This window comes from Streptomyces sp. NPDC101152, from assembly GCF_044768275.1.
Lineage (GTDB): Bacteria > Actinomycetota > Actinomycetes > Streptomycetales > Streptomycetaceae > Streptomyces.
Genome location: NZ_JBIWPO010000003.1, coordinates 56351 through 113675, shown reverse-complemented (window position 1 = coordinate 113675; position 57325 = coordinate 56351). Strand labels below are relative to the sequence as shown.

At 71.7% G+C, this 57325-nt stretch carries 50 protein-coding genes (1 of these 50 only partly in view); 23 read left to right on the top strand and 27 right to left on the bottom strand.

The window, feature by feature from the left end; genetic code table 11:
• Positions 1–429 precede the first annotated feature (429 nt).
• The 3 genes from ACIRVK_RS05185 to ACIRVK_RS05175 all read left to right on the top strand — a co-directional run bounded on the left by ACIRVK_RS05185 (position 430) and on the right by ACIRVK_RS05175 (position 3288).
• Positions 430–1008: a PDZ domain-containing protein gene (locus ACIRVK_RS05185; RefSeq protein ID WP_404244032.1), complete on the top strand. Its 579-nt coding sequence runs from the start codon at positions 430–432 to the stop codon at positions 1006–1008.
• A gap of 163 nt (positions 1009–1171) precedes the next feature.
• A complete protein-coding gene (locus ACIRVK_RS05180) occupies positions 1172–2299 on the top strand; it encodes an aminopeptidase P family protein (RefSeq protein ID WP_404244030.1) in 1128 nt (375 codons plus the stop codon).
• Between the two features lie 47 nt (positions 2300–2346).
• Complete coding sequence (locus ACIRVK_RS05175; RefSeq protein WP_404244029.1) at positions 2347–3288, top strand: phosphotransferase family protein; 942 nt, start codon at positions 2347–2349, stop codon at positions 3286–3288.
• 122 nt (positions 3289–3410) lie between these two features.
• On the opposite strand, the gene treZ is transcribed toward ACIRVK_RS05175, so the two are convergent.
• Entirely contained in the window at positions 3411–5156 is a 1746-nt protein-coding gene (gene treZ, locus ACIRVK_RS05170; protein WP_404244028.1) for a malto-oligosyltrehalose trehalohydrolase, read from the bottom strand.
• A 131-nt stretch (positions 5157–5287) separates the two neighbouring features.
• Here treZ and ACIRVK_RS05165 point away from each other — a divergent pair, with 131 nt between their 5' ends.
• From ACIRVK_RS05165 to ACIRVK_RS05155, 3 genes are all read left to right on the top strand, one after another.
• Positions 5288–5839 carry an FHA domain-containing protein gene (locus ACIRVK_RS05165; protein WP_404244027.1) on the top strand — a complete coding sequence of 184 codons (552 nt, stop codon included), beginning with the start codon at positions 5288–5290 and terminating at the stop codon, positions 5837–5839.
• A gap of 129 nt (positions 5840–5968) precedes the next feature.
• A complete protein-coding gene (locus ACIRVK_RS05160; RefSeq protein WP_404244026.1) occupies positions 5969–7351 on the top strand; it encodes a M14 family zinc carboxypeptidase in 1383 nt (460 codons plus the stop codon).
• Positions 7348–7764 (top strand): SSI family serine proteinase inhibitor, encoded by a 417-nt coding sequence (locus ACIRVK_RS05155; RefSeq protein ID WP_404244025.1) that lies wholly within the window; start codon positions 7348–7350, stop codon positions 7762–7764. Before ACIRVK_RS05160 ends, ACIRVK_RS05155 begins: the two co-directional genes overlap by 4 nt.
• A gap of 15 nt (positions 7765–7779) precedes the next feature.
• Here ACIRVK_RS05155 and ACIRVK_RS05150 read toward each other — a convergent pair whose 3' ends face one another.
• The 3 genes from ACIRVK_RS05150 to glgX all read right to left on the bottom strand — a co-directional run bounded on the left by ACIRVK_RS05150 (position 7780) and on the right by glgX (position 13727).
• Positions 7780–9030 carry a M14 family zinc carboxypeptidase gene (locus tag ACIRVK_RS05150; protein ID WP_404244024.1) on the bottom strand — a complete coding sequence of 417 codons (1251 nt, stop codon included), beginning with the start codon at positions 9028–9030 and terminating at the stop codon, positions 7780–7782.
• Between the two features lie 150 nt (positions 9031–9180).
• Positions 9181–11535, bottom strand: coding sequence for a malto-oligosyltrehalose synthase (treY, locus tag ACIRVK_RS05145; RefSeq protein ID WP_404244023.1), 2355 nt, complete (start codon positions 11533–11535; stop codon positions 9181–9183).
• Between the two features lie 68 nt (positions 11536–11603).
• Complete coding sequence (glgX, locus tag ACIRVK_RS05140) at positions 11604–13727, bottom strand: glycogen debranching protein GlgX (RefSeq protein ID WP_404244022.1); 2124 nt, start codon at positions 13725–13727, stop codon at positions 11604–11606.
• Positions 13728–13919: 192 nt separating this feature from the next.
• Between glgX and ACIRVK_RS05135 the strand changes: the two genes are divergently transcribed.
• The 4 genes from ACIRVK_RS05135 (at position 13920) to ACIRVK_RS05120 (ending at position 18305) form a co-directional block, all read left to right on the top strand.
• Entirely contained in the window at positions 13920–14723 is an 804-nt protein-coding gene (locus tag ACIRVK_RS05135; protein ID WP_404244021.1) for a Tat pathway signal sequence domain protein, read from the top strand.
• Between the two features lie 56 nt (positions 14724–14779).
• On the top strand, positions 14780–16108 hold the full coding sequence (locus tag ACIRVK_RS05130) for a copper amine oxidase (RefSeq protein WP_404244020.1): 1329 nt from the start codon (positions 14780–14782) through the stop codon (positions 16106–16108).
• Positions 16109–16201: 93 nt separating this feature from the next.
• On the top strand, positions 16202–17479 hold the full coding sequence (locus tag ACIRVK_RS05125; RefSeq protein ID WP_404244255.1) for an SAV2148 family HEPN domain-containing protein: 1278 nt from the start codon (positions 16202–16204) through the stop codon (positions 17477–17479).
• 103 nt (positions 17480–17582) lie between these two features.
• Positions 17583–18305 carry a 3'-5' exonuclease gene (locus ACIRVK_RS05120; protein ID WP_404244019.1) on the top strand — a complete coding sequence of 241 codons (723 nt, stop codon included), beginning with the start codon at positions 17583–17585 and terminating at the stop codon, positions 18303–18305.
• 76 nt (positions 18306–18381) lie between these two features.
• Here ACIRVK_RS05120 and ACIRVK_RS05115 read toward each other — a convergent pair whose 3' ends face one another.
• The gene (locus tag ACIRVK_RS05115) at positions 18382–19236 is read right to left on the bottom strand and encodes a phosphotransferase enzyme family protein (protein WP_404244018.1); all 855 of its coding nucleotides are present in this window, start codon (positions 19234–19236) and stop codon (positions 18382–18384) included.
• 360 nt (positions 19237–19596) lie between these two features.
• Between ACIRVK_RS05115 and erm the strand changes: the two genes are divergently transcribed.
• Positions 19597–20376: an ErmE/ErmH/ErmO/ErmR family 23S rRNA (adenine(2058)-N(6))-methyltransferase gene (erm, locus tag ACIRVK_RS05110; RefSeq protein ID WP_404244017.1), complete on the top strand. Its 780-nt coding sequence runs from the start codon at positions 19597–19599 to the stop codon at positions 20374–20376.
• A 104-nt stretch (positions 20377–20480) separates the two neighbouring features.
• Here erm and ACIRVK_RS05105 read toward each other — a convergent pair whose 3' ends face one another.
• The gene (locus ACIRVK_RS05105; protein WP_404244016.1) at positions 20481–22739 is read right to left on the bottom strand and encodes an MMPL family transporter; all 2259 of its coding nucleotides are present in this window, start codon (positions 22737–22739) and stop codon (positions 20481–20483) included.
• 245 nt (positions 22740–22984) lie between these two features.
• Here ACIRVK_RS05105 and ACIRVK_RS05100 point away from each other — a divergent pair, with 245 nt between their 5' ends.
• The 5 genes from ACIRVK_RS05100 to ACIRVK_RS05080 all read left to right on the top strand — a co-directional run bounded on the left by ACIRVK_RS05100 (position 22985) and on the right by ACIRVK_RS05080 (position 28722).
• Positions 22985–23533 (top strand): DUF1697 domain-containing protein, encoded by a 549-nt coding sequence (locus ACIRVK_RS05100; RefSeq protein ID WP_404244015.1) that lies wholly within the window; start codon positions 22985–22987, stop codon positions 23531–23533.
• A 119-nt stretch (positions 23534–23652) separates the two neighbouring features.
• Positions 23653–24681 carry a ketopantoate reductase family protein gene (locus ACIRVK_RS05095; RefSeq protein ID WP_404244014.1) on the top strand — a complete coding sequence of 343 codons (1029 nt, stop codon included), beginning with the start codon at positions 23653–23655 and terminating at the stop codon, positions 24679–24681.
• 25 nt (positions 24682–24706) lie between these two features.
• Positions 24707–25303: a TIGR03086 family metal-binding protein gene (locus ACIRVK_RS05090; RefSeq protein ID WP_404244013.1), complete on the top strand. Its 597-nt coding sequence runs from the start codon at positions 24707–24709 to the stop codon at positions 25301–25303.
• Positions 25304–25370: 67 nt separating this feature from the next.
• Positions 25371–25988 (top strand): DsbA family protein, encoded by a 618-nt coding sequence (locus ACIRVK_RS05085; protein WP_404244012.1) that lies wholly within the window; start codon positions 25371–25373, stop codon positions 25986–25988.
• A gap of 124 nt (positions 25989–26112) precedes the next feature.
• On the top strand, positions 26113–28722 hold the full coding sequence (locus ACIRVK_RS05080) for a fibronectin type III domain-containing protein (protein WP_404244011.1): 2610 nt from the start codon (positions 26113–26115) through the stop codon (positions 28720–28722).
• Positions 28723–28792: 70 nt separating this feature from the next.
• On the opposite strand, the gene ACIRVK_RS05075 is transcribed toward ACIRVK_RS05080, so the two are convergent.
• From ACIRVK_RS05075 to ACIRVK_RS05005, 15 genes are all read right to left on the bottom strand, one after another.
• Positions 28793–29533 (bottom strand): sirohydrochlorin chelatase, encoded by a 741-nt coding sequence (locus ACIRVK_RS05075; protein ID WP_404244010.1) that lies wholly within the window; start codon positions 29531–29533, stop codon positions 28793–28795.
• A gap of 6 nt (positions 29534–29539) precedes the next feature.
• Positions 29540–30418, bottom strand: coding sequence for an ABC transporter permease (locus ACIRVK_RS05070; RefSeq protein ID WP_404244009.1), 879 nt, complete (start codon positions 30416–30418; stop codon positions 29540–29542).
• Entirely contained in the window at positions 30405–31190 is a 786-nt protein-coding gene (locus tag ACIRVK_RS05065) for an ABC transporter ATP-binding protein (protein WP_404244008.1), read from the bottom strand. The genes ACIRVK_RS05070 and ACIRVK_RS05065 overlap by 14 nt, the downstream gene beginning before the upstream one ends.
• Before the next feature lie 35 nt (positions 31191–31225).
• Positions 31226–32341 carry an aliphatic sulfonate ABC transporter substrate-binding protein gene (locus ACIRVK_RS05060; protein WP_404244007.1) on the bottom strand — a complete coding sequence of 372 codons (1116 nt, stop codon included), beginning with the start codon at positions 32339–32341 and terminating at the stop codon, positions 31226–31228.
• 234 nt (positions 32342–32575) lie between these two features.
• Positions 32576–33913, bottom strand: coding sequence for a sulfate adenylyltransferase subunit 1 (locus ACIRVK_RS05055; protein ID WP_404244006.1), 1338 nt, complete (start codon positions 33911–33913; stop codon positions 32576–32578).
• A gap of 2 nt (positions 33914–33915) precedes the next feature.
• Complete coding sequence (cysD, locus tag ACIRVK_RS05050) at positions 33916–34854, bottom strand: sulfate adenylyltransferase subunit CysD (RefSeq protein ID WP_404244005.1); 939 nt, start codon at positions 34852–34854, stop codon at positions 33916–33918.
• Positions 34851–35411, bottom strand: coding sequence for an adenylyl-sulfate kinase (gene cysC / locus ACIRVK_RS05045; protein ID WP_404244004.1), 561 nt, complete (start codon positions 35409–35411; stop codon positions 34851–34853). The genes cysD and cysC overlap by 4 nt, the downstream gene beginning before the upstream one ends.
• On the bottom strand, positions 35408–36118 hold the full coding sequence (locus ACIRVK_RS05040) for a phosphoadenylyl-sulfate reductase (RefSeq protein WP_404244003.1): 711 nt from the start codon (positions 36116–36118) through the stop codon (positions 35408–35410). Before ACIRVK_RS05040 ends, cysC begins: the two co-directional genes overlap by 4 nt.
• Entirely contained in the window at positions 36115–36294 is a 180-nt protein-coding gene (locus ACIRVK_RS05035) for a hypothetical protein (protein ID WP_404244002.1), read from the bottom strand. Before ACIRVK_RS05035 ends, ACIRVK_RS05040 begins: the two co-directional genes overlap by 4 nt.
• Positions 36291–37988, bottom strand: coding sequence for a nitrite/sulfite reductase (locus ACIRVK_RS05030; protein ID WP_404244001.1), 1698 nt, complete (start codon positions 37986–37988; stop codon positions 36291–36293). Before ACIRVK_RS05030 ends, ACIRVK_RS05035 begins: the two co-directional genes overlap by 4 nt.
• 128 nt (positions 37989–38116) lie before the next feature.
• Positions 38117–38200 (bottom strand): putative leader peptide, encoded by an 84-nt coding sequence (locus ACIRVK_RS05025; protein ID WP_361451897.1) that lies wholly within the window; start codon positions 38198–38200, stop codon positions 38117–38119.
• Positions 38201–38327: 127 nt separating this feature from the next.
• Complete coding sequence (locus ACIRVK_RS05020) at positions 38328–38900, bottom strand: GNAT family N-acetyltransferase (protein ID WP_404244000.1); 573 nt, start codon at positions 38898–38900, stop codon at positions 38328–38330.
• Between the two features lie 17 nt (positions 38901–38917).
• On the bottom strand, positions 38918–40189 hold the full coding sequence (locus ACIRVK_RS05015; protein WP_404243999.1) for a hypothetical protein: 1272 nt from the start codon (positions 40187–40189) through the stop codon (positions 38918–38920).
• Between the two features lie 147 nt (positions 40190–40336).
• The gene (locus ACIRVK_RS05010; protein WP_404243998.1) at positions 40337–41653 is read right to left on the bottom strand and encodes a GAF domain-containing protein; all 1317 of its coding nucleotides are present in this window, start codon (positions 41651–41653) and stop codon (positions 40337–40339) included.
• Positions 41654–42020: 367 nt separating this feature from the next.
• Positions 42021–43655: an acyl-CoA dehydrogenase family protein gene (locus tag ACIRVK_RS05005; RefSeq protein WP_404243997.1), complete on the bottom strand. Its 1635-nt coding sequence runs from the start codon at positions 43653–43655 to the stop codon at positions 42021–42023.
• 161 nt (positions 43656–43816) lie between these two features.
• Here ACIRVK_RS05005 and ACIRVK_RS05000 point away from each other — a divergent pair, with 161 nt between their 5' ends.
• Together ACIRVK_RS05000 and ACIRVK_RS04995 are read left to right on the top strand one after the other, a co-directional pair.
• Positions 43817–44953 (top strand): YihY/virulence factor BrkB family protein, encoded by a 1137-nt coding sequence (locus ACIRVK_RS05000; protein WP_404243996.1) that lies wholly within the window; start codon positions 43817–43819, stop codon positions 44951–44953.
• A gap of 29 nt (positions 44954–44982) precedes the next feature.
• On the top strand, positions 44983–45663 hold the full coding sequence (locus ACIRVK_RS04995) for a DUF6597 domain-containing transcriptional factor (RefSeq protein ID WP_404243995.1): 681 nt from the start codon (positions 44983–44985) through the stop codon (positions 45661–45663).
• Here the strand turns inward: ACIRVK_RS04995 and ACIRVK_RS04990 are convergent.
• The 3 genes from ACIRVK_RS04990 to ACIRVK_RS04980 all read right to left on the bottom strand — a co-directional run bounded on the left by ACIRVK_RS04990 (position 45652) and on the right by ACIRVK_RS04980 (position 47920).
• Positions 45652–46047 (bottom strand): VOC family protein, encoded by a 396-nt coding sequence (locus tag ACIRVK_RS04990; RefSeq protein WP_404243994.1) that lies wholly within the window; start codon positions 46045–46047, stop codon positions 45652–45654. The genes ACIRVK_RS04995 and ACIRVK_RS04990 overlap by 12 nt on opposite strands.
• 72 nt (positions 46048–46119) lie before the next feature.
• Complete coding sequence (locus tag ACIRVK_RS04985; RefSeq protein WP_404243993.1) at positions 46120–46752, bottom strand: VOC family protein; 633 nt, start codon at positions 46750–46752, stop codon at positions 46120–46122.
• Positions 46753–46864: 112 nt separating this feature from the next.
• Complete coding sequence (locus tag ACIRVK_RS04980) at positions 46865–47920, bottom strand: LacI family DNA-binding transcriptional regulator (RefSeq protein WP_404243992.1); 1056 nt, start codon at positions 47918–47920, stop codon at positions 46865–46867.
• Positions 47921–48220: 300 nt separating this feature from the next.
• Between ACIRVK_RS04980 and ACIRVK_RS04975 the strand changes: the two genes are divergently transcribed.
• Positions 48221–49804 carry a carboxylesterase/lipase family protein gene (locus tag ACIRVK_RS04975; protein ID WP_404243991.1) on the top strand — a complete coding sequence of 528 codons (1584 nt, stop codon included), beginning with the start codon at positions 48221–48223 and terminating at the stop codon, positions 49802–49804.
• 57 nt (positions 49805–49861) lie between these two features.
• Here the strand turns inward: ACIRVK_RS04975 and mmuM are convergent, their stop codons facing one another.
• The gene (gene mmuM, locus ACIRVK_RS04970) at positions 49862–50785 is read right to left on the bottom strand and encodes a homocysteine S-methyltransferase (protein WP_404243990.1); all 924 of its coding nucleotides are present in this window, start codon (positions 50783–50785) and stop codon (positions 49862–49864) included.
• Between the two features lie 176 nt (positions 50786–50961).
• On the opposite strand from mmuM, the gene ACIRVK_RS04965 reads away from it, so the two are divergent.
• Positions 50962–52077 carry an aminoglycoside phosphotransferase gene (locus ACIRVK_RS04965; RefSeq protein WP_404243989.1) on the top strand — a complete coding sequence of 372 codons (1116 nt, stop codon included), beginning with the start codon at positions 50962–50964 and terminating at the stop codon, positions 52075–52077.
• Here the strand turns inward: ACIRVK_RS04965 and ACIRVK_RS04960 are convergent.
• Positions 51972–52652 (bottom strand): hypothetical protein, encoded by a 681-nt coding sequence (locus tag ACIRVK_RS04960; RefSeq protein ID WP_404243988.1) that lies wholly within the window; start codon positions 52650–52652, stop codon positions 51972–51974. The two genes, ACIRVK_RS04965 and ACIRVK_RS04960, sit on opposite strands and share 106 nt — an antisense overlap.
• 139 nt (positions 52653–52791) lie before the next feature.
• Here ACIRVK_RS04960 and ACIRVK_RS04955 point away from each other — a divergent pair, with 139 nt between their 5' ends.
• Both ACIRVK_RS04955 and ACIRVK_RS04950 read left to right on the top strand, forming a co-directional pair.
• Positions 52792–53889 (top strand): family 43 glycosylhydrolase, encoded by a 1098-nt coding sequence (locus ACIRVK_RS04955; protein WP_404243987.1) that lies wholly within the window; start codon positions 52792–52794, stop codon positions 53887–53889.
• Between the two features lies 1 nt (position 53890).
• Positions 53891–55300 (top strand): RICIN domain-containing protein, encoded by a 1410-nt coding sequence (locus tag ACIRVK_RS04950; protein WP_404243986.1) that lies wholly within the window; start codon positions 53891–53893, stop codon positions 55298–55300.
• Positions 55301–55302: 2 nt separating this feature from the next.
• On the opposite strand, the gene ACIRVK_RS04945 is transcribed toward ACIRVK_RS04950, so the two are convergent.
• Positions 55303–56979 carry a rhamnogalacturonan lyase B N-terminal domain-containing protein gene (locus ACIRVK_RS04945; protein ID WP_404243985.1) on the bottom strand — a complete coding sequence of 559 codons (1677 nt, stop codon included), beginning with the start codon at positions 56977–56979 and terminating at the stop codon, positions 55303–55305.
• A gap of 215 nt (positions 56980–57194) precedes the next feature.
• Between ACIRVK_RS04945 and ACIRVK_RS04940 the strand changes: the two genes are divergently transcribed.
• Positions 57195–57325, top strand: the start of a protein-coding gene (locus ACIRVK_RS04940) for a rhamnogalacturonan acetylesterase (RefSeq protein WP_404243984.1). It continues 916 nt past the right edge of the window; the window shows 131 of its 1047 coding nt (coding positions 1–131); its start codon is at positions 57195–57197; its stop codon lies off the right edge, out of view.

Genomic DNA, 57325 nt, shown 5'->3' with positions numbered 1-57325 from the left:
GCGGCGTCGCGACGCCCGGCACGCACTCCCCCACTCCCGGCTGCGCTCGAGCGGGAGGGGCCCCCACGACGCCGCTCCTACCTCCACGGAGATCCGTCAGAAGGGCCCTGAGCCCGCCCTGCGCTACGACGGCGCCGACGTCCGCACCCTCGCCCTCGCCGCCGCGGGCCGCGGCCTGACCCTGCTGCCCGCGCCGGCGGCCACCGGCGTGCCCGGCACGTCGGCAGTCCGCCTCACCCACCCGCGCGTCGTGCACCGGACCCAACTGGTGTACCTGGGCGCACCCGCCGGGCGGCGGCGACGCTGGCGCGGGTGCTGGGCGCCCTCGGGGAGCAGCCGCCTTCCCGCCTCGGACCGCAGGTCAGTCTCACTCGTTCGTGGCTCGTCGTGCGCCGGTGCTCCGGGTAGTGCTCCAGCCGGAGGCGATCCATGGAACAGACAGCGTTGCGACCCAAGCCGATGCCCGGCCGGGACCCGGGGGCCGGCGACCGGCCCGGCACCCCGCCCCGTCGTCCGCACGCCGTGCGGCGCAGGGCCCGGCGGCTCAGGGCCGTGCTCTTCGGCCTGTTCGTCGGGACGGTCCTGGTGCTGTCCGGCGTCGGCATCGGCGCCGTGGGCGTCACCGTGATCGGCATGGGCAAGCTCGCCGACCTGCAGCGCTGGGCACACCTGACGTCGGCGGCGCACCCCGGCCCGCCGTCGCCCACGGCGTCCCCGAGCCCATCCGCGTCCCCGGCGCCCGCCGTCGCGACCCTCGGCATCGAGGCCGTCGACGCGCAGAAGCCGGGAGCGCTGATCGTCGGCGTCCACGTGCCCGGCCCGGCCTTCACGGCGGGCCTGGTCCGCGGCGACGTCCTGCTCGCGTTCGACCGGACCCGCATCGACACCGCCGCCGACCTGGCCCGCACCGTCGCGCACGCACACCCCGGCGTCGAGGTCACCCTGACCGTCCGTCACCGCGGCGGGGGCTACCAGCAGCTGACGGCCGTACCCGGAGTCGTCACCTGACCCCGGGCGAGCCCAGCACCTGGCCGGCGGACGGACTTCGAGCCCACGAACTCGACCGGTCGGGGCACCCCAAGACCCGCAGACCGGTCGCGCCGCCCCGGCTGTCCGGGCAGGATGCTGCCCGTAGTCCCTTGTGGTCCCTTCACCGCCCACGGAGGCCCGGATGACCGGCAGTAATCTCGCGCCCTTCACCGCCGACGACTACCGGGCCCGGATGGACCGCGCCGCGCGCGCCGCCGCCGACGTGGGCCTGGCCGGGCTCCTCGTGGCTCCCGGCCCGGACCTGGTGTGGCTGACCGGCTACGCACCCCCCGCGGCCACCGAACGGCTCACCCTGCTGGTGCTCGCCCACGGCCGCTCGCCCGTCCTGATCGTCCCGACGCTGGAGGCCCCCGACGCCGCGCAGGCGCCCGGGACGTCCGCGCTGAGTCTGCGGGACTGGACCGACGGCAAGGACCCCTACGCCGCCACCGCCGCCCTCCTCGACGTCAGCGGCCGCTTCGGCATCAGCGACAACGCCTGGGCGATGCACCTGCTCGGCCTGCAGCGGGCGCTGCCCGGCACCAGCTACGCCCCCCTCACCGAGGCCCTGCCGATGCTGCGCGCCGTCAAGGACGCGGCGGAACTGGAACTGATGGAAGCCGCGGGCGCGGCCGCCGACGCGACGTTCGAGGAGATCAGGAAGGTGCCCTTCGCCGGCCGCACCGAGGCCGAGGTGGGCGCCGACCTCGCCGGACTGCTGCGCGGCTTCGGCCACTCCCAGGTCGACTTCACCATCGTCGCCTCCGGCCCCAACGGCGCCAACCCGCACCACGAGGTCGGCGATCGGGTCATCGAGCGCGGCGACATGGTCGTCCTCGACTTCGGCGGCCTCAAGGACGGCTACGGCTCCGACACCTCCCGCACCGTGCACGTGGGCGAGCCCACCGACGAGGAACGCCGGGTGCACGACGTGGTGCGCGAGGCGCAGGAGGCCGGGTTCCTGGCGGTGAAACCGGGTGTCGCCTGCCAGGAGGTCGACCGGGCGGCCCGCGCGGTCATCGAGCGGGCCGGGTACGGCGAGTACTTCATCCACCGCACCGGGCACGGCATCGGCGTCACCACGCACGAGCCGCCGTACATGATCGAAGGTGAACGACAGCCCCTCGTGCCCGGCATGTGCTTCTCCGTCGAGCCCGGCGTCTACCTGCCCGGCCGGTTCGGGGTACGGATCGAGGACATCGTGACGGTCACCGAGGACGGCGGCCGCCGGCTCAACAACACCGACCGCGAGATGGTCATAGTGGACTGAGCGAGCCCATGAGCCCCCGCAGACCCCCGAGTGACAACGGCGCGACCATGACCCAGGCACCGACACCCACCGTGGACACCGTCCGCCGGCTGGTCAGTTCCCTGCTCAAGGACGGCGGGGGGACCTCCGGGCCGGAGGTGCGGCCCGTCACGGAGGGCGGCGGGCACTGGACCTGGTCGGTCGGTGCCCGCCATGTGCTGCGCCTCGCCCCCGACCGCGAGGCCGCCCTGCGCCGGCGCCGGGAACTGCGCCTGCGCGACTTCGTCCGCCCGTACCTGCCGCTCGCCGTCCCGACCAGCGTGGCGCACGGCGAGTGGGCGCCGGGGCTGTCGTACACGCTCGACACCAAGGTGCCCGGCGGCACGGCGGAGGAGCACGACGTGTCCGCCGTCGGCGAGGCCGACCTCGCGGGGCTGCTCACCGGGCTGCGCGAGGTGCCCGTACGGCAGGCCGAGGCGCTCGGCGTCCCGCGCACCGCCCCGCGCTCGCTGGAGAGCCTGCGCCGGGCCGCCGAGAAGGCCGCTCACGTCCTCGCCGATGCCGACGAGTTCGACCCGGTACGGCTGCACCAGCTCAGCGCCCCGGCCGCCGTGCAGCTCGCGGCACAGCCCGGCACGGCCGTGCTCGTCCACCACGGCCTCAAGGGGGAGCGCCTCGTCGTCAGCGCCGACGGCCGGGTGCGCGGTGTCCTCGACTGGACCGACGCGGCCGTCGGCGACCCCGCCGAGGACATCGCCGGCCTCGCGGTCGCCGTCGGCTCCCCGGCCGCCGTGCGCGCCGCCACCCTCGCCGGCTACGGCGCCCGCCCCTGCCTGCGCGGCCTCTGGCTCGCCCGCTGCGACACGGTCCTCCACCTCGCCGAACACGTCGGGCACCGCGACACGGCCGCCCTGCCCCTGCTCAGGATCCAGCTCCGCCGCGCCTGGGAGCCCATCCTCCTGGAGCGCCTGACGGAACTCCGGGAAGAGCCCACGGACGAGGGCTTCTAGGGGGTGTTTTGAAAGTCCAGTGCGGTGCCCGCGGTGTTCGGTGCGTGGCCTCGGTGTGCCGGGCGCCGTGGGTGCTGTGCGGGGCTTTCAAAACACCCCCTAGTGCCGCGCCGGCCGTGTGCTCACCCCTGCAGCAGGATCACCGCCGACTCCCCGGGGACGTGCAGGACGCCGTCGGCCCCCGGGGGCTCCACCGGTTCCCATGCCGCCAGGACGTCCGCGTGGCGGGGGCCCAGGGGGATCGCCGCCGGTTCCTTCGCGAGGTTGACCGCGACGCGGACGTCGCCGCGGCGGAAGGCGATCCAGCGGGCCTCCTCGTCGTGGGCCACCTTGATGTCGCCGAGGTCAGGGTCGGTGAGGTCGGCCTGCTCGTGGCGCAGGGCGATGAGGCGGCGGTACCAGTCGAGCACGCGCGCGTGGGGCTCACGCTCCGGCTCGCTCCAGTCGAGGCAGGAACGGTCGCGGGTCGCCGGGTCCTGCGGGTCCGGCACGTCCTCCTCCGCCCACCCGTGTGCCGCGAACTCCCGGCGCCGACCCCGACGTACCGCTTCGGCGAGTTCCGGATCGGTGTGGTCGGTGAAGAACTGCCAGGGCGTCCCCGCGCCCCACTCCTCGCCCATGAACAGCATCGGAGTGAAGGGCGCCGTCAGGACGAGGGCGGCAGCGCAGGCCAGCAGCCCGGGGGAGAGGGAGGCGGACAGGCGGTCGCCCTGGGCGCGGTTGCCCACCTGGTCGTGGGTCTGGCTGTAGCCCAGCAGCCGGTGCGCGGCCACGCGCGTGGTGTCCAGCGGGCGCCCGTGGTGGCGGCCCCGGAAGCTCGAGTACGTGCCGTCGTGGAAGTAGCCGCCGGTGAGCGTCTTGGCGACCGAGGCGAGCGGCGCCCGCCCGAAGTCGGCGTAGTAGCCCTGCGCCTCGCCGGTCAGCGCGGTGTGCAGGGCGTGGTGGAAGTCGTCGTTCCACTGCGCGTCCAGGCCCAGGCCGCCCTCCGCACGCGGGGTGATCAGCCGCGGGTCGTTGAGGTCGGACTCGGCGATCAGGAACAGCGGCCGCCCCAGATCGCCCGACAGGGCGTCCACGGCCGTCGCCAGTTCCTCCAGGAAGTGGCACGCGCGCGTGTCCGCCAGCGCGTGCACCGCGTCCAGCCGCAGCCCGTCGATCCGGTAGTCCCGCAGCCAGGACAGGGCGCTCTGGACCAGGTACGCCCGCACCTCGTCCGAGCCGGGCGCGTCCAGGTTCACGGCGGAGCCCCACGGGGTGTGGTGCGTGTCCGTGAAGTACGGACCGAAGGCCGGCAGGTAGTTGCCCGAAGGCCCCAGGTGGTTGTGCACGACGTCCAGGACCACGCCCAGGCCCAGCTCGTGCGCCCGGTCGACGAACCGTTTCAGCCCCTCGGGGCCTCCGTACGGCTCGTGCACGGCCCACAGCGACACCCCCTCGTAACCCCAGCCGTGCCGCCCCGGGAAGGGGCACAGAGGCATCAACTCGACGTGGGTGACGCCCAGTTCGACGAGATGGTCCAGCCGGTCCGCGGCCGCGTCCAGGGTACCCTCGCGGGTGTACGTGCCCACGTGCAGCTCGTACAGCACCGCGCCCGGCAGCGGGCGCCCGGCCCACTCGGCGCGCCACTGGTACCGGCCCTGGTCGACGACGGCGCTCAGCCCGTCCGGTCCGTCCGGCTGCCTGCGCGAACGCGGGTCGGGCAGCACCGGGCCGTCGTCCAGTGCGAACCCGTACCGCGAGCCGTCACCCGCCGGGGCCTCGCCCCGCCACCACCCCTCCCGCTCCGGGTCGCGCTCCAACGCGCGCGTGGCGCCGTCGCACTGGAGCGTCACACGGCCGGCCTGCGGTGCCCACACCTCGAACTGCACGGACGGTTCCCCTTCGTCTGCTCATCGTGATGTAGCCCCGTCCACGGTGCTTCAAACGAGATCAACGTGCCTTTGGCTGCGGTTTTCTCGTTTCCTGGACACCCGGGGTCCACTGACCGACAATCACCAACGTGACGTCGTCCTTCGAGTTCAACACCTACCCCGCGCGGCTGTCGGACGCGGAGCGCGACAAGGCGCTGAAGGTGCTCCGTGACGGCGTCGCCATGGGACGGCTCTCGCACGACACGTTCATCCGCCGCATGGAACTCGCCCTGGCCGCGCGCCGCCCGGACGAACTCGTCGCGCTCACCGCCGACCTGCCCCAGGAGAGCCGCCTGGCCCGTCTGGTGTTCGGCAGCGTGGAGGCCGTCTCCGGCTTCACGGTACGGCTGCGCCGGGCCTGGCAGGTCGAGCGGCTGCCCAAGCTGCTGCTGCCGCACCCCGCGAGCGGCCACGCGCTGCGCATCGGACGCGATCCGGCCAACGGGCTGCGGCTGACCCACGAGACCGTCTCGCGTGTGCACGCCGAGCTGAGCCGCCAGGGAGGCATGTGGGTGCTGCGGGACCTCGGTTCCACCAACGGCACCACCGTCAACGGACGGCGGGTCATCGGTGCCGCCGTCGTCCGCGAGGGGGACCAGGTCGGCTTCGGCAGGATGTCCTTCCGGCTCGCCGCCGACTGAGTCGCACCTTAGCTTTGGCCTGAACATGACACGGCGTTGACCTGCTGTGATGGCGCAAAACCCTTCCTCGCCGCGGTGTTGACGTAACCCCCGACTCGTGACTGACTGTGCGTACGCCATGTACGTCAGGTGAACCGACGGCACGCATCGGGGAGGTGTGCCCTGCCGCCCCTCCTGCGCTATCCGACCGTCGACGAGCTCGGCGCGCGGGCCGCGGCACTCGTCGCCCGCCGCCCCCGCGACGCCCGTCTGCGCCGCGTCGGCACCTCCCGGGCCGGCACCCCCATGTGGCTGCTTTCCGTCGGTCACGGCAGCCGCCAGGCCCTCGTCGTCGCCGGACCGCACGCCAACGAACCCGTCGGCGGCGCCACCGTGCTGCGCCTTGCCGAACGCGCCCTGGCCGACCCGCGCTACACCGAGGGCGCCGACGCCACCTGGAACCTGCTGCTCTCCCTCGACCCGGACGGCCTGCGCCGCAACGAGGGATGGCTGTCGGGCCCATACACCCTCGGCCGGTACTTCCGGAACTTCTTCCGGCCCGGCTTCCACGAACAGCCCGAATGGCTGCCCGACGGGGCGGCGGCCGCCGCACTGCCGGAGACGCGCACCCTGCTCGAGCTCCAGGACGAGCTGCGGCCCTTCCTGCAGTGCTCGCTGCACGGCGTCGACGTCGGCGGCGGCTTCGTCGAGCTCACCGACGACCTGCCCGGCCTCGCCCGGCGCGTGGCCCACACCGCGGCCCGCCTCGGCATCCCGCGCGAACTGGGCTCGTACGACACCCTGTACTGGCCCGGCCTCGGCCCCGCCGTCTACCGCATTCCGCCGCCCCGGCCCGGCGACCTGGCCGCCGCCATCACCGAGGCCGCCGTCGAGTCGACCTGGTACCACCCGCACCGCTACGGCACGGTGACCGCCATCGTCGAGGCCCCCATGTGGGGCGTGGCCGCCGTGGAGGACGACTCCCCGCCCGCCGACCGGGCCGCCGTGCTGCGCACCGTCAGCCACACCCTGCGGCGCGACGCACAGCTCCTGCAACGGCTCCTCGGGCGGCTGCGCCCCCATGTGGCGGGCGCCCCGGACGCGGCCCGCCTGCTCGCCCCGGTGGACGACTATTTACTGGTCTGCCCCGGGCTCGCCGACACGTGGGACCCCGACATCGCCGACGGGGCGCGCCCGCTCCCGCCGCTGAACACCGCCCACCTGGCCGCCCTGCGCATCGCCGGACGGCGGCTCGCCCTGCGCACCGCGGGGCTGCTGCACCAGCTCGTCACCGCGTCCGGGCGCGACCCGGCCGGTGTGCTGCCCGACCTGGACCGGCTAGTCGGCGAGTGGTGCGCCGACTACCGCGACGGCTGCGGGGCGCGCTGGATCCCCGTCGCCCGCCAGGTCGAGTACCAGTCACGGGTCGTGCTGCACGCGTTCGAACTGGCCGAGCGGTACGCGCCCGCGTGCTCTCGTTCGGGTGAGTCGGGCTGGGGTTCCGGGGCCGCCGTGCCGATGCATCTGGAATGACGATCAGCACCACAACGCAGGCGGCGCGCGGCGGGCTCCTGGCGGCCGCGCTGCTCCTCGCCGCGGCGATTCCGGCGCAGGCGGCGCCCCGCCAGTTGCTCCCGGACAACTGGCTCTACCTCACCGTCACCAGGGGCGACGCCCGCTCCAGCGACACCCGCGGCACCCTGCTGATGTGCGACCCGCCCATGGGGCACACGCACGCCACCGAGGCGTGTGCCGAGCTGGCGGCGGTGGACGGCGACATCGGCTCCCTGCCGGCCAAGGACGTCATGTGCCCGATGCTCTACGCCCCGGTCACCGTGCAGGCGCGCGGCCAGTGGAGCGGACGGGAGGTCGCGTACACCCATACCTTCGCCAACACGTGCGCCATGGGGGCCCGCACGGGGGAGGTGTTCGCACTCGACGGGTGAGGGGCGGGACGGTCCCTATTCCGCCTGGTCGCGGGCGTGCAGGGCCGCGGCCACGACCGTGCGGGACTGGTGCTCGACCTGGTGCTCCAGCGGCACCCAGCGGGCGCGGAAGCGTTCGGCGAAGGCCTCGCTCCAGGTCGCCACGAGGCGTTCCAGGTGCGGGGCCGCACGGTCGTCGGTCTCCTTCAGGACCCGCAGCAGCATCGCCGCCGCCCGCAGCGGCAGCCGCCGCCCGAACGCGTCCACGCTGCCGACGTACGCCATCGTGTCGTCGGCGGGCGGTGTGTGCATCCAGTCCGCCGCCAGCCCCGGGACCAGCTCCAGCGCCCACCTCGCGGCTCGCAGCATCGGCCCGTCGACACCTTCCAGGCGCGGCAGCGCGTCACTGAGCACCCGCTCCACCTCCAGCCCGTCCCGCAGCAGCCGCCGCGCCAGCCGGCGGATCGCCGCGGCGGGCGCCGGATGCGGCGCCGGGTCGTCCACCAGGTCGCTCGCCCACATCGGCACCTCGACGACCGCCGTGAGGCCGCCGTGGCGGTGGGTGCGGTACCAGGTGCTCTGCCGCGCGTCGTCCGGCATGCTCGGGTACGCGGCCCCCGCGTCGGGCGACGGCATCACATGGACCCCGGGCCCGGAGGCGGACCAGCCCGCGGCGTCCGAGGCGCCCGTCTCCACCGGGATGTGCAGCTGCGCCGCGGACTTCGCGAACGGCTCGGCGAGCCCCGGTATGTCCTTCGTCAGCTGTACCCAGCTGCCACCCAGGTCCGTCCCGTGCAGGGTCACCTGGAGGTAGGGCCGCAGTTCGTCGATGACCGCCGTCAACGCCCGTGTCTCGGGCGGCAGGCGGTGCGGCGGCAGCACCGCCGGCGACCACTCCGGCTGCTCCTCGGCGGCCGGCCGGAAGAAACCGAGGTGGTAGTCGAGCAGGCTGCGCGGCGCCGGGGTGACATGCAGGCTCGCGCCGTCCGGGTCGGCGCACAGCAGGAAGTGCCAGGAGGTGTCGGTACGCAACTCCCGTTCCCCTACGACCCGTTCGGCAAGAGCGAGGAGGGTGGAGCCGCCGGCGGGCTCGTTGGCGTGGGCGCCGGCGACGACGAGCACGGCCCGACCGGCATGGCCCACCGACAGCAGGTGCAGGGGCCGCCCGGCCCGCGAGACGCCGACCTGTCTCAGCGTGCACAGGGCGGGCCGGTGCGCGGCCAAGGCTCCTGCGGACGAGAGGAGTTGTGCCACGGTGGGGTAGCGCAGCTGCGGCAGGAGACTCACCCCCGTCACGTCCGCCCGGCTTCGCAATCCGCAGTACCCCACGGTCTCCGTCACCTGTCAAGGTGGCCTCGGGGGAGCCTCCCGGGGGCGCCCGGAAGCATTCGCCGCCCGGCGCGTCCGCATCCACCGGACGGACGGCTCACCGCTCGGTCAGCCGGCGTCGGCCCGCTCGAGCAGCGCCACCGGCGCCGACGCGAACAGCTCCGCCACGCGCGCGTGCCCCGTGAACGCGCGTTCCGGGGCCAGGACGTCGGACCAGCGCCCCGGGGGCAGGGGCAGGACCGTGTCCCGCCAGCCGCCCGCCTCGGCGAGCCGCAGCGACAGACGCGTCACCGCCGTGACGACCTCCCCGGACCGTGCGAACGCCACGCAGTGGTCCGCGGCGGGCCCCTCGGCGGTCAGCGGCGCGTACGTCGCCGCCTCCCCGAAGGCACCGGGCCGCCGCGCCCGCAGCCGCAGGGCGGCCGCCGTGAGCGCGCCCTTGTCGCCCGGATCGTCGGGTGGGAAGGGCACCGGACGCCGGTTGTCCGGGTCGACGAGGGCCAGGTACTCGGCCTCCGTGCCCTGGTACACGTCCGGCACGCCCGGCATCGTCAGGTGCACCAGGGCCGTCCCCAGCACGTTGGCCCGGACGTGCGGTTCCAGGGCGCGGCGCAGGGCGGTGACGTGCTCGCCCGGCGCCCCGCACGGCCCCGCCGCCACGAAGGCCGCCACCGCCTCCTCGTAGGCCGGTTCCTGTTCGGTCCAGCTCGTGAAGAGCCCCGCCTCCCGCACGTGCTTCAGCAGCGCCTCCCGCACGCGTCCCGCGTCCGCCGGACCGAGCCCGAACACCGTCTGCCAGGCCGCCCAGGCCAGCTGCGCGTCCGGCACGCCCTCGCCGGTACGGGTCACCTCCGCCAGCACGTCCGCCCAGCGCCCGGGGCACTCGGTGAGCACCTCCAGGGCCGCCCGTACATCGGCGCTGCGCTTGGTGTCGTGGGTGGAGACGACCGTCCCGGTGGCCGGCCAGTCGCGCTGCACGCGCGCGCAGTACGCGTGGAACTCCTCGGGCGTGACGGCCGGGCTGCCCGGGTTGCCGCCCACCTCGTTCGCCGACAGCAGCGGCACATACCGGTAGAACGCCGTGTCCTCCACGGACTTGGCGCGCAGCGCCGACGACGTCTGTGCGAACCGGGTGCGGAACTCCACGTGCTCGGGGCCGTCACCGCCCCGGCCCAGCACCAGGTCGCGTACGACGTCGACCGCGCCGGCCTCCTCCGGGACGACGAACGCGAGCCGGGCCTCGGCGGCGGCCTCCTCGGTGACCACCAGGGCGGCGTCACCGGAGGCGTAGGGCCGGTAGACCTCCATCCGCACCAGGAGTTCCCTCAGGGCCGTGCGCAGGGCCCAGGGGGCGCGGTCGCGCAGCCCGGGGTCTGGCGAGGTGGCGCACAGCCTGCTCGCGACCCGGGTCAGCCGGTCGACCTCGGTGGCCAGCTCGTGCGTGAGGACCTTGTACGCGGCCCGCCGCACGGTCGCCGCCCAGTCCCCGCCCCGGTCCGTCTGCGGGGCCGCGAACCGCCGGTACTGGCCCAGCAGTTCCCCGCAGCCCGCCGGGTCGGTGAAGAGCCCGTCGACGTGCCGCAGGGCGTCGTAGCCGGTGGTGCCCGCGACGGGCCAGGAGGCAGGGAGGGGCTCGCCGTCCGCGAGGATCTTCTCCACCACCGTCCAGCGCCCGCCGGTCGCCTCGTGCAGCCGGTCCAGGTAGCCGTCGGGGTCGGCGAGCCCGTCCGGGTGGTCCACGCGCAGCCCGTCGACGACGCCCTCGTGCAGCAGCTGGAGGATCTTGCCGTGCGTGGCCTCGAAGACCTCCGGGTCCTCCACCCGCACGCCGATCAGCTCCGAGATGCTGAAGAAACGCCGGTAGTTCAACTCGGTCCGGGCCAGCCGCCACCACCCGGGGCGGTACCACTGCGCGTCCAGGAGCTGCGGCAGCGGCAGCCGCGCGGTGCCCTCGCGGAGCGGAAACACATGGTCGTGGTAGCGCAGCACGTCGCCGTCGACGCGCAGCTCGTCGAGGACCGAGCCGAGCGGGCCGCCGAGCACCGGCAGCAGCACCTGGCCGTCCTGCGCCTCCCAGTCGATGTCGAACCAGCGCGCGTACGGTGACTTCGGGCCCTCCCGCAGCACCTCCCACAGGGCGTGGTTGTGGCGCGGGGCCATCGCCATGTGGTTCGGCACGATGTCCACGACCAGCCCGAGCCCGTGCTTGCGCGCCGTGCGCGCCAGCGCGCGCAAGCCCTCCTCACCCCCGAGCTCCTCCCGCACGCGCGTGTGGTCGACGACGTCGTAGCCGTGCGCGGACCCCGGCACGGCCTCCAGGACCGGGGACAGGTGCAGGTGCGAGACACCGAGCGAGGCCAGGTACGGCACGGCCGCCGCCGCGGCCGGGAACGGGAACTCGGGCTGCAGCTGCAGCCGGTAGGTGGCCGTGGGCACCACGGGGTGGGATCGCTCAGATGTCATGCAGAGCTACGTACCCGCCCCGCCGCCTTTCGTGTCATCGCACCCGCCACGCGTGCGTGCCGACCGGGTCAGACCGGCCGCTGCAGCACCGTCAGGCTCCGGTCCACCAGGGTCAGCCGGTCGCCGGCCTGCACCTTCGGGCCCGTGTCGGGCGGTACTCCGTCCGGCCGTGCGGTGTCGACCACCACCTGCCACTGCCGGCCGTGATCGACCGGCACCACGAAGTCCAGCGTCTCGGGCGAGGCGTTGAACATCAGCAGGAACGAGTCGTCGGTGATCCGCTCCCCGCGCGCGCCCGGCTCGGAGATCGCGTTGCCGTTGAGGAACACGGTCAGCGCCGAGGCCCGCGCCGAGTCCCAGTCCCGCTGGGTCATCTCCTGTCCCTCCGGAGTGAACCAGGCGATGTCCGACAGCGCGTCGTGCGTGCCCTCCACCGGCCGCCCGTGGAAGAAGCGCCGCCTGCGCAGCACGGGGTGGTCCTTGCGCAGCCACACCATCGCGCGCGTGAAGGCCAGCAGCCGGCTGTCGAGCCCTTCGGAGCCCTCCTCCGGCCACTTCACCCAGGACAGCTCGTTGTCCTGGCAGTAGGCGTTGTTGTTGCCCTGCTGGGTGCGTGCGACCTCGTCGCCGTGGCTGATCATCGGCACACCCTGGGACAGCATCAGCGTGGCGATGAAGTTGCGCATCTGGCGGGCCCGCAGCTCCAGCACCGCCGGGTCGTCGGTCTCGCCCTCGGCCCCGCAGTTCCAGGACCGGTTGTGGCTCTCGCCGTCCCGGTTGTCCTCGCCGTTGGCCCGGTTGTGCTTGTCGTTGTAGGAGACCAGGTCGTGCAGGGTGAAGCCGTCGTGACAGGTGACGAAGTTGATGGAGGCCAGCGGGCGCCGCCCGTCGTCCTGGTAGAGGTCCGAGGAGCCGGTCAGCCGGGAGGCGAACTCGGCGAGCGCGCGCTGTTCGCCCCTCCACAGGTCCCGTACCGTGTCGCGGTACTTGCCGTTCCACTCGGTCCACAGCGGCGGGAAGTTGCCCACCTGGTAGCCGCCCTCGCCGACGTCCCACGGCTCGGCGATCAGCTTCACCTGCGAGACCACCGGGTCCTGCTGCACCAGGTCGAAGAACGACGACAGCCGGTCCACCTCGTGGAACTGCCGGGCCAGCGTCGCCGCGAGGTCGAAGCGGAACCCGTCGACGTGCATCTCGGTGACCCAGTACCGCAGCGAGTCCATGATCAGCTGCAGCACGTGCGGAGACCGCATGAGCAGGGAGTTCCCGGTCCCCGTCGTGTCCATGTAGTAGCGGGGATCGTCCGTGAGCCGGTAGTACTGCGGGTTGTCGATGCCCTTGAAGGACAGCGTCGGGCCCAGATGGTTGCCCTCGGCCGTGTGGTTGTAGACCACGTCCAGGATGACCTCGATGCCCGCCTCGTGCAGCGCCCGGACCGCCGACTTGAACTCCAGGACCTGCTGGCCGCGGTCGCCCCAGGAGGCGTAGGCGTTGTGCGGGGCGAAGAAGCCGATCGTGTTGTAGCCCCAGTAGTTGTTCAGGCCCATGTCGACCAGCCGGTGGTCGTTGACGAACTGGTGGACCGGCATCAGCTCCAGCGTGGTGACGCCCAGCTCCACCAGGTGCTCGATGATCGCCGGGTGCGCGAGCGCCGCGTAGGTGCCGCGCAGCTCCTCCGGCAGCCCCGGGTGCCGCATGGTCAGGCCCTTCACATGGGCCTCGTAGATCACCGTCTCGTGGTAGCCGCGCCGCGGCCGGCGGTCGTCACCCCAGTCGAAGTACGGGTTGACCACGACCGACGTCATCGTGTGCGGCGCCGAGTCCAGGTCGTTGCGCTCCTCGGGCGCGTCGAAGTGGTAGCCGTACACCTCCTCGCCCCAGCGGATCGAACCGCTGATCGCACGCGCGTACGGGTCGAGCAGCAGCTTCGCCGAGTTGCAGCGCAGACCGCGCCCGGGGTCGTACGGCCCGTGCACCCGGAAGCCGTACCGCTGTCCCGGCATGACTCCCGGCACGTACGCGTGCCGGACGAACGCGTCGCTCTCGCGCAGTTCCACCGCCGTCTCCGAGCCGTCGTCGTGCAGCAGACACAGCTCTACTCGGTCCGCGGCCTCCGTGAAGACCGCGAAGTTGGTGCCGGCGCCGTCGTACGTGGCACCGAGCGGATACGCCTCGCCAGGCCAGACCTGCATGGATACGACTCTTTCAGGTGCAGAGCGCCCCTGTGGGCGCCTTGGCGTCGAGTGTCCCCGAAAGTGATGGAACCACCTATGACTTACGTCCCTCTTACCGACCGACCAGTGCATACGCGGTATGCCCCTCTCAGGTCTTACCAGTGGGGCAGGCGAATACTCCCGTGGCCGCAGGGGGAGTAGGGGGGAAATGTGCGCAAGATAGTGCATCGCCACCTGGGCAAGATGGTGGCCGGTGCGGCTGTGGCGGTCGCCGGGACCGCTGTGATGGTCGGGATCACCCTGCCGGGGACCGCGGGGGCCGAGGAGTCGGGAGGGACCGGGGGTGGGCGGACGGCCCGGCAGGCGGCCCAGGCGCAAGACACGCCCGCAGTGGGCGTCGTCCAGGCCGCCCCGGCGGAGGGGACGAGGGGCAAGGGCCTCGACCCGCTGACCGACGACGAGACCAAAAGGGCCGAGAAGATCGCGCTGAGCGGGCAGCCGCTCGTCTCCGCCGAGAACGTCCGCGGCGCCCGCGGACCCGAGCGCCTCACCGTCGAGCTGGCCGAGCCCGACACCGGCAGGCCGGACGGCCCGACCGCGCCACGGCGCGCGGACGTGACGTTCTACGACTACCGCGACGACGCCGTCGTCACCCGGACCGTGAACCTGGACACCGGAAAGGTCGACAGGACCAGCACCCGGCACGGCGTCCAGCCGCCGCTGAGCATCGCCGAGCAGACCGAGGCCGCCCGGCTGCTGATCGCCGACCCGCTCGGCGCGGGCCTGAGGGCCGACTACAAGGACGCCACCGGCAAGGCCCTCACCTCCCCGGACCAGCTGACGCTCACCAGCATGGTCTTCCGGGCCGTCCCGGGCATCCGGCCGGCCGCGCTCGCCCAGTGCGGCGAGCACCGCTGCACCCGGCTGTTCCCGAAGGTCAAGAACGGTGCCTGGATCGACGCCCGGGACTTCGTGATCGACCTGAGCGCCCGCAAGGTCGTCAGGCTCGGCTGAGCCGGCCCGCAGTCCCCCTCTCACACCCGCATCTCCGGTAAGGGAGCCCTTTCGTCATGCGCGTCAACAGAGACAGCCGTGCCCGCCTGGGGGCGCTGAGCAGACGGGTCGTGGTGGGCCCGCTCGCGGTCGGACTCGCCCTCGGCGGCACGGCGTCCGCCCCCGCCTTCGCCGACCACGAGGCCGCGGCCGCCCCGGCCGTCGCCCCCCGGTGCAGCGCGGCCTACCAGATCGAGCAGAAGCTCTCCACCGGTACGACCTGGCGCATGTGCTGGCGCTTCGAGAGCCGGTCCGGGGTCGTCCTGGACGACGTCTCCTACCAGCCGCCGGGCGAGACCAAACCGATCAAGGTGCTCAACACTGCCAGGCTCGCCCAGATCGACGTGCCCTACGACGACGGCAGCGTCGAGTACAACGACATCACGGACTACAGCTTCGGCGACGGTCTGCTGAACCTCACGCCCGCCGAATGCCCCGGCGGCACCATCAGGACGGTCAAGGTCCCCGCGCCGTTCTACTCGGACTCCCCGAACGTCAAGGGCCTGTGCACCACCACCCGCTCCCGCGGCCACGCCTACCACCTACTGTCCGACACGGACGGCAAGACCTACCAGGCGCAGGGCAAGGACCTGCTGCTCTACACCGTCAACAAGGTCGGCTGGTACGAGTACATCACCGAGTGGCGCTTCCAGGACGACGGCACGATCAGCATGGACGCCGGCGCGACCGGCAGCCTCTCACCCGCCGACTACGACGCGGGCGACGGCCGGGGCTGGCCCCTCGGCAAGGGCGCCAAGGCGTACGCCACCAGCCACAGCCACAACATCTTCTGGCGGCTCGACTTCGGTCTCGACGGCTCCGCCAAGGCCGATGTCGAACAGTACGACTCGGTCGTCAGCCCCCCGGCCCAGGGACAGCAGGCGCCGACCAACAGGACGACGCTCACCAGGGTGACCAGGGAACTGGCCGGCGACGCCCAGGACATGCGCTGGTGGCGGGTGGTCAGCACGGCCGGCAAGAACAAGGACGGGCACCCACGCTCGTACGAGATCGTCCAGGGCCCGAGCGCCAGGTACCCGGGACGCAGCTTCACGCAGCACGACGTGTACTTCACCGAGTACAACCCGTGCGAGCAGTACGCCAGCGGTAACCCGCTGGACTGCGGTACCGGCCACGGCACCTCCGTCGACACCTGGGTGGACGGGCAGACCCTGACCCACCCGATCGTCTGGGTGAACGTCGGCTTCCACCACATCGCACGGGACGAGGACCAGCAGCCCATGCCGGTCCACTGGCAGGGCTTCTCCATCGCCCCGCGCGACGTGACCGCCATGAATCCGCTCACTCCGGCGGGCCTCGCCGGTCAGAACGGGCAGTGGCACTGACGCGGTTGGGAATCGACCTGTCCATCCGGCTGCACCGCCGACCGCTCCCGGAGTACCCTTCCTTGATCGTTGAGTGGGGCCTGGCGTCCCGAGGTGCTCGGGGGAGCGGAAGGCGGTACGCGGGTGGGCGCGGGAGGGCTGGAGCTGCCCCCTGGTGACGAGGGTCACGAGGGGAACTCCGCAGACGTCCCGCCCGGCACGGTGTCCCTGGCCAGGCCCATGGAGACCAGTTCCATCGGGCCGGAGCTGGACTGGGACGCCGACGCCTGGCGGGAGGTGCGTACGCGCGCCCAGCGGGCCGGCCGGGCCTACATATGGCTGAACCTCGTCGAACAGCGGCTGCGCGCGGTCGTCGCCGCTGTGCTGCGCCCCGTCTACGAACCCGTCCACGGGGACGAGTGGGTGATCGCCGCGGCCGGACCGGCCGGCCAGGAGTGGGTGCAGCGGGCGGTCGCCGTACGCGAAGTCAGCCGCCGCAAGGGCTACTTGCTCGACCCGGCCGACGACAACGTGCTCAGCTTCCTCACCCTGCCCCAGCTGCGCGAGCTCATGGTGCAGCACTGGCCGTGCTTCGAGCCGTACATAGACGACCGCCGGGACGTCGAACTCGCCCTGGACGAGCTGGAGGTGACCCGTAACGTCGTCTCCCGCAACCGGGCCCTGTCCGAGGCCGTCCTGAACCAGGCCGAACGGGCCTCGGCCAGGCTGCTGGACATGCTCGGCACCGGCGGCGACGTGCCCTCGGCCCGCCGGCTGCCCGTGGACGCCGTGGAGGACCTGGTCGGCGACCGGTACGCGGACGTCGTCGCGGTCCACCCCGACCGGGTGCGGCTGCTGCGCCAGTTCCCCGCCGAGGACATCTTCGGCGGCGCCCGCCGCCTGGACGCCGTCGGCATCGGCCTCAACCTGCTCGTGCAGAACTTCTCCGGGCGCCGCCTGGTGCGCCTCGCCGAGGCAGGCTGCCGGGTCCGGCTGCTGTTCCTGAACCCGGCCTCCAGCTCGGTCAAGCGACGCGAGCGCGAACTGGGCATGAAGCGGGGCGAGTTGAGCCGCGCCGTCGAGATGAACATCCTGCACATGCGCCGCGTGCGCTCCCGGCTGCGCGACCCCGGGGCCTTCGAGATCCAGGTGTACGACGAGACACCGCGCTTCACCGCCTACCTCGTCGACGGCGACGGCTCGGACGGTGTCGCCGTCGTGCAGTCGTATCTGCGGCGCTCGCGGGGCATGGAGGCGCCGGTGCTCGTGCTGCGCAACGGAGGCCGAGTGGTCAAGCCGGACGACATGGACAAGGGTGTCGAAAGCGGTCTCTTCCCGACATACCGCGAGGAGTTCGAGACGACCTGGGCGGATTCGCGCCCGGTGTCCTGAACTGGCCCGGCCGTTCAAACGGAATGCGGTCCTCTGATTGTCAGTGGCCCATGGGAAGGTGGGGACCACTGGGGGAAGCACCACCAAGAAGGGGGGCCGCCGCATGGCCTGGCACCGGGAGCTGCTGATCGGCTTCGACCTGGAGACGACCGGGACTGATCCGCGCGAGGCGCGCATCGTCACGGGGGCCGTGATCGAGGTGAGGGGCGGTCAGCCGCTGGGGCGCCAGGAATGGCTGGCGGACCCGGGCGTGGAGATCCCGGCGGACGCGGTCGCCGTCCACGGGATCAGCAATGAGCGCGCGGCGACCGAGGGCCGCCCGGCGGACCAGGTCGCGGACGCCATCGCGGACGTCCTCACGGCCTACTGGAAGACGGGCGTACCGGTCGTCGCCTACAACGCGGCCTTCGACCTGAGCCTGCTCTCCGCCGAGCTGCGCCGCCACCGCCTGCCGTCGCTGCGTGACCGGCTGGGCGGCATCGACCCGGCCCCCGTCATCGACCCGTACACCATCGACCGCTGGGTGGATCGCTACCGCCGCGGCAAACGCAACCTCGAAGCGGTCTGCACGGAGTACGGTGTCACGCTCGACGCCGCCCACAACGCCTCCGCCGACGCCCTCGCCGCGGCCGGCCTGGCCTGCGCCATAGCCGACCGCCACCCCAAGATCGCGGCCCTCGGCCCGGCGGAACTGCACCGCCGCCAGATCGCGTGGTACGCGGAGTGGGCGGCGGACTTCCAGAGCTTCCTGCGCCGCAAGGGCGACGCGACCGCCGTCGTCGACGGCACCTGGCCCCTGCGGGAACTGACGGACGAGCCGGTGTGAACAGGCCGGTGTGACCACCCGTCGGGCGGACACGGGGCCGATCACCCGCTTCAGCGCCCGCGGACCCGTCACGCGCTCAGAACGAATACCATCGCACCGACTCGTCCCCGTCCCGCAGTGACGCCACCCGCCGCTCGAACTCCGCCAGCGCCTTCGGATTGCTCGGCGCGTGCTGGGCCACCCACGCACAACTGGCCGTCTCCCGGGCCCCGCGCAGCACCGAGCACCCCTCCCACTCCCGCACGTCCCACCCGTACGCCGACACGAACCCGTCATAGGCCGCCCCGGGCAACCCGTAGCGATCCCGGGACAGGGCCATCACCACCAGATCGTGCTCCCGCAGGTCCACCGAGAAGGTCTCCAGGTCGACCAGCACCGGCCCGTCGGGCCCGACGTACACGTTCCGGGGCAGGGCGTCCCCATGGATCGGTCCCGGCGTCAGGCGTGGCGTCAACGCGGCCGCGGCCGCCGCGAACCCGTCCCGCCGCTCCCGCAGATACGCCGCGTCCGCCGGATCGATCGCGTCCCCGGCCAGCCGCAGCCAGCGCTCCACCCCACCCAGCAACTCCCGGGGCGGCAGCGGGAAGGAGGGGGAGGGCAGTGCGTGCACGACCCGGAGCAGTTCGGCCAGATCCCGCGGCTCGGCCTCCCGCACCGGGTCGGGCAGACGATGCCACACGGTCACCGGATGCCCCTCCACCAGCGCCGGCTCGGGCTCCGCCGCCCGCACGGCCGAAACCCCTGCCTCGGCCAGCCACAGCGCGATGTCCAGTTCCCGCCGCGCCCGCTCCAGCAACTCGGCGTCGCGCCCCACCTTGACCACCAGGTCACCGGCGGCGAACACCGCGTTCTCCCCCAGGGCGAGCAACCGCGCCTCCCCGGACGGCAACCCCGCCGCGGCGAGTACGTCCCGCGCCGTCGCCTCGTCCATCGCCCGCCTCCGTGTCCGTCGTCGTGACGGCGTCGGTTCTCGCCCTCGGCCTTTTCGCGGCCAGTCTCGCATCCGCACAGGTCGGACCGTGTGCGCAGGCCCTCCGACGGGAAAACCGGTTGCCCGCGGTCGCGGAACAGACCTAGTTTTCCGTTCGTGGCAGCGAACAACGCGATCATCAACACCGGTCACGGCCGGGATCACACGCACTCCGTCCGGATGCGTCGTGGTCCCGGTGCCCTGACCGGTACGGGAAGCCACGCCCGCTGATCCCTTCGCGCCTGTTTCCCCTCCTCTGTCTTCCGGTCAGGGCCTTCGGCTGCCCTTCTCACCGTTCACGGAAGACAAGGACCGCAGGCCATGGCCCGCCCCACCCGTACGTCCCGCGCGCTCTCGCAGAACTTCCTCGCCGACCGCGCCGTCGCCGAACACCTCGCCCAGATCGCTGTACCGCACGGCCGAGACGTCCCCCTGCTGCTCGAAGTAGGCGCCGGAAAGGGCGCGTTGACCGAGCAGCTCGCCCCGCGCTGCCGTGAGCTTCATGCCTACGAGATCGACCGACGGCTCCTGCCCGTGCTGCACGACCGGTTCGCGGACACACCCCGCGTACGGGTCGTCGGGGGCGACTTCCTCGCCGCCCGAGCGCCCGGCACCCCCTTCTCGGTCGCCGGCAACGTGCCCTTCTCCCGCACCGCCGCCATCGTCGACTGGTGCCTGCGAGCACCGGCCCTCACCGACGCCACCCTGCTCACCCAGCTCGAGTACGCCCGCAAACGCACCGGGGACTACGGCAATTGGACGCTCCTCACGGTCCGCAGCTGGCCGCGCTACGAGTGGCGCCTGGCCGGGCGGGTCGCGCGGACGCGGTTCCGTCCCGTGCCGCGCGTCGACGCCGGGGTCGTACGGATCGAACGGCGCCGCACCCCGCTGCTCGAACCGGCCGCGCGGGACAGCTGGCGGCGCCTGGTCGAGCTGGGGTTCTCGGGCGTCGGGGGCTCGTTGCACGCCTCGCTGCGGCGGGCCCATCCCAGGCGGCGCGTGGACGCCGCCTTCCGTGCCGCCGGGCTGGAGCCCCGGGTGCTCGTGGGGGAGGTGCACCCCAGCCGGTGGCTGCGGCTGCACGAAGCGCTGACGAGGTAGACACACCCCGCCCCGTCATCGAGGCCGAACTGCCGGGGCGGCAGGCATGATCGAGGGCCCGCTGGTTCCCCCGGGATACCAACGGGCCCTCTGTCTACGGGCGGTCAGACGGTCAGTCGCTCACCGCGTTCCGGCGTGGAGCGGGCGGCGACCTCCGGCGACTCGTCGTGCGTGAAGTCGGGCAGGCGGCTGAGCCACTTGGGCAGGTACCAGTTGCGCTCGCCGAGCAGGGCCATCACCGCGGGGAGCAGCACACCCCGGATGATCGTCGCGTCGATGAGCACCGCGGCCGCGAGACCCACGCCCATCTGCTTCATGGACTGCATCGACAGCGTGCCGAAGATCGCGAACACGGCGACCATGATGACCGCGGCGCTGGTGACCACACCGGCCGTGGTGACCACTCCGTGCCGGATCGCGTCCCGCGTGCTGCGGCCCCGCAGATGCGCTTCGCGGATCCGTGAGACCACGAACACGTGGTAGTCCATCGACAGGCCGAACAGGATCACGAACAGGAACAGCGGCAGCCAGGTGATGATCGCGCCGACGCCCTGCGCCCCCACCAGGGAGGCGCCCCAGCCGTGCTGGAAGACGGCGACGAGGATGCCGTACGCGGCGCCCACCGACAGCAGGTTGAGCACGATCGAGGTGACCGCGATCGTCAGCGAGCGGAACGACAGCAGCATCAGGGCGAAGGCGAAGACCACGACGAACACGAAGACCGGGACGACCGCGCCGCCCAGTTGGTCGTTGAAGTCGTGCGACCCCGCCACCTGCCCGGTGATCGGCGCCTGGAGTCCGGCCACCTTGCCCAGCGTGGCGGGCCGCACCTCGTCGCGCAGCTTCTCCAGGCTGGCCCCCGCCTTGTCCAGATCCGAGCCGCCGACCAGCGGGACGTACACGTAGGCGACGTTCTGCGCGTCGTGCAGCGTGATCTGGACCGGGCCGCGCGAGGCACCCGAACTGACCGCCAGCGCCCTGAAGTCGGCCAGCGCGGACTTCACCTCGGGCGCGTTGATGTCCTTCGCCCTGACGACCACCTCGGCCGGCTCCGAGCCGCCCGGGAAGGCGTCGTTGACGCGGTTGTACGTCTGCACGATCGGCAGCGACTTCCCGAACTCCTGGTCCAGGGTGAGGTTCTGCGTCTTCATGCCGAGCGCCGGTGCCGCCACGGCGAGCAGCGCGCCGGCCGCGACCACCACCGACACCAGCGGCCGGGCGAGGACGCCCTTCAGGACCGCACCCCAGAGCCGGCTCTCCCCGCCCGTGCGGGCGGCGCGGCGCTCCATGACCCGGCGCAGGAACGGCACCCTGCCCTTCTCGACCCGCTCGCCCAGCAGCGACAGCAGCGCGGGCAGCACGGTCACCGAGCCGACCATGGCGACCGCGACGACCATCAGCGAGGCCAGGCCCATGCCCTCGAACGTGGCGAGCCCGGTGAACAGCATGCCCGCCATCGCCACGCACACCGTGATGCCCGAGACGATGATCGCGCGGCCACTGGTGGCGGCGGCGACCCGCAGCGCCGTCTGGGCGTCGCGCCCCGCGGCCCGCTCCTCGCGCTCGCGACGCAGATAGAACAGGCAGTAGTCGACCCCCACGGCGAGACCGACCAGCAGCATCACCGAGTTGGCGGTGTCGGTCATCGGCTGGACATGGCTGACGACGCCGACCAGCCCCATCGTCGCCATGATCGCGGTGATCGCGAGCGCGACCGGCAGCAGCGCGGCCACCAGCGCCCCGAAGGCGATGAGCAGGATGCCCAGGGCCACCGGAACCGCGGAGTACTCGGCCTGCTTGAAGTCGTCGCCGAACGCGTCGTCGAACGTCTTCCGCATGCTCGCGCCGCCGATCTCCTCGATCCGCAGCGTGCTCCGGTGCTCGTTCTGCACACCGGCGACGGCCTTCAGTACGGGCTCCACCCGCTTCGACGCGGTGTCGGACGCGCCGCGCATGTCGAACTGCACCAGCGCGCTGCGCCCGTCCTTGGAGATCGTGTGCGTGGTGTACGGCGACTTCACGTCCGTGACCGCGCCGGTCCCGTCGACGGCCTCGACGACGGCCCCGACGGCCGTCCTGAACTCGGCGTCGGTGGCCTTGAGCCCGCCGCCCCTCGCCTGGATCAGGACCGTCTCGCTCGCCGGCTCCTTGATCCCCGCGTCATCGATGATCTTCGCGGCGGTGTGCGTCTCGCCCTTCAGCTGGTCGCTGTCCTTCAGGTTCACCCGGCCCGCGGCGGAACCGATCCCCATCGCCAGGACGACGAACAGCACCCAGATGCCGACGGCGGCCCATCGATGACGGGCGCTCCAGCCGCCGGCCCGGGCGGCCATGCCGCGCACCCGCGTTTCTCCGTTCCCCATGACGGGCCTGCCCCCTTGTGCGCGGTGGCAGCCCCCTGCCGCCACCTTTCGTTTCGAAGGTATGGGCGGTGTAAGAGCAACTCGTCGTGCTGCCCGGTGAACTGCGCCGGTCCGAAATCATCCGCTCGTATTTGGGCGTCTCACCGCTGGGGAGGACCGCGGCCCCTTACACCTATCGGGGCGACTCAGGGATGATCATCGGGGTCGCGGGCCGGTGCCCGGTCGGCAGCCCTATGGTGTGCGCCATGACGACGACGTATGCGGCGCTGCTGCGCGGGATCAACGTGGGTGGCAGGAAGAAGCTCCCGATGGCCGAGCTGCGGCAGCTGATGGAGGGCCTCGGCTACGCGGGCGTACGCACCCATCTGCAGAGCGGGCAGGCCGTCTTCGCCTCCGGGCACGGCGACGAGGAGTCCCTTGCCGCCGAACTGGCCCAGGCGATCGAGGAACACTTCGGGTTCCCTGTCGACGTGATCGTCCGTGACCACGCCTACCTCGCGGCCGTCGTCGAGGCCTGCCCCTTCCCGGCCGCCGAGCTGGAGGCCAAGCAGCTGCATGTCACGTACTTCTCCGCGCCCGTCGACCCCGCGCGGTTCGCGGAGATCGACCGGGAGGCGTGGTTGCCGGAGGAGTTCCGGCTCGGCGAGCGCGAGCTGTATCTCTACGTGCCGGAGGGACTGGGCCGCTCCAAGCTGGCCGAACTGCTTTCCAGGCCGCGCCTCAACAAGGGCCTGATCGCCACGACCCGCAACTGGAACACGGCCGTGAAGCTGGTCGAGCTCACAGCGGAGTGACCGCGCGGACCGAGGCCGCGGCCGGAAAGCGTTTCCGGACACGGATCCCGCCGCCAACTCCCGTCCGGCAGGTGGCACTCGGTGACCCGAAGGCCGGCGGGCTGTGCGAGGCTCGTCCCATGCGCTACATCATCATCGGAGCAGGGGCCGTCGGCGGTGTGATCGGCGGGCGGCTGGCGGGTGCCGGACACGAGGTCGTACTGGTCGCGCGGGGCGCACACCTCGCCGCGCTGCGCGCGGACGGGCTGCGGCTGACGGTCCCGGACGGGCGGTACACCCACCGGCTGCCCGCGGTCGAAGGCCCCGGCGAACTGGGCGAGTTGCGGACCGACGACGTGCTCGTCCTCGCCGTCAAGGTGCAGGACACCGTGGCGGCCCTGCAGGCGTGGGGCGCGGCGCCGGTCGCGGGCGGCGGCACGGCGGCCGAGCGGCTGCCGCTGCTGTGCGCGCAGAACGGCGTGGAGGGGCAGCGGCTCGCCCTGCGTGTCTTCCGCGACGTGTACGGGGTCTGTGTGTGGCTGCCGGCGACCTTCCTGGAACCGGGTTCCGTCTCCGCCGCGGGCAGCCCGCTCACCGGCATGCTCCACCTCGGCCGTTACCCCCGGGGCACCGACGAGACGGCCCGCCTGGTCGCCGCCGACCTGGAGAAGACGCGGTTCTTCGAGGCACCGGTCGTGCCCGACGTGGCGCGCTGGCAGTACGCCAAGCTGCTGACCAACCTCAACAACACCGTCATGGCGGTGAGCGGACCCGAGGACGGCAGCGAGGCCGCGGCGGACCTGCGCGCACGGGTGCGCGCCGAGGGCGAGGCGGTGCTGGACGCCGCCGGGATCCCGTACGCCAGCGCCGAGGAGCAGCAGGCGCTGCGCGGCCGCAAGGTGGACCAGGTCCCGCTCGCCGGCACCCCGCGCACCGGCGGCTCCACCTGGCAGTCCCTCGCCCGCGCCACCGGCACCGTCGAGGCCGACTACCTCAACGGCGAGATCGGCCTGCTGGGCCGCATGCACGGCGTCCCCACCCCGCTCAACGACCTGCTGCAGCACCTCGCCAACACCTTCGCCCGCGAGCGCCGGGCCCCCGGCTCCCTCCCGGTCGGGGAACTGCTGCGGCTGGCCGACGACGCTGTCGCGTTTGTTCAAGAGTCCTGAGCGGGCCCTTCCTAGCCTGGTGCGCATGACGTACGACGACCCGAAACACCTGCATGCGTACATGAGCGAATGTGCCGCCGAGGCGGCCCGCGTGGCACGCGGTGTCCCCGCGGACCGGCTCGACGAGCCCACCCACTGCACCGACTGGGACGTCCGCGCCCTGGTCAACCACTGGGTCCTCTACACCTCCCACGGTCTGGAGCACCGCGCCCTGCGCAAGCAGCTCCCCGGGAAGCTGACCGACCGCGACTTCACCGCCGACCCCGACTGGCCCGCCGCCTACGCCGCCCAACTGGACCGGGCGGTGGCCGCCTGGGAGGACCCGGCGGTGTGGGAGGGCGAGATCGACCTCGGCATGGCGAAGATGCCGGCCGTGCAGATCGCCTCGATGGTCGTCAAGGAGATGGCCGTCCACGGCTGGGACGTCGCCACCGCCACCGGCCAGCAGTTCCGCGTCTCGGACGAGGCGGCCCGGTTCGTCCTCCACGTGGTCGAGGAGCACGCCGACCTCTACCGCCAGTACGACGGCTTCGCCGACCCGGTGCCGGTGCCGGACGACGCCCCCGCCTTCGACCGCGCCCTCGCCGCCAGTGGACGGGATCCGCAGCTCGCCCGAGCCTGATTGGGTCAAGGAAACAGTGAGCGATTGGGTCAGGAAACTGGGCCAATCCACGACTAGCGTCGACCGCATGACGAACGCCTCTCCCACCCGGGTCGACTTCTGGTTCGACCCCGCCTGCCCCTTCGCCTGGATCACCTCCCGCTGGCTCCTGGAGGTCGAGCGTGAACGCCCGCTCGACCTCCGCTTCCACGTCATGAGCCTTGATCTGCACAACCTCGGCAACGAACTCCCCGACTGGTACCGGGACCTGGTCGACCGGTCCGTCGGCCCGGTCCGGGTCGCGGTGGCCTGCGCCGAGCGACACGGGGACAAGGTCCTGCGCGACCTCTACACCGCTTTCGGCACCCGCATCCACGAGCGCCGGGTGGAGGACTTCGACACGGTGATCGCCGAGTCCCTCGCCGAACTGGGCCTGCCCGCCGATCTCGCCGCCGCCGCCCACCACCCGTCGTACGACGAGGCCGTCCGCCGCAGCCACGAAGCCGGGGCCGAGGCCGCGTCGGGCGGCTATGTGGGGACGCCGACCATCCATGTCGACGGCACGGTGTGGTTCGGGCCCGTGCTCAGCGCCGTTCCGCGGGGCGAACGGGCCGCCGAACTCTTCGACAGCTTCCGGGTCCTCGCCGCGTACCCGGACTTCTTCGAGCTGAAGCGCACGCGAACGGGATCATTGCGCTTCGACTGATCCGATGAATCCCTGAGAAAGGGGACGGAGTTACGTCGTTTTCTGTCCCGTTCATTGACTGGGGCACCCAAATGCTCCTACCTTTCCCGGCGTTGGGTACCGGCTTATCCCACGGGAGGGGTACATGCCCACGCACCGAAGAGCCGCCCTGCTCACTCTGGTCACGGCCGTACTGGCCCTCGGCGTCCCGGGCCTGACGGCCCCGGCCCAGGCCGCCGCGACCTCCGATCTCTACGTCTCACCCGTCGGCGACGACCACGCCGACGGCAGCGCACGACATCCGGTGCGCACCCTGCGACACGCCCGCGACCTGGTACGCGCCCGGGCCGCCCACCTGAGGTCCGACCTCACCGTCCACCTCGCCTCCGGCACCTACCGCCAGTCCGGGCCCCTGGTCCTCGACGCCCGGGACTCCGGCTCCGGGGGCCACCAGGTGATCTGGCAGGGCACCGGCGCGAGTGTCGTCAGCGGTGGCCGCCAGGTCGTCGGCTGGCACCCGGTCCGCGGCCGCGAGGGGCTGTGGGCCGCCCGTGCGCCCCAAGGTCTCACCGACACCCGGCAGTTGTACGTCGACGGGGTGCGCGCCCAACGGGCCCGCGGGGCCGTACCGGTCACGCTCACCCAGACCGCGACCGGCTACACCGCCTCCTCGGACACCATCGCCCACTGGAAGCACCCCTCCGACGCCGAGTTCGTCTACACCAGCGGCGAGGCGTTGTGGAACATCGAGCGCAACGGGCTCGGCCAGTGGACCGAGCCGCGCTGCCGCATCGCCTCCGCCGAGGGCACCACCATCACGATGGCCCAGCCCTGCTGGGACAACTCCAACAAACGCGTCGAGTTCCCCGCCATCCCCGGCCGCACCGTGAGCATGGTCGGCCCGGGGCACCTGACCAACAACGGCAAGGCGTCCTACGTCGAGAACGCGTTCGAACTCCTCGACCAGCCCGGCGAGTGGTACCTCGACCAGAGCACGCGAACCGTTTACTACCTGCCCCGCAGAGGTGAGAACCTCGCCCGCGCCGACGTCGAGGCCGCAGCGGCCGAGAAACTGGTCGACGGACGCGGCACGGCGGACGCGCCGGTGCACGACATCGCCTTCCGCGGCATCCAGTTCAGCTACGCGACCTGGCTGACGCCGTCGCAGCCCGAGGGCTTCTCCGAGATCCAGGCCGGCTACACCATCACCGGTGACAAGGGCTGGGCCACCCAGGGACTGTGCCAGTACGTCGCCGGCGGCACCTGCCCCTTCGCCTCCTGGACGAAGATGCCCGGCAACGTGTCCTTCGCGTACGGGCAGCGCATCCGCTTCGCCGACGACGTCTTCGCCCACCTCGGCGCGTCCGGACTCGACCTGGGCACGGGAAGCAAGGACGCGTCCGTCAGCGGCAGCGTCTTCACCGACATCTCCGGCAACGGACTGGAGATCGGGGGAGTGGACGGCCAGACCCCGGCCTCCGGCGTCCAGGTGACGGACAACCACCTCTACGGCCTGCCCCGCGAGTACCACGGCGGCGTCGCCGTCCTCAACGGCTACACCCAGGGCGACACCATCGCCCACAACCAGATCGACCACGTCGGCTACAGCGCCGTCTCCCTGGGCTGGGGCGGCTGGCCCGACAAGATCGGCGACCCCGCCACGCCGAACCCGAGCCACGACAACACCGTCCGCAACAACCTGATCTTCGACTACATGCAGGCCCTCGACGACGGCGGCGGCGTCTACACCCAGGGGCTCACCGGCACGTCCATGACCGACGGCGAGAACGTCACCGGAAACGTCATCCACGACCAGTGGGGCCTCGGCAAGAGCGTCTACACCGACAACGGCTGCACCTACGAGACCGTCGAGGGCAACGTCCTCTACAACGCTTCCTACGCCAACGTCGCCTCCCGGCACACCGACTACCGCGACAAGCTCGGCAACAGCGACCCGACGCTCGTCAAGGACAACTGGTGGCAGGAGGGCACACCCGACAGTGACAACAAGGGGCTGGTGACCACCGGAAACCACATCATGGGCGCCCTGTCCGACGTCCCGGCGTCCGTCCTCACCGGCGCGGGACTCGAGCCCGCCTACCGAGGCCTGCTCGGCCGCCGGGTCGCCACCCCCTCCGTACCCGAGGCGCCGACCCGCGTCGGTACCAGCACCGCGGGTGCGGACGCCCTGTACGTCACCTTCAACCCGACCTTCGTCGACGGCGGTTTCCCGGTGACCTCGTACACGGCACGGGCCTTCGACGCGGCGGGCCGGCAGGTCGGCCGGCAGACCGTGTCCGCGGCCGAGTTCAAGCGGACGGCGCTGCTGCGCATCGCCGGGCTGCCGGCCGTGGGCGGGCCGTTCACCGTGACGGTCACCGCGGCCAACGCGTACGGCGGCAGCGCCCCGTCCCTCGCCTCGGCGCCGCTGACGCCCACCGCGGCGACGGTGCTGGCCGCGGCGCCCACCGGCCCCAAGCTGCGTACGGAGGCCACGGCGGCCACCCTCGCCTGGACCCCGCCGACCACGACCGGGGACGCCAAGGTCGTCGGCTACCGGGTGACCGTCTCCGACGGACGCGACCCGATCGACGTCACCGGACGGGACGTCCTGGTCACCCAGCCCTCCGGCAAGGTCATGTTCCGGGTGATCGGCGGACTGCGGCCCGGTACCTCGTACACGGTCACCGTCGCGGCGGTGACGGCGGCCGGAACCGGACCCTCGGCGACGGTGACGGCGACGACGACACCCTGAACCCGGCGAGCCTCGCCCCGGCACTCCCTGTGCCGCCGTGCCCCGCGCACGACGGCACGGGGAGGACCCGCTAAGCGCCGACGGCCGCCAGCCGGGGTGCCCGTGCCGCGTCGTACCGCTTCAGCAGCAGCCGGGCGACCTCCGGCGCCGGGCCGAGGACATCGGCCAGGACGTCGGCGTCCGCCGCGCCCCGGGCGATACGGTCCGGGAGGAAGCCGGGGGCGAGGACGTACGGCGCGACCGCGACCTTCGAACAGCCCAGCGCCCGCAGCTCCCGTACCGCGTCCTCGGTCCGGGGCAGGGACGCGGAGGCGAACGCGGGCCGCACGGCGCACCAACCGGTGTGCCGCCACTCCCGCGCGATGCCGGCGATCACTGCGATCGCCTCCGGGTCGGTGGACCCCGCCGAGGCCAGCACGACCCCGGTCGAGGACTTGTCGGCAGGCCTCAACCCGGCCTCGGACAACCGCCGTTCCAGAGCGGCGAGCAGCAGCGGTGAGGGGCCCAGCACCTCCGCCTGGCGGATACGCAGCCGCGCCGGCGCGTCCCGCAGGACCGCCGGGATGTCCGCCTTCGCGTGGAAGGCGCGGGTCAGCAGCAGCGGGAGCGCCACCACGTCACGGACGCCCTCGGCCGCCAGGGACTCCAACGCCCCGTGCACCGACGGGACGTTGAAGTCCAGGAAACCGGTCTCCACCCGTACGCCGGGGCGCAGCGAGCGCACCCGGCGGACGAGGGCGTGCACCGTCGCGGCGTGCCGCGGATCGCGGCTGCCGTGGGCGATGACGAGGAGAACCGGCTTGTCGTACACGGGCGTTCAGCTCTTCACCAGCAGGCCGCGGCTGCGCAGCACCCACCGCTCCAGCGGGCTGAAGATCAGCAGGTCGATGGCGATGCCCACGAACAGGATCAGGATGATCGCCTCGAACACCATGGCCATGTCGCTGTCGGTGCGCGCGTTCTCCAGCAACTGGCCGAGCCCCACACCGAGGTCCGGGAAGCTGGCGATGATCTCCGCCGCCATCAGCGAGCGCCAGGAAAAGGCCCAGCCCTGCTTCAGGCCCGCCACATAACCGGGCAGCGCGGCCGGCAGGACGACGTGCCAGATGCCCTTGACGCCCGTGGCGCCCATCGTGCGGCCGGCCCGCAGGAACAGCGGGGGCACCTGGTCGACGCCGGACACCAGGCCGTTGGCGATCGAGGGGACCGCGCCGAGCAGGATCACCGCGTACATCATCGAGTTGTTCAGACCCAGCCAGATCACGGCCGGCGGCACCCACGCCACCGACGGCAGCGACTGCAGGCCGGACAGGATCGGGCCGATCGCCGCGCGCACGAACCTCACCCGTGCCACCAGCAGCCCCAGCGGGGTGCCGATGAGCAGCGCGAAGAAGAAGCCCAGCAGACCGCGCGAGACGCTGGTCCAGATGTAGCCGAGCAGATCGCCCTTCAGCCAGGCGTCCTTGAAGGCAGCGCCCACCTCACCGGGCGAGGGAAGCTTCGTCGGGTCGTCGACGATCGGGTACAGGACGTACCAGGCGACGAGCACCACGCCGAGCGCGACGACCGGCGGAATGATCTTGTTGACGAGGGTCTGGCGAAGCGTCGGCCGGCCGACGGACGCGGTGTCCAGCGCGTCCAGACCCGCCTCGACGCTCCCGGCGTCCTGGACCGCGGAAGTCTCAGTGCTGGCCATGACGGCGGATCTCCCCACGCAGTACATCGGTGATCTCAAGGGACAGTTCGGCCACCGGGGCGTCCTCGATCCGGCGCGGCTGCGGGATGCCGACCGCCCACTCGCGGGCGATGCGGCCAGGACGGGACGACAGCAGGATGACCCGCTGGGCGAGCCGTACCGCCTCGCGCACGTTGTGCGTGACGAACAGCACGGACAGGCCCGTCTCCTCCCAGATCCGGGTCAGTTCGTCGTGCAGCACGTCCCGGGTGATGGCGTCGAGCGCGGAGAACGGCTCGTCCATCAGCAGCAGGTTGCTCTCCTGTGCGAGCGCCCGCGCCAGTGCCGCGCGCTGGCGCATACCGCCGGACAGTTCGTGCACGCGCTTGCCGTGCGCGCCCTTCAGCCGGACCAGTTCGAGCAGGTGCTCGGCCCTGTCGCGGCGGTCGCTCTTCGGAACGCCCCTGAGCTTGAGGGCGAGTTCGATGTTCTTGCCCGCGGTCAGCCACGGGAACAGGGCGTGCTCCTGGAACATCAGGGCGGGGCGCCCGTCTGTCGTGATGGAGCCCGCGGTGGGCGCGTCAAGGCCCGCCACCAGGTTCAGCAGCGTGGACTTTCCGCAGCCCGAGGCTCCCAGGAGGGTGACGAACTCGCCCGGCGCGACATCGATGCTGATGTCGTCCAGGACGAGCTGCTGCCCACCGGGTGTCGCGAAGGACTTCGAGACGTGCTCGAGGCGCGCCGCGTATTCGACGGACTCGTCGGCCTTGGCGAGCGTCGTGGTCGTGGCCATGGTCGTCACCTCCTGGGAACAGATCGGGACGTGCGTCAGCTGGTGCCGAGACCGGCGGCGTCGACGGCGGGCTGACCCTCGGCCTTGAGGACCTTGTTGAGGATCGTCAGGTCGTAGATGCCCTTGAGGTCGGGCTTCGCCAGCAGACCGGCCTTGACCGCGTGCTCCGCCTCGGTGTTGAGGGTCGCCGCCAGCGGGTCGTCGGTGAACTGGATCGACTTCCACGCCGGGTCCAGGACCTTCGGCTTGAGCGCCTTGCCGGAGTCGGCCTCCAACTGCTTGTTGGCCGCCGCCTTCGCCTGGTCCGGGTTGGCGTTGATCCACTTGTTGGCCTCGACGGAGGCCTTCAGCACGGCCTCGACGGCCTTCGGGTGCTGGGCGAGGAACTGCTGGCGCACGATGATGTTCGTGATCACGAACTTCTTGCCGGGCCACAGCGAGGCCTCGTCGAGGATCGCCTTGCCACCCTCGGCGACCAGCTTGGACGCGGTCGGCTCCGGCACCCACGCGCCGTCGATGGAACCGGCCTTGAAGGCGTCCGGCGTGATCTTGTTGTCCGTACGGACGACGGTGACGTCACCCTTGCCGCTCTGTGCGTCGACCTTCCAGCCCTGGTCCGCGATCCAGTTGAGGAACGCCACGTCCTGCGTGTTGCCCAGCTGGGGCGTCGCGATCTTCTTGCCCTTGACGTCCTTCAGGGACGTGATCTTCTTCGGGTTCACGACCAGCTTGACACCGCCGGAGGCCGAACCGCCGATGATCCTCAGGCTCTTGCCGTTGGACTTGGTGTAGCCGTTGATCGCCGGCGAGGGGCCGATCCAGCCGATGTCGATGGAGCCCGAGTTGAGCGCCTCGATCTCGGAGGGGCCGGCGTTGAAGGTCGCGTAGTCGGCCTTGGTGGCGCCCAGTTCCTTCTGGAACAGGCCCTGCTGACGGGCGACCAGCGCGGTGCCGTGCGTCAGGTTGCCGAAGTAGCCGATCTTCACGGAGTCGAGACCGTCGATCTTCGAGGACCCGGCGGCGACCTTCTGCTTGGAGGAGTCGCTCTTGCTGGAGTCGGACCCGTAACCGCAGGCGGCGAGCGTGAGCAGGGGGAGGGCTGCTAGCGCGGCCACGCCGCGGCGAAGAAGGGTGGAGCGGTGGACAGGCACGGGAGGCTTTCCTCTCGTTGGCCCGGCGGTCACGGTCTCTCAGGTCGTGGCCGGGAGTTCGGCAAAGGGTCTTCGTCGCTTCCGGGACGTCGGGTGGGGGGACGGGGCGCGCAGGCAGTGCGCGTACGTCAGCGCACACATCGCGCCACTCCGCCCTGCCCGCTGCCGAGGGCGCCGCTGCCGACGCGGCCGCCCTCCTTCGCGAACGTGGAGTAGAAATCGGAAGAGTTCATCTCAGAAGTCCCACCCGTCGTCCTCGGCCGCGTCCTTGACGGGCTCGGGGGCCGCGAACGACTCGCCGACCATGCCGGCGGTGAGCGTGGTCCCGTCGTTCGGGTCGATCAGGATGAACGAACCGGTGCGCCGGGAGTCGGCGTAGGAGTCGACGGGCAGCGGCTCCGCGGTGCGGATCTTCACACGGCCGATGTCGTTGGCGACGAGCTGTCCCGGGTGCGGGTGCAGGGACAGGTCGTCGAGCGTGAGACGCGAGGGGATGTCCTTGACGATCGCCTTGACCGTGCGGGTGCCGTGCTTGAGCAGCACACGGTGGCCGACGGTCAGCGCCGCGTCGGCGACATGGCAGACGGTCGCCTCGATGTCCTGCGTGGTCGCCGGGGCGTCCTTGCTGGGCACGATCAGGTCGCCGCGCGAGATGTCGATGTCGTCCTCCAGCAGGATCGTCACCGACTGGGTGGTCCAGGCGACGTCGACCGGCTCGCCGAGCAGGTCGATGCCCGAGATGCGGGAGGCACGGCCCGAGGGCAGCACGGTGACGGCCTCGCCGACGCGGAACGAACCGGCGGCGATCTGGCCGGCGTACCCCCGGTAGTCCGGATGCTCGGCGGTCTGCGGGCGGATCACGTACTGCACCGGCAGCCGGGCGTGGCAGTGGCTCAGGTCGTGGCTGACGGGAACGGTTTCGAGGTGCTCCAGGACGGTCGGGCCGCCGTACCAGTCCATGGTGGCGGACGGCTCCACCACGTTGTCGCCGGCCAGCGCGGAGATCGGGATCGCGGTGACCTCCGGGACGCCAAGCTCCAGCGCGTACGCCGTGAACTCCTCGGCGATCGCGGCGAAGACGGGCTCCTGGTAGTCGACCAGGTCCATCTTGTTGACGGCGAGGACCACGTGCGGGACCCGCAGCAGCGCGGCGATGGCGGCGTGCCGGCGGGTCTGCTCGACGACGCCGTTGCGGGCGTCCACCAGGATCACCGTCAGCTCGGCGGTCGACGCGCCGGTGACCATGTTGCGGGTGTACTGCACATGGCCGGGGGTGTCGGCCAGGATGAACCGGCGCCGTGGCGTGGCGAAGTAGCGGTAGGCCACGTCGATGGTGATGCCCTGCTCCCGCTCGGCCCGCAGACCGTCGGTGAGCAGCGCCAGGTCGGGCGCGTCCTGCCCGCGGGAGGCGGAGACACGCTCGACCGCCTCCAACTGGTCGGTGAGGACCGACTTGGAGTCGTGCAGCAGCCGTCCGACGAGGGTGGACTTGCCGTCGTCGACCGAGCCGGCGGTCGCGAAGCGCAGGAGCGTGGTCTCGGTGAGGCCGAGTTCCGTGGTGGTGCTGCTCATGTCTAGAAGTACCCCTCGCGCTTGCGGTCTTCCATCGCGGCCTCGGACAGCTTGTCGTCGGCGCGGGTGGCGCCGCGCTCGGTCAGCCGGGACGCGGCGATCTCGGTGATGACCTGCTGCAGCGTCACCGCGTCGGAGTCGACGGCGCCCGTGCAGGACATGTCACCGACGGTCCGGTAGCGGACCAGCCGCTTCTCCACGGTCTCGCCGTCCTTGGGGCCGCCCCACTCGCCTGCGGTCAGCCACATGCCGCCGCGCTGGAACACCTCACGCTCGTGCGCGAAGTAGATCTGCGGCAGCTCGATGTCCTCGCGGGCGATGTACTGCCACACGTCCAGCTCGGTCCAGTTGGACAGCGGGAAGACCCGGACATGCTCACCGGGCGCGTGCCGGCCGTTGTAGAGGTTCCACAGCTCGGGCCGCTGCCGGCGCGGGTCCCACTGCGAGAACTCGTCGCGGAGGCTGAACACCCGCTCCTTGGCGCGGGCCTTCTCCTCGTCGCGCCGCCCGCCGCCGAAGACCGCGTCGAACTTCTCCGCCTGGATCTTCTCGGTCAGCGGCACGGTCTGCAGCGGGTTACGGGTCCCGTCCGGGCGCTCCTTGAGCACACCGCGGTCGATGTAGTCCTGTACGGAGGCCACATGGAGGCGCAGCCCATGGGCGGCCACCACACGGTCCCGGTACTCGATGACCTCCGGGAAGTTGTGTCCGGTGTCCACATGCAGCAGCGAGAACGGGACCGCCGCCGGCGCGAACGCCTTGAGCGCCAGGTGCAGCATGACGATGGAGTCCTTGCCGCCGGAGAAGAGGATCACCGGCCGCTCGAACTCGCCCGCCACCTCACGGAAGATGTGCACCGCCTCGGACTCCAGCGCGTCCAGGTGGGACAGCGCGTACGGGGCGTCCGTGTCCTCCTCGACGGATGCGACGGTCGTCGTCATGCCAGTCCCCTCTCGGTGAGCAGCGCGTGGACCGCCGCCGCTGACTCCTGCACGGTCTGGTGCTGCGACTCGATGCGCAGATCGGGCGACTCCGGCTCCTCGTACGGGTCGTCCACGCCGGTCAGCCCGGACAGCTCGCCGGCCGCCTGCTGGGCGTACAGCCCCTTCACGTCCCGCACCGAGCACACCTCGACCGGGGTCGCCACGTGCACCTCGAGGTACGGCGACCCGTTCTCCTGGTGCCGCTTGCGCACCGCGTCGCGGCTGTCGGCGTAGGGCGCGATGACCGGGACCAGCGCCTTGACGCCGTTGCGGGCGAGCAGTTCGGCGACGAAGCCGATGCGCTGCACGTTGGTGTGCCGGTCCTCGCGGCTGAAGCCGAGGCCCGCCGAGATGAACTCGCGGATCTCGTCGCCGTCGAGCACCTCGACGCGGTGGCCCTCGGCGCGCAGCCGGCCGGCCAGCTCGTACGCGATGGTGGTCTTGCCGGCACTCGGCAGACCCGTGAGCCAGACGGTGGCTCCGGTCGTCACGTGCTTCTCCTGAATCGTCGTCATCCGTGCAGCCCGCACTCGGTCTTCGCGCGGCCCGCCCAGCGGCCGGCCCGCGCGTCCTCGCCCTCCGCCACCCGGCGGGTGCAGGGGGCGCAGCCGACGGAGGCGTAGCCGTCGGTCAGCAAGGGGTTGGTGAGGACGCCGTGTTCGGCGACGTACGCGTCCACGTCGTCCTGGCTCCAGCGGGCGATCGGCGAGATCTTGACCTTCTGCCGCTTCTCGTCCCAGCCGACCACAGGGGTGTTCGCCCGGGTCGGGGACTCGTCGCGGCGCAGACCGGTCGCCCAGGCCACGTAGTTCTTCAGGCCCTGCTCCAGCGGCTGGACCTTGCGCAGCCTGCAGCACAGGTCGGGATCGCGGTCGTGCAGCTTCGGGCCGTACTCGGCGTCCTGCTCGGCGACCGTCTGACGCGGGGTGAGCGTGATGACGTTGACGTCCATCACGGCGTCGACCGCGTCACGGGTGCCGATGGTCTCCTCGAAGTGGTAACCGGTGTCGAGGAACACGACGTCGACGCCGGGCATCGCGCGGGAGGCGAGGTGGGCGACCACCGCGTCCTCCATCGACGAAGTCACGCAGAAACGCTTGCCGAAGGTCTCCGCCGCCCACTGGAGGATCTCCAGCGCGGAGGCGTCCTCCAGGTCACGGCCTGCCTGCTCGGCGAGCGCCTTGAGCTCGTCGGTCGTACGGTCTTCGGTCACCGCGCTCATATCGTCTCTCCCCCTGCTTCGGAGTGCTGAAAGCCCCGGGCGAGCAGCCCGAGGAACTTCAGCTGAAAGGCCCGGTTGCACGCAGCGCATTCCCACGCGCCGTGGCCCCGCTCTGACGGACGCAGGTCCTCGTCGCCGCAGTAGGGGCAGTAGAAGGGGGCGGCCCGCTCGCTCACGACAGGGCCTCCTCGGATGCGCGGGCGGCCCAGGAGGCGAACCGCTCGCCGTCCTCACGCTCGGCCTGGAACCGCTTCAGCACGCGTTCCACGTAGTCGGGCAGCTCCTCGGACGTGACCTTCAGGCCACGTACCTTGCGGCCGAACCCGGCGTCCAGGCCGAGCGCCCCGCCCAGGTGCACCTGAAAGCCCTCGACCTGCTCGCCCTGGTCGTTGACGACCAACTGGCCCTTGAGACCGATGTCCGCCACCTGGATACGGGCGCAGGCGTTCGGGCAGCCGTTGACGTTGATGGTGATCGGCTCGTCGAAGTCCGGGATGCGGCGCTCGAGTTCGTCGATCAGGGAGGCGCCGCGCTGCTTGGTCTCGACGATGGCGATCTTGCAGTACTCGATGCCGGTGCAGGCCATGGTGCCGCGCCGGAACGGCGACGGCTTCGCCGTCAGGTCCAGCGCCTCCAGCGCCGCCACCAGCGGCTCGACCTGCGCCTCCTCGACATCGAGGACGATCATCTTCTGCTCGACGGTGGTACGGACCCGGCCCGAGCCGTGCGCCTCCGCCAGCTCGGCGATCTTCGTGAGCGTGGCGCCGTCGACCCGGCCGACGCGCGGCGCGAAACCGACGTAGTAACGGCCGTCCTTCTGCCGGTGGACGCCGACGTGGTCGCGCCAGCGCTGCAGCGGCTCGGCGGGCCCGGGGCCGTCGACGAGCTGTCGCTTGAGGTACTCGTCCTCGAGGATCTGGCGGAACTTCTCCGCGCCCCAGTCGGCGACCAGGAACTTCAGGCGGGCCTTGGTCCGCAGGCGCCGGTAGCCGTAGTCGCGGAAGATCCCCACCACACCGGCCCAGACCTCGGGGACCTCCTCCAGCGGCACCCAGGCGCCGAGCCGGACGCCGATCTTCGGGTTGGTGGACAGGCCGCCGCCGACCCACAGGTCGAAGCCGGGGCCGTGCTCGGGGTGCTCGACACCCACGAAGGCGACGTCGTTGATCTCGTGGACCACGTCCAGCAGCGGGGAGCCGGAGATCGCCGTCTTGAACTTGCGCGGCAGGTTGGAGAACTCCTTGCTGCCGATGTAACGGTTGTGGATCTCGTCGATCGCCCAGGTGCCGTCGATGATCTCGTCCTCGGCGATCCCGGCGACCGGCGAGCCGATGACGACGCGCGGGCAGTCGCCGCACGCCTCGGTGGTGGACAGCCCGACCGCCTCCAGGCGGTTCCAGATCTCCGGCACGTCCTCGATGCGGATCCAGTGCAGCTGGATGTTCTGCCGGTCGGTGATGTCCGCGCTGCCGCGTGCGAACTCCTCGGAGATCTCGCCGATCACGCGCAGCTGCCGGGTGGTGAGGCGGCCGCCGTCGATCCGCACCCGCAGCATGAAGTACTTGTCGTCCAGCTCCTCCGGCTCCAGGATCGCGGTCTTGCCGCCGTCGATCCCGGGCCTGCGCTGGGTGTAGAGGCCCCACCAGCGCATCCGGCCGCGCAGGTCGTTGGGGTCGATGGAGTCGAAGCCGCGCTTGGAGTAGATCGTCTCAATGCGTGTCCGCACATTGAGACCGTCGTCGTCCTTCTTGAACTGCTCGTTGCCGTTGAGGGGCGTGTAGTGCCCCATCGCCCACTGACCCTCACCGCGGTGACGGCTCACCTTGCGGCGGACAGGCGCGGCGGCGGGCTTCTGTGGGCTGGCGGCCATGGTGGTTACGTCCTTCGGGACAGGCGGGATTCGGCTCTGACCTGCGCGTACGGGCGCATGGGCATACGTGCGCGGCATTGCGCGGGAGGAGAGGGAACGTCAGGAGATGTCGGGCTTCGCGGGAGCTGTCAGCTCGCCCGACAGATGGCGCTGGACATGCGGCCGAGGTCGACGTGCCGCCGACTCACCAAGGCAATCCCAGTTCCAGACATGACGGAAGCGTGTCACGGCAATCTGGACCCAGTCCAGCTTCGTCCATGATGCGGACACCCTGGTCTCGCATCGCAAGACGCGAGTGTTGTCGATCACATGCGGTGCACGGGGTCTTGTCTTCGCAGGTCAGGCGGGGTACGCCCCAGGCCAGGGCCCGGGTGCCGCCACCTCCGGCTCCGCCTCCACCTTGGTGTCGAAGAGCGTGAAGCCCCGGCGCAGATAGTTGTCCATCGCGTGCTCCCCGTCCAGGCTGCATGTATGCAGCCACACCCGCTTGGTCGTGGCCAGCCCCGGCCGGCGGTCCGCGAGGTCCCACGCGCGGGCGGCGCCGTACGCCAGCAGGTGTCCGCCGATGCGCCGGCCCCGGAAGGCGGGGATCAGCCCGAAGTAGGCGATCTCCACGACCCCGTCGTCCTGCGGGTCCAGTTCCACGTAACCGGCGGGCGTGCCCCGCTCGTACGCGACCCACGTCTCCACGCCCGGCCGCTCCAGGTGCTCGAGCCACCGCGCGTGACTCCAGTCCAGCCGGTCGATCCAGTGGATGTCGCCGCCGACCGAGGCGTACAGGAAACGGCTGAACTCGGGGGAGGGGACCTCGGCGCGGACGATCCGCACGTCCCCCTCCGGCGCTGCGGCCGGAAGGAGGTCGGTCGGGGCGGTCTGCTCCAGGGACCAGGTGGTCACGGGCATGCTCGTCATGCCCGCCAGAAAATCATCTACTCCACAGATCTGTCGATCGAGCTCAGCGGCAGCGCGTACAGCATCCGGCCCGACTGGGACCAGACCTCGCCGGTCTCCTCCCAGTAGGAAAGAGGGCCGGCCTGTCCGCTCCAGCAGTGGTGGGACGCGTCCGAACCGCACTCGGCGGCCTTCGCCGTGCGCCGGTCCTGGCGCCACAGAACCCCGCGCCCGTCTCGGCTGTCGGACGCACGGTCCAGATACCAGCCGGAGCCGTACGACAGGACCCCGCTGACCCCGGCCGTCTTCGTCTCGTACGCCTCGCTCGCGACCGCGCCTCCGGCGGAGTCGGTGGCCAGCAGCCCCGGCCGCGCCGGGTCGGTGCTGAAGGGGTAGCGCCACAGCCGGGTGTGCCGTTCGCTGTTCGCGGGCACCGACTCGCTCGCGACCAGGCTGTCGGGCGCGGTGCTGCGGTCCAGGGAGACCACCGCCGGCCGCGGGGCGCCGGCCGCGAGCTGGTACGACCCGACGGCCGGCAGCACATAGCGGGCGCCGTACGCCGACCAGCCGCCGCGCACCCGGCCCACCTGCGCGCTGTCGACGTTGGCCCGCTCGATGCGCTCCACGTCGTAGACGTACAGGCCGTCGGCGGTGGTGACCAGCAGCTTGTCCTGGTACCAGACCAGGCCCGAGACGGCCGAGGCCAGGCCGGTGTAGTTACGGCCGCCGTCGGTGGGGACGGCCAGCAGCGCCCACGTGTAGGTGAGGTTGTCCGGGTCGTCCGCGTTGACGAACGCGACCCGGGCGAGGCCGGGCCGGTCCGCCCTGCCGGTGTCGTGGCTCCAGCCGGAGAGGATGACCCGGTGTGGGCCCCAGTGGCCGTCGTCGTCCGCGTCCCCTGAGGTGGTGACCGCGCCCGCCCGCCAGCCACGGGTGTCGGCGGCGTCCCAGCAGTACGCGCGCGTGGCCACCGGCTCCACCGGCAGCGCGGCGCGCTCGGCGGTCGTGCAGTCGGCCGGCGTGCGCAGGGAACGGTCGGTGTCGTCGAGGACCGCGCCCACCCCGACGGGCCTGCCCATCGCGGAGGAGAGCCGGTCGAGGGTGTCCTGCGGGACCAGGCGCTCCTGGAGCCGGAACCCGGAGGCCCCCGCCGCGTCGAACGCCTTGAGGCCGCCGGGATCCTTGCTGACCGTGGCCTGTGAGGCGCTGATCATGGTGGCGGCCGCGGTCAGCGCGAGAGCGGTCCCGGCGAGCAAGGCGCGCAGCGCACGGCCCCGCTTCTGCCGGCGATGTCGGCCACGACTCTTCATACGTCCTCCCGAGGCGAGCCAACTGCGCCCAATGGTCCTGGTGTTGACCAAAGACGCAGGTGGGGTGGCCCGTAGAGGGATGCTACGGCAGTCAAGCGCGACTCGGTGCGAAGACCCTGCAAATATGCGGAAGATGGTGCGCCACGGTCACTCGCCGAGACCGGAAGGACACATTCCAGGCATTCCGTCCCGGGTACGGCCCTCGACCACCGCGGGCGCCGCCGAGTGCGGCAGCAGATCGTGCCGATCGGCCGGCAGGACCACCTCGACCCGCGCGTCCTCGCCGAAGCGGTACGGCCGGTGCTCCAGCACGCCGCCCAAGTACCGCCGGATCCGGGACATCTCGGCCCGCACGGTCACCGTGCGCGCCGGGTCGCCGAACACCTCCTCGGCCAGCCCCGAGGCACTGTGCCCACCCCGCCGCAGAGCCAGCAGGTACAGCAACTCGGCGTGCCGGGGGCTCAGTCCACGGCTCCACGAGCCCGCGGATCCCGACACCGTCACCGACCACCGGCCGGGCCGCGAGAGATCCAGCACGACCCGGGTCGCCACGCGCGGCACCGGCTCCTCCGAGGCCCGCACCAGCCAGCCGCCGGCCAGCGGCTCCACCGAGCACGGACCGAGCGGCGGCAGCCACCGGCGGCCCGCGGACAGGGACTTGGGCAGCGAGATCCGGTTGGTGTACGGCATTCCGGTGACCGCGGCCGTCCAGCCGTCCCGGTCCACCACCAGGGCCCTGCCGCCCAACCGGGCCAGGACCGGAGCGGCCGTGGCGCGCAGCCGCTCCAACGAGCCCAGATGCAGCTCGCGCAGCCGGGACTCCGCCAGCTTGGCCACCGAGTCGACCCAGGCGAGCGTGGCCGGATGCATCGTCTCCAGCGGCCCGCTGACGTCCACCACACCGAGCAGGCGGCCGTCCCGCGGGTCCGTGATGGGAGCGCCGGAGCACGTCCAGGTGGTCTGCGAGCGCGCGAAGTGCTCGGAGGCGAAGACCTGCACGGGCCGGCGCACCACCGCCGGGGTGCCGATGCCGTTCGTCCCGACCACGTCCTCCCGCCAGTCGGCACCGAGTTCGAAGCCCAGCCCGTCGGCCCGCCGCAGCACCGGCGAACTGCCCTCCCGCCACAGCACCCGGCCGTCCGCATCGGCCACCACCATGATGTGGTGGGCGACGTCCGCCACCGACAACAGCCCCTCGCGCAGCACCGGCAGAACGTGCCGCAGCTCCGTCGTCTCCCGCCGCCTGCGCACCTCCTCCGGCGACAGCAGCCCGGAGCGCCGGTCCCGGTCCGGATCGATGCCGCTGCGCAGCATGCGCCCCCAGGACTGCTCGATCACCGGGCGCGGGGCGACGGGCGCGCGCTGCCCGGAGAGCGTGGCGGAACGGACCTCGCTGAGTACCCGCGCCGCACGCGCCGTGTCGACCACGGCGAGTTGCGTCACGTCGGTCGGCGAGAGTGCCACTGGTCCTCCCCGGGTCGTTTTGACTGTCCGTCCAATAGTGCCGTTCCCGGTTGACGGACGGGCACAGTACGGCCACAGACAGCAGCAAGTTGCAACCCCTTGCAACCCTGGTGAACGGCCCGCGCTTGTTTGAATATTGAGCGACGCCGTCCCGAGCGGCGTTCACGGCTCGAACGGGCCAGTGCGGCGGGGGTGGTGCCGTGTCGGCGCAGCACCACCCCCTGCCATCCGGCGGTTGGGCCGTGTTCGCGATCCGGGGTGCCACTTGATGTGCGTGGGAGGGTGCGGCTTCGGGGGTGGCTGGTCGCGCCCCGCGGCGGAGCCGCATGTTGAAACAGTCCCGCGCCCCCGGGTTGGTTCGGCTCGGTCAGTTCAGCGGGCGGGCCCGGTTCACCACCGACTTCAGGTCCAGGGTGTGGGGAAGGGTACCGAAGGCTGTGCCGCCGTCGGTTGCCAGGCGGGAGGCGCAGAAGGCGTCGGATACTTCTGGTGGGGCGTGGCGGACCAGGAGGGAGCCCTGGAGGACCAGGGCGAGTCGTTCCGTGAGGCGGCGGGCGCGGGCCTCGATGCCGTCCAGGTCGGCCAGCTCGGTCAGCAGGTTCTTGATCGCGGCGTCCAGGCGGTGGTCGGCGCCGCGCGCCTTTCCCACCTCCTGCAGATACGCGTTCAAGGCCTGCGGTTCCCGTTGCAGAGCGCGCAGCACGTCCAGTGCCTGGATGTTTCCGGCGCCCTCCCACACCGAGTTCAGCGGCGACTCGCGGACCAGCCGGGGCAGTCCTGACTCCTCGACGTAACCGTTTCCGCCGAGGCACTCCGCGGCCTCCACCACGACCGGCGTGCAGCGCTTGGTCACCCAGTACTTGGCGGCCGGTACGGCGATCCGCAGCAGCGCCCGCTCCTGCTCGCCGCCGTCGTCACAGGCGGCCGCTAGCCTGAGCGCCAGAGTCGTCGCCGCCTCCGACTCCAGGGCCAGGTCGGCCAGGACGTTGCGCATCAGCGGCTGGTCGACGAGCCTCGCGCCGAACGCCTCCCGGTAGGTGCAGTGGTGCACGGCCTGCGCGACCGCCTGCCGCATCAGCCCCGCCGAGCCCAGCACGCAGTCCAGCCGGGTCGCGGCCACCATGTCGATGATGGTCCGCACCCCCCGCCCCTCCTCGCCGACCCGGCGCGCCCAGGTCCCGTCGAACTCGACCTCGGCGGAGGCGTTCGAGCGGTTGCCGAGCTTGTCCTTGAGCCGCTGGATCAGGAAGACGTTGCGGGAACCGTCGTCCAGCACCCGCGGCACCAGGAAGCAGGTCAGCCCGTCCGGGGCCTGCCCCAGCACCAGGAAACCGTCCGACATGGGCGCCGAACAGAACCACTTGTGACCGGTCAGCTCGTACTCCCCGGCCCCGTCCAGCGGCCGGGCGAGGGTCGTGCCGGCCCGTACGTCGCTGCCGCCCTGCTTCTCCGTCATGCCCATGCCGAACAGGGACCCGGCCTTCAGACGGGCGGGCCTGAGCTCACGGTCGTAGATCATGGACATCAGCCGGGGTTCCCACTCCGCGGCCAGCGCGGGGTCGGCCCGCAGGGCCGGGACGGCGGCGTGGGTCATCGACAGCGGACAGAGGTTGCCGGCGTCCACCTGGGTCCAGACCACGAACGCGGCGGCTCTGCGGACATGGCCGCCCGGCCTGCCCCAGGCCGCGGTCAGCCCGGCGGAGACACCCTTGCCGAGCAGCCGGTGCCAGGCCGGGTGGAAGTCGACCTCGTCGACGCGGTGGCCGTAGCGGTCGTGCGTGCGCAGCCGGGGCGGGTTCTCGTTGGCCTGCGCGCCCCACTCCTGCAACTGCGCCGACCCGGACGCCCGCCCCAGCGCGGCCAGCTCACCGCCGACCTCGTCGAGCAGCTCGGGCGCGAGATGGCGCTCCACGGCCGCGGTCAGGGCTCGGTCCGCGCCGTAGACGTCGTAGCCGGTGAGCGGAGGGGGCTGGTTGGACACGGTGTGCGTGGTGCCTGCCATGCCGCGAAAGTACCCCGCGGCAGGGTGGGGGTCACGCCGTGGACACGGGATGAGCGTGATCTGTCCGTCCGCGGCCACCTGGATGTTTCCACGGTGTAGCGCGTTCGAAGCGGTGGCGCCGGGGGATGAGTGCACGGGCGTACGACGGATACCGTTAGGTCGTGCAGTCAGCAAGCGAATCCTCCGAGCGGCCCTCCGGGCGACTCCACCGGGCACGTGCCCTCTACCGGAACGTCTCCAAGCGCCGGACCGCCTGGCTGCTGCTCAAGGACACCGTGAACTCCTGCATGGAGTACCGCATCCTGGGCCTGGCGGCCGAGGCCGCGTTCTTCACGCTGCTGTCCGTACCACCGCTGCTGCTGAGCCTGATCGGCCTGCTCGGCTACGTGGACTCCTGGACCGGTACCGACACCATCAGCAGCCTCCAGAACAACATCCTGGACGCCTCCCGCACCGTGCTGTCCGACAAGGGCGTCACCGAGATCGCCCAGCCCATCCTGCACGACGTGGTCCGGGGCGGCCGCCCCGACGTCATCTCGGTCGGCTTCCTCTTCGCCCTGTGGTCGGGCTCGCGCGCGGTGAACGTCTTCATCGACACCATCACCGTGATGTACGGCCTCGACGGCGTGCGCGGCATCGTCAAGACGCGGGTGATGTCGTTCCTGCTGTTCATCGTGGGCCTGCTGATCGGCTCGGTCGCGCTGCCCCTGATGGTCGCGGGCCCCGACGCCGTCGTCCGGATCGTGCCCCAGTCGGAGACGCTGGTGCAGGTCCTGTACTGGCCCGTGGTGATCGTCCTGTCCATCGTCTTCCTGACGACGCTCTACCACGTCTCGGTGCCGGTGCGCTCCCCCTGGATCGAGGACGTACCCGGCTCCCTGGTCGCCCTCGCGATGTGGGTCCTCGGCAGTTTCCTGTTGCGCATCTACATCACCCACACCATCGAGGGCGCCACCATCTACGGTTCCCTCGCCGCCTCCGTCGCCGTGCTGCTGTGGATCGGCGTGGGCGCCTTCGCCGTGCTCGTCGGCGCCGCGGTCAACGCGGCGATCGACCGGGTGTGGCCCGCCGCCGCGACGGCCGCGGCCCGCGCCGCCAACGAGCGACTGCGCGAGGCCCAGCTGGCCGAGCACGTGGCCCGTACGGCGGCGGGCCTGGAGCCCGACCCCGAGGACCCCGACATGCCCTCCGAGTTCCCCGAGCGCTGGTCCCGCTTCCTGCCCCCGGAGGACGTCACCTCACGGCTGCGCACCCACGTGAAGAGCGCCCACCCGCCGCACAAGCCGGAGGGTTCCTGACCCATGCGGCGCGGTTAGGGCGGGCACAGGTGTACGGGGAGCGGGCGTCCCGGCTGGGTGGCGCTGTCGTGTGGACGAACAGCCCGTCCGGGCCGGGCGCGGGACGTGTGTTGCCCGACGGGTGCATGGATCTGCTGTGGCACGAGGGGCGGCTCCTGGTCGCCGGGCCCGACACCCGCGCCTACGTCACCGAGGGCTCAGGAGGCCGGTGGGTCGGGGTTCGCTTCTTCCCCGGCACCGCGCCCGCCCTGCTCGGCGTGCCCGCCCACGAGCTGTGTGACCGGCGCGTCGAACTCGCGGATCTGCGGCCCGCCTCGGAGGTCCGGCGGCTCGCCGCGCGCGTGCGGGCGGCCCGTGATCCGGCGGACGGGCTCGAGGAACTGGCGTTGCGGTGGGCGGCCGACACCGAACCGCCCGATCCGTCGCTACGCCACCTCGTGTCGGCCCTCGCCGCGGGACGGTCCGTCGCCGACACCGCCGACGCACTCGGGCTCGGTGCGCGGCAGTTGCATCGGCGGGCCCTCGTCGCGTTCGGGTACGGGCCCAAGACGCTGGCGCGGGTGCTGCGGCTGCAGCGGGCGTTGGGGCTGGCCCGGCGAGGGGTGCCGTTCGCGGAGACGGCCGCCCTCGCCGGGTTCGCCGACCAGGCCCATCTGGCGCGTGACGTACGGGACCTGGCGGGGCTCCCGCTCAGTGAACTACTGGGGTAGCTGGGCGAACAGGTCGACGGCGTTGCCGTCCGGGTCGTGGACGACCGCGTACCGCTGGCCCCAGAAGGCGTCCCACGGCTTGAGCTCGCCGTGGTGGCCGGCGGCGACGAGGTCCTCGTACACGGCGTCGACCTCGGCGGGGGAGGCGCACCGGAAGGCGAGCGCCGTCCGGCCGCCGCCGCTCGGCGGCCGCCATCCGGGGTGGAAGGAGCGGACGGTCTCCTCGGTGTCCAGGGCGAGGGCCGGCCCGCCGGGCAGCTGGGCCTCGACGTGGGCCTGTTCCTCGGCGCCGTCGGGGAAGACGAGGCCGAGGCGGCGGTAGAAGGCGAGCGAGGCCGCCATGTCGGAGGCGACCAGGCCGATCACGGCGAATTGTGGAGTCATGCGCTCACGGTAGGCGGGGGCTCCGTCGAGGGTCTTGAAGGAATCGGACATCGGCGTCGGTGAGGTCCCCGCTCAGCTGAACGTGACCGGGCCGCGCGGAGTGTCCACAGTGAAGGTGATGGCCATTGCCCCCTGCCGCAGCGGTAGTCGGGTGTCCAGGGCGGAGAGGAGCGGGCGGATCTCGTCCGGCTCCGGGGCGCTGGCGGACAGGTCCAGCAGGGGAGTCAGGGGCAGGCCCGTGGCGGTCGGGTGGACGGACGTCCCCCAGTCGATGAGGAACGGCACCAGACCGGAGGGGTGCTGGGTGTCGCCGTCGGTCAGCCGCCACTGGAGCAGGGTGCCGTCGGGCCGGCGACGGCTCATCGGGCGTGGTTCACCGGGGTCGTAGCCCCGGGCCCGGGCGGCCGCCACCGCGGCGTCCAGGTCGGGCGGGCTGATGGCCCAGGTCACCGTGCGAGGGGAGGCCAGCTCGTCGACCGCGAACGGGCGGGGGCCGTCCGGCGTCGCCTGTTCCGGGTCCGGCCCGATGATCTCCAGGTAGCTCGAACCACCCAGCGACACAAGGTGGTTGCGGGTACCACGCCCGACATGCGCCCCGCCGGGAGCAGGCCGCACGCCGGTGCGCTCGGTGAACTCGGCCACGGTCGCCGCCAGATCGGGGGTCGCGAGGACGAGGTGGTCCAGATGTGCGGGGACGGCGTTCATCGCAGCCGACACTACGCAGCGCCGGGCTCCCGATGGAACACCTGCGCGGCAGGGGGGCACGATCCGTGCCTTCACATGCCACTGATCCCGCGCCGCCCGGGACCGACCGCCCCTACGCCCCCGCTCGACCCCTCACCCGCGCCGTGCTCGCCCGTTCCACCAGCCGTGTCGACAGTTCGGTCCGGGTGCCCTCCGGGCGGTCGCCCTCCATCATGCGGACCAGCAGATGCAGCGCCGTCGCCGCCATCTCCGCGAGGGGCTGGCGGACGGTGGTCAGGGCGGGAGTCGCCCAGCGGGACTCGGGGAGGTCGTCGAAGCCGACGACGCTGATGTCGCCGGGCACCCGCAACCCGCGCCCGGCGAGGGCCTCGTAGACGCCCAGCGCCATGCGGTCCGAGCAGACGAACACCGCCGTCGGCGGCTCGCGCAGATCGAGGAGGTCCAGCATGCGCCGGTGGGCCACCGTCTCGTCGAAGCCGGCGTGGCGGACGTACTCGGGGCGGTGGCGCACGCCGGCCGACGCGAGCGCCGAACGGTAGCCGGCCACCCTCGCACTGCTGCACATCTTGCGCTGCTGGCCGGCGATCACTGCTATCCGCTCGTGGCCGAGGGAGAGCAGGTGTTCGGTCGCCGTCACGCCGCCCTGCCAGTTCGCCGCACCCACCGACACCACTCCCGGTGGCGGCTGGAGGACCGGGTCGATCAGCACGTACGGGATGCGGTGCTGGTCCAGCCAGGCGTACTGGGACGGCGTCAACTCGGCCAGGTTGAACAGCACTCCGGACGAGCCGCGCGCGATGAGCTTGTCCAGCCAGCCCCGCTGCGGGCAGGTGCCCCGCGTCCTGTTCAGCCCCGCGGATACCACCACCTCGAGCCCGGCGTCGTGCGCCGCCGCCTCCACCCCGTTCAGCACCGCCCCCGACCAGGAGCTGTCCAGCGAGTGCACCACCAGGTCGACCAGCCCCGGCACCTTCGCCACGTCGAAACGGGGTCTGCGCACGTAGCCGAGCCGGTCCAGCGCCTCGGTCACCCGTCGGCGTGTTTCCGGCGCCACGTCCTCGCGGCCGTTGACCACCTTGGACGCGGTCGGCACGGAAACCCCTGCCTCCCGTGCCACCACGGCCAGGGTCGGACCGGCGGCGACGCTCGCACTCCCCGTACGGACCATCGGGAACCACCTCTCCTGGCCCGCTCGAGGGCCATGAAAAGTTTCGACCAACACGAAAGCAGTAAGCGCTTCCTACCCTAGGTTCACGGGATGACGCCGGGAAGAGGCGGAACTTCGCCAGGCCGGCACGGCCCCGAGCTTTCGAAACCTCGAACGCGGCGGCGGCCGGCGCCGTTACGAGCGGGTGAGCGGAAACCGCCCCGAGTGGCGGCCGTATCGCGCTCTGCACCGGAATAGCGAGCCGATCTGTGGTGCTCTGTTGTTACCGGTGCAATAGCGCGGTGAGAGGCTGGTGGGCTCATGACGACAGCAGTCCAGGCGGACCCCGTGGTGAGCACGCCGTACGGAGCGGTCCGGGGCCGGTACGAACACGGGATCGCGGTCTTCCGCGGCATCCCCTACGCCGCGCCACCCTTCGGCCCCCGTCGGTTCCGGCCGCCCGTCCCGCCGGAGCCCTGGGACGGGGTGCGCGACGCGGGTTCCTTCGGGCCCACGCCGCCGAAACCGCCGTACTCCGAGGCCTTCGAGAAGTACCTGTCCGACCCGGTCGTCCCCGGCGACGACTGCCTCAACCTGAACGTCTGGACCCCCGAGCCCGGCCCCGGCGCCCGGCTGCCGGTCCTGGTGTGGTTGCACGGTGGCGCCCTGACCAGGGGCTCCTCCGCCGTGCCGGTGTACGACGGGCGCGCCTTCGCCCGCGACGGCGTCGTCCTGGTCTCGATGAACTACCGGCTGGGGGTCGAGGGCTACGGCCTGTTCCCGGACACTCCCGCCAACCCAGGTCTGCGCGACCAGCTCGCCGCGCTGCGATGGGTGCGCGAGTCGGTCGCTGCCTTCGGCGGCGACCCCGACCGGATCACCCTGGCCGGCCAGTCGGCGGGGGCGATCAGCATCGGCGCCCTGCTCGCCGCCCCGCAGGCGCAGGGCCTGGTCAGGCGCGCGGTCCTGCAGAGCGGTCCGCCGGAGGCCTTCGACCGGGACAAGGTACGGCGGATGGTGCGCCGTATGGCCAACCGGCTGAGGATCCCCGCCGTCGCCGCGGCCTTCGCCGAGGTCGACCGGGAGCTGTTGCTGCGCACCCAGGCCGAGGTCGGCCGGCTCAGCAGCCCGGTGCTCGGCGGCCCCTCCTTCGGCATCGTCGTCGACGGCGACCTCGTCCCGCGCGACCCCCTGGAGGCCCTCGCCGACGGCGCCATGGCGCGGGATGTCGAGCTGATGACGGGCTGGACCAGCGAGGAGTACCGCCTCTGGCTGGTTCCCGGCGGCCTTCTGGACCGCGTCGACCGGCTCGGCGCCGTCGCCCTCGCCGGGGCCATGGCGCGCTGCCACTGCGGCGCCGAGGTGCCCCGCGGGTATCGCGCGCTCCACCCCGAGGCCGGCACCGCCGAGATCGTCGGCCAGATCGTCACCGACCACCTGCTGCGCATCCCGATGCACCGCCTGGCCGACGCCCGACCCGGCGCGTCGTACGTCTACGAGTTCGCCTGGCCCTCCAACCTCCCCGGCCTCGGCTCCTGCCACGCCCTGGAACTCGGCTTCGTCTTCGACAGCGGTGACGTGCCCGAATCACGCAAGCTGGCCGGCGAGGGCGCGCCGCAGGAACTCGCCGACGCCATGCACGGCGCCTGGGTGCGCTTCGCGACCGACGGCGACCCCGGCTGGCAGCGCTGGGACGCGACGCATCCGGTGCGGATCTTCGACGCCGGCGAACCGCGCACGGTACTCGGCCCCCGTGACGCCGAGCTCGCCCTGTGGACGGCCGCGGAAACCGCCTCCCGCGACCGTGCGCCCACCGAGGAGGCGGACGCGGTGCCCGCACGCACGGCGGACGTGCGCGCGACGATACGACGCCTGCGCCGCTCGACCGGGGTGCGCAGGCACTGAGACCGGTCACGCCGCCTCTTTGGTGCCGACTACGCGGCCGCCGGCGTCACCGACTCCTCAGCCGACGCCGCTGAGCACCCCGGCGATCCCGGCGATGGCTTCCGGCCCCACCCGGCAGCACCCCCCGATCAGCGCGGCCCCCGAAGACCGCCACGCCGAAACCTCCTCCGGTGTGAAGGACGACCGCCCCTTCCACGCCCGGGCCTCGGCATCCCATGCCTCCCCGCTGTTCGGATAGACGACGACCGGTTTTCCGGTGACCCGCCGGGCCACCTCGACCGCACCGTCCACATCGCCCGGCGTACAGCAGTTCACACCCACGGCGATGATCTCCTCCACGTCCGCGGCCTGCGCGAACGCCTCCTCCAGCGGCTGCCCGGCCCGGGTACGGTCACCCTCCACCGTGTACGACAGCCAGGCCGGCACGCCCAGCCCCCGCACCGCCCGCAGCAGCGCCCGCGCCTCATCCGCGTCCGGAACCGTTTCCAGCGCCAGCACATCGGGACGGGCCCCGGCGAGCACCTCCAGCCGCGGCCGATGGAACGCCTCCAGCTCGGCCACGCTCAGCCCGTACCGCCCGCGGTACTCGGAACCGTCCGCCAGCATCGCTCCGTACGGTCCGACGGAGGCGGCGACCCACAGCCGGCGCGTCACGCCCTTCGCCTGTGCCTGCCGAGCCGCCTCACGGGCCAGCTCCACGCTCGCCGTGAGGAGTTCGGCTGCCCGTTCCCGCCCGATGCCCCGCCCTGCGAAGCCCTCGAACGTGGCCTGGTAACTGGAGGTGATCGCCACGTCCGCGCCCGCCTCGAAGTAGGCCAGATGCGCTGCGGTGATCGCTTCGGGCCGCTCGGCGAGCAGCCGTGCCGACCACAGCTCGTCGCTCAGGTCGTGGCCGGCCGACTCGAGCTGGTTGGACATGCCGCCGTCGAGGACGACGGGGCCGGCGGCGAGGGCCGCCGCGAGGGTGGTGTCGCTGGTCATGCCCTCGACGGTAGTCGAGACCGGTCGGGAACCCGTTGGTGTCCGGTGAATGAACAGAATGCCCACCATGTGGAACGCCGGGTCACGATCACGGACCTTGTCGCGGGAGCCGGTTACGCGGGGGTCCACCAGGGCGTCCTGTTACGAGGGGGATGGCCGGGATCTAATGTGGGGCAATGCCTGAAACCGTTCTCCCGGACGCCGAGGTCCGTGAGGTCCTCGGGACGGACAAGGTCGTCTTCGAGCCCCTGGTCCACAACCCCAAGAACGGTGTCACCGCGGGCGTCTGGCGCGTCGTCGCGGCCGACGGCGGGCGGGCGGCCGTCCTCAAGCTGCTCACCCGCAACAAGCCGGCGTCCGGGCGCTGGGCCGCGACCGACGACCCCCGGCACTGGAACTACTGGCGGCGTGAGGCCCATGTCTACGAGTCGGGGCTCGCCCGGACCTGGCAGCCGTTCGGCATCCGTGCGCCCCGTCTCCTCGCCGCCGTCGAACGGCCCGACGGCGACGTGGCCCTGTGGCTGGAGGACGTACGGGGCGAGCCCGCCACCTCCTGGACACTCGCCCGGCACATCGAGCACGCCCGCCGACTGGGCGCCGCCCAGGGAGCGTCGGGCGGGACGAGCGACAACCCGTGGCTCTCCCACCGTTTCCTGCGCGAGTACACCGGCAGCAACACCCTCGGCCAGGAACTCCTGGACGACGACGAGGCCTGGCAACAGCCCCTGGTCCGTGACCACTTCCCGCGCGGGCTGCGCCCTGACATGGTCCGCCTGCGCCACGACCGCGAGTGGTTCCTGCACATCATGGAGTCGCTGCCCCGCTCCCTCGGCCACCTGGACCACTGGCCCGCCAATCTCTGCGGCGCCGGCCCGGAAACCGTTCTCCTCGACTGGGCGTTCACCGGCGACGGCGCCCTCGGTGAGGACCTCGGCAACTACCTCCCCGACTCGGTCTTCGACCTGTTCGTCCCGGCCGCCCGGCTGCCCGAGTACGCGGCCCGGGCGTTCGAGGCCTACGTGCGGGGCCTGCGCGAGGGCGGCTGGAACGGCGACGAACAGCTCGTGCGCCTCGCCGTGTGCGCCTCGGCCGTCAAGTACGACTGGCTCACGGCGCTGATGCTGGCCCGAGCGGGGGAGGAGCAGCTGGACTACGGCGGGTCCCGTGCCGTCTCCGCGGAACTGCGTTACCGGGAACGCGGACTGACGCTCGCCTTTCTCGCCGGCTGGGCCGAAGAAGCACGCACCTTGGCGCCGCGGCTGGGCTTCCCGGAGGCCCCGAGCGGGCGTTGACGGGGCGCTGCCCGGCGATCGAGGAACACGCGCCTCGAAGCGCCGATCCAGCCGTGCGCCGCATGCCTGCCACCTGTGCGTCGCCCGCGTCGTCTCTCCGTGGGTGGCATCACGAGACCGACGAGCAACCCGACCGCCAGCACGTACGGCCACCAACCGAGCACGCCCGGGGTGTCGGCGGTGCGAGGCCCCCCTCCCGTCACCGCACCGGACTGCGGACCGGCCGACGGCGCATGCCCCGCGGGCCCCACCGCGGTCAGGACGACGTCGTTGCCGTCACCGCCCTGGTAGCTGATCCGGTAGGTGGTGCCGGCGAGTTCGAGGAGGTTGCCGCCCTGCGTCTGCACGACCTGCCGTTGCTGGCTGAGCGTGACGTCCCGGTCGGCGAGCACGTCGACGGTGGCGTCACGGGCGCCGGTGGCGTCACGGGCGCCGGTGGCCGAGGCGTGGGGAGCCGGGGAGAGCAGGGCGGCGAGGGCCGCCAGGGCTCCGGCGGCGGCCGCTGTCGTGGGGGTATGGCTGCGCACACTGATGGAGACGCGCCGGGTGGAGCGCCGATAACAGAAAATCGGCACGGTGGTGGACCGCTTTCGAAAGCGCTTCCTGTCAGTCGCGTCAGACCCGTTGACCTCCTGGTTCCACACCCTTACCTTTTCGGCGTTCGTCATGACAGATGTCGTTTGACATCTCGAACGCCCTTGAGAGGCAAGCCGTATGAGCCGCGATGACGACCTGCCCGCAGGCCCCCCTCCCCCCACCCGCCGACTGATGCTCAAGGGAGCCGCCCTGGCCGCCGGCACCCTGGCGGCGACCTCAGGACCGGCCGCCGCCACGCCGGAAGGAAAGCCCGCTCCGTTCGTCAACCCGCTCGTCCGGCAGCGCGCCGACCCGTACATCCACCGCCACGCCGACGGCTTCTACTACTTCACGGCGACCGTTCCCGAGTACGACCGCATCGTCCTGCGCCGCTCCCGCACCCTCGACGGCCTCGCGAGCGCCGCCGAGTCGGTCATCTGGACCCGGCACGCCACCGGCGTGATGGGCGCGCACATCTGGGCGCCGGAGATCCACCGCATCGGCGGCAAGTGGTACGTCTACTTCGCCTCCGCGCCCGCCGAGAGCGTCTGGGACATCCGTATCTGGGTCCTGGAGAACGCCGACCCGGATCCCTTCAAGGGGACCTGGGTGGAGAAGGGCCAGGTGAAGACCGCCTGGGAGACCTTCTCCCTGGACGCCACCACCTTCAGCCACCGAGGCACCCGCTATCTCGTCTGGGCCCAGCACGAGCCCGGCATGGACAACAACACCGCCCTGTGGCTGTCGAAGATGGCGAACCCCTGGACCCTGACGGGCTCCCAGGTCCGGCTGTCCACCCCGGAGTACGACTGGGAGTGCGTCGGCTACAAGGTCAACGAGGGCCCCGCCGTGCTCGCCCGCAACGGCCGCCTCTTCCTGTCCTACTCGGCGTCCGCCACCGACCACCACTACTGCATGGGCCTGCTGACGGCCGACGCCGACGCCGACCTCATGGACCCCGCGAGCTGGTCCAAGTCCCCGGTGCCGGTCTTCACCAGCAACGACACCACCCGGCAGTACGGCCCCGGCCACAACTGCTTCACGGTCGCCGAGGACGGCCGCAGCGAGGTGCTCGTCTACCACGCCCGCCAGTACAAGGAGATCACCGGCGACCCCCTGAACGACCCCAACCGCCACACCCGGATCCAGAAACTCGACTGGAACCCGGACGGCACCCCCCGCTTCGGCGACCCCGTGGCCGACACGGTGGCCGACTCCGCGAAGGAGAGTGCGTGAGATGAGACGCGCGTACGCGGTGCTGCTCGCCCTCTGTCTGGGCCTGTTCGGCGCCCTCGCCACCGCGGGCCCCGCCCAGGCGGCCACCCAGACCGTCACCAACGGGACCCAGTTCACCGATACCTCGGGCAACGCCGTGCACGCCCACGGCGGCGGTGTGATCAAGGTCGGCTCGTACTACTACTGGTTCGGCGAGGACCGCAACAGCGACAACACCTTCAAGCACGTGGACGCCTACCGCTCCACCGACCTGAAGAACTGGGAGTTCCGCAACCACGTCCTGACCCAGTCGTCCGCCGCCGAACTGGGCACGGCCTACATCGAACGCCCGAAAGTCATCTACAACGCCTCCACCGGCAAGTTCGTGATGTGGATGCACAAGGAGAACGGCGTCGACTACAGCCAGGCCCGCGCCGCCGTCGCCGTCTCCGACACCGTCGACGGGAACTACACCTACCAGGGCAGCTTCCAGCCGCTCGGCCAGTACATGTCCCGCGACCTCACCACGTTCGTGGACACCGACGGAACCGCTTACCTGGCCTCGGCGGCCAACGAGAACTACGACCTGCACATCTACCGGCTCACCGCCGACTACACGGCCATCGACAGCCTGGTCGCCAACCCCTGGCCCGGCGGCCACCGCGAGGCCCCGGCCCTGTTCAAGCGGGGCGGTGTCTACTTCATGCTGACGTCCGGGGCGACCGGGTGGAACGCCAACCAGCAGCAGTACGCCACCGCCACCAGCCTCTCCGGCCCCTGGACGTCCTGGACGAACGTCGGCGACTCGACGGCCTACGACTCCCAGACCGCGTACGTCCTCCCGATCACCGGCACCTCGGGCACCTCGTACCTCTACATGGGCGACCGCTGGGGCAACTCCTTCGGCGGGACCGTCAACGACTCCCGCTACGTCTGGCTGCCGCTCACCTTCCCGACCTCCACCTCGATGTCCATGTCCTGGTACCCCGAGGTCACCGTCGACACGGCCGCCGGCACGGTCGGCGGGACGAGCGCCACGTACAACACGCTCGTCGCCCGGCACAGCGGCAAGTGCGCGGACGTGCCGAACCAGTCGCTGTGGCAGGGCGTCGCCGTCAGCCAGTACACCTGCAACGGCGGCACCAACCAGAAGTGGTGGCTCAAGGACCTCGGAACCGGTTACTACGAGCTGATGGGCCGCGGCAGCTCGCTGTGCCTGCAGGAGAACGCCTCCAGCGTCACGCAGGAGAACTGCACCGGCGACACCGCCCAGCAGTGGTCGGTGGTCACCTCCGGCTCCTACGTGAACCTGAAGGCCCGCGCCAGTGGGAAGTGCCTGGACGTCTGCGGCGCGTCCACCGCCGACTCCGCCGCGATCATCACGTACACCTGCAACGGAAACACCAACCAGCAGTGGACACGCGCGACCTGACGTCAGGTCAGCAGATCGATCGCGTCGATCGACGTGCCCGCACTGAGGAAGGACGTCGTCCCCGAACCGCTCACCACGTTGATCTTCAGCACGTTGTACTGGCTGGTGTCCGTGAGCCAGGCACTCGCCGGAACGCTGTAGGTGAAGGTGTGGTTGTTGCCCCGGTACGAGCCCACGGTCAGCGACCGGGTGCTCGGCTGGCCGGGCGAAGAGGGGACCGAAGACGTCCAGTCGTTGACGCTGATCTGCGGCCGGCCGTTGGCGTAGGCCGTCGTCACGCCGATGCGCAGGGTGTGCGCGGCGGCGGCCTGGGCGGCCGTCAGTTTGAAGTAGACGCTGATGCCGCTGTTGACGTCCTTCCACAGGTAGCAGGGGAAACCGGACGTCTCGCTGCCGCTGCCGATCACCACGTTGCCGGTCCAGGAAGCGGCGCGGACGTCCGACGGATGCGCGTAGGTCATCAGGTCCGCGTTCTTGAACCCGCTCGGCGCGCCGTTCCAGTCCCCGATCCGCCAGATGGCGCTCGCGTTGTCCGGGTCGTTCGAGGAGGGGATGCCGATCGTGTCGAGCGTGGTGGTGGCGCCCGCCGTGACCGTCACCGAGCCGGTGTGGACGGCGAGTTCGCCCTTGAAGACGCTCAGCGTGTACGTCCCCGGAAGGACCCCCGGGACGGAGAAGTAGCCGTCCGACGACCGGGCCGAACCCCAGTACTGCGCGTCCGCGTTGGACAGGCCGACGGTGTACGGGAACGCGGTGTTGCGTCCGGTGATCCCGACCCCGGCGACCTTGCCGCGTCCGCTCGCGGGCACGTACCCGGAGATGCCGAGCGAATCCGCCCAGGGCGTGCCGAGGTTGGCGTGGTACAGCGAGGACGAGGGCGCGCCGCCGTCCGTGAACGCGATGACGTACGGGCCCTGGAGGCCGAAGCGCTGGGACTCCGTCTGGTTCTCGCCGTAGTACAGGATCTCGTACAGACCACCGCCGTCGGCGCTCTGGTGGCGCAGCAGGGAGCGGTAGAAGGGGCCGCCGGAGGCCTTCTCGTGGTTGGAGCGCACGACGTACAGGCCGACGCTCCCCGTGGTCCAGCCGATGTAGTCGTAGTCGATGACCCGCCGCCTGGAGTAGTGCTTGGAACGGGTCTGGCCGTCGGACTTGGCGAAGACGTCCGAGGCCTCGACGGTGCTGGTGGTGTACGTGTAGGAGTCGGGTTCGTCGTTGAGGAACATCCCCGCCTTGACCCGCACGATGTAACGGGTCGCGGTGACCGAGGCGTCGGCCTTGTCGGTCCACAGGTAGACGTTGTTCTCGCCGCTGCGTGCCGCGTAGTAGTGCTTGAGCGTGCCGTACGCGACGGAGACGAGGATGGTCGAGCCGGACCGGGCGATCGTCACCGTGGAGGTGCCGAGGCCGGATTCGACGTGCGAGTTCTTGCCGCCGTAGCCCTGGTACTCCGTGCCCTTGTAGACCAGCGAGGTCAGGTCGCCGTTGGTCTTGCTGACCTTGAAGACCAGGCTCGCGCCGGTGTCGACGACGTAGTGGGAGCCGTCGTCGCTCCAGCCGAAGCCGGCGGCGGACGCGGAGCCGGCGAGCGGACCGGCGAGGGCGGCGGTGCCGGCGGTGGCAGCGGTGCCGAGGACGAAGGCGCGGCGGCCGACCGGTCTGTTGGCGGGTTCGGACATGGGGGTGCCTCCTTCATGAGCCGTGGGGGATGAGCCATGTGGGGCTGCGCATGCCTGGCAGAGTGGCAGTTGAAACGATTTCGCGAAAGGGCTTTCACCGGCTGGGAGTTGGCAATCGCGTGAAATCAGCCCTAGACCTAGAAAGCGCTTGTGCGGAGGGGTACGGTCCTGCCGCCAGGCCCTGTCGTCCCGTCGTTCCCCGGAGGGATTCACGCATGAGACGTTTCAAGCTCGCCTTGCTGGCGGCGCTGACCATCGGCGCCGGTCTGACCGCCGTACCCGCCCAGGCGCACGAGGGGACGAAGCCCCTGGGCCTGGCCGACTGCACCAGCACCGCCTGCCACTT

Coding starts and splice junctions, on each gene's coding strand:
- ACIRVK_RS05185 (WP_404244032.1), top strand. CDS start 430: ATGGAACAGACAGCGTTGCGACCCAAGCCGATGCCCGGCCGGGACCCG.
- ACIRVK_RS05180 (WP_404244030.1), top strand. CDS start 1,172: ATGACCGGCAGTAATCTCGCGCCCTTCACCGCCGACGACTACCGGGCC.
- ACIRVK_RS05175 (WP_404244029.1), top strand. CDS start 2,347: ATGACCCAGGCACCGACACCCACCGTGGACACCGTCCGCCGGCTGGTC.
- ACIRVK_RS05155 (WP_404244025.1), top strand. CDS start 7,348: ATGACGATCAGCACCACAACGCAGGCGGCGCGCGGCGGGCTCCTGGCG.
- treY (WP_404244023.1), bottom strand. CDS start 11,535: ATGACATCTGAGCGATCCCACCCCGTGGTGCCCACGGCCACCTACCGG.
- glgX (WP_404244022.1), bottom strand. CDS start 13,727: ATGCAGGTCTGGCCTGGCGAGGCGTATCCGCTCGGTGCCACGTACGAC.
- ACIRVK_RS05130 (WP_404244020.1), top strand. CDS start 14,780: ATGCGCGTCAACAGAGACAGCCGTGCCCGCCTGGGGGCGCTGAGCAGA.
- ACIRVK_RS05120 (WP_404244019.1), top strand. CDS start 17,583: ATGGCCTGGCACCGGGAGCTGCTGATCGGCTTCGACCTGGAGACGACC.
- ACIRVK_RS05115 (WP_404244018.1), bottom strand. CDS start 19,236: ATGGACGAGGCGACGGCGCGGGACGTACTCGCCGCGGCGGGGTTGCCG.
- erm (WP_404244017.1), top strand. CDS start 19,597: ATGGCCCGCCCCACCCGTACGTCCCGCGCGCTCTCGCAGAACTTCCTC.
- ACIRVK_RS05105 (WP_404244016.1), bottom strand. CDS start 22,739: ATGGGGAACGGAGAAACGCGGGTGCGCGGCATGGCCGCCCGGGCCGGC.
- ACIRVK_RS05100 (WP_404244015.1), top strand. CDS start 22,985: ATGACGACGACGTATGCGGCGCTGCTGCGCGGGATCAACGTGGGTGGC.
- ACIRVK_RS05095 (WP_404244014.1), top strand. CDS start 23,653: ATGCGCTACATCATCATCGGAGCAGGGGCCGTCGGCGGTGTGATCGGC.
- ACIRVK_RS05090 (WP_404244013.1), top strand. CDS start 24,707: ATGACGTACGACGACCCGAAACACCTGCATGCGTACATGAGCGAATGT.
- ACIRVK_RS05085 (WP_404244012.1), top strand. CDS start 25,371: ATGACGAACGCCTCTCCCACCCGGGTCGACTTCTGGTTCGACCCCGCC.
- ACIRVK_RS05080 (WP_404244011.1), top strand. CDS start 26,113: ATGCCCACGCACCGAAGAGCCGCCCTGCTCACTCTGGTCACGGCCGTA.
- ACIRVK_RS05070 (WP_404244009.1), bottom strand. CDS start 30,418: ATGGCCAGCACTGAGACTTCCGCGGTCCAGGACGCCGGGAGCGTCGAG.
- ACIRVK_RS05065 (WP_404244008.1), bottom strand. CDS start 31,190: ATGGCCACGACCACGACGCTCGCCAAGGCCGACGAGTCCGTCGAATAC.
- ACIRVK_RS05055 (WP_404244006.1), bottom strand. CDS start 33,913: ATGAGCAGCACCACCACGGAACTCGGCCTCACCGAGACCACGCTCCTG.
- cysD (WP_404244005.1), bottom strand. CDS start 34,854: ATGACGACGACCGTCGCATCCGTCGAGGAGGACACGGACGCCCCGTAC.
- cysC (WP_404244004.1), bottom strand. CDS start 35,411: ATGACGACGATTCAGGAGAAGCACGTGACGACCGGAGCCACCGTCTGG.
- ACIRVK_RS05040 (WP_404244003.1), bottom strand. CDS start 36,118: ATGAGCGCGGTGACCGAAGACCGTACGACCGACGAGCTCAAGGCGCTC.
- ACIRVK_RS05030 (WP_404244001.1), bottom strand. CDS start 37,988: ATGGCCGCCAGCCCACAGAAGCCCGCCGCCGCGCCTGTCCGCCGCAAG.
- ACIRVK_RS05025 (WP_361451897.1), bottom strand. CDS start 38,200: ATGTCTGGAACTGGGATTGCCTTGGTGAGTCGGCGGCACGTCGACCTC.
- ACIRVK_RS05020 (WP_404244000.1), bottom strand. CDS start 38,900: ATGACGAGCATGCCCGTGACCACCTGGTCCCTGGAGCAGACCGCCCCG.
- ACIRVK_RS05015 (WP_404243999.1), bottom strand. CDS start 40,189: ATGAAGAGTCGTGGCCGACATCGCCGGCAGAAGCGGGGCCGTGCGCTG.
- ACIRVK_RS05005 (WP_404243997.1), bottom strand. CDS start 43,655: ATGGCAGGCACCACGCACACCGTGTCCAACCAGCCCCCTCCGCTCACC.
- ACIRVK_RS04990 (WP_404243994.1), bottom strand. CDS start 46,047: ATGACTCCACAATTCGCCGTGATCGGCCTGGTCGCCTCCGACATGGCG.
- ACIRVK_RS04985 (WP_404243993.1), bottom strand. CDS start 46,752: ATGAACGCCGTCCCCGCACATCTGGACCACCTCGTCCTCGCGACCCCC.
- ACIRVK_RS04980 (WP_404243992.1), bottom strand. CDS start 47,920: ATGGTCCGTACGGGGAGTGCGAGCGTCGCCGCCGGTCCGACCCTGGCC.
- ACIRVK_RS04975 (WP_404243991.1), top strand. CDS start 48,221: ATGACGACAGCAGTCCAGGCGGACCCCGTGGTGAGCACGCCGTACGGA.
- mmuM (WP_404243990.1), bottom strand. CDS start 50,785: ATGACCAGCGACACCACCCTCGCGGCGGCCCTCGCCGCCGGCCCCGTC.
- ACIRVK_RS04965 (WP_404243989.1), top strand. CDS start 50,962: ATGCCTGAAACCGTTCTCCCGGACGCCGAGGTCCGTGAGGTCCTCGGG.
- ACIRVK_RS04955 (WP_404243987.1), top strand. CDS start 52,792: ATGAGCCGCGATGACGACCTGCCCGCAGGCCCCCCTCCCCCCACCCGC.
- ACIRVK_RS04950 (WP_404243986.1), top strand. CDS start 53,891: ATGAGACGCGCGTACGCGGTGCTGCTCGCCCTCTGTCTGGGCCTGTTC.
- ACIRVK_RS04945 (WP_404243985.1), bottom strand. CDS start 56,979: ATGTCCGAACCCGCCAACAGACCGGTCGGCCGCCGCGCCTTCGTCCTC.